Below are 57,671 nucleotides of genomic sequence, written 5' to 3'. Positions count from 1 at the left end.
TCTTCATCTGGCGCATCTGCTGCTGCTTTGGCAAATTGGGAACCATATCCTTCTGCTCCGGTTAATTGGGCGGCATTGGCATTCAGTTGTTTTAATGCGGCTTGTACTGCATCTGCTCTGGACTGGGAGAGTTTCATATTCACTGCGTTATCTCCGGATTTGTCCGTATAGCCGCCAATTTTAATTTTTGTTTTAGGGAATGCCTTTAAAATGGCTGCAATATTACCCACCTGTTTCATACTTTCAGAAGTCATTTCTGCGCTGCCGGTTTTAAAGTTAAGGTTATCAAAATCAAACCATACGTCCTTACCGGCTTTCCTGGTATCATCTTTCAGGAAGGTAACCAGCTGGTCTTCAATCCCACCTTTATAGGCATCCAGTATGGTACCATCGGGGAGGGTAACCTGAATACTTTCTTTGGTAGTGGTAGTGGCAGGGGTAGGAGGGGGCATGGTAACAGAATCCATGGTTTGTGCAGTAGAAATGGTATCTGTCATGATATTCCCTTTCTTTTCACCACCGCAGCCCCTCATCAGGTACCAGAGGAGGATCACCGCTACCAGTATCAGCAGTAATGACCATATCCAGCGATTATTACCGGCGGCTTGTGTAGCTGTTCTGGTAGCCGCAGTGGCTGCATCACGTGCACCGCCTGCAACACCCGATAACATGCCGCCCAGGCTGCCTAATCCCAATATACCGGCCAGGTTAAGCCCGCCTGGTACAGCGCCGAGAATTTTGTCTTTTTGTGTATCCAATAATGTCATTAAACCACTGGGACCGAGATTGTTTTGCACGGCATATTGTCCGAGCGTGCCTACAGTAGCAGGCGCTGCTGCATTTAACAGGGTATTGGCTGAGTTCTCCCTGATCCCTGCGTAAGATGCAATCATACCAGTGATAGCGCCTGCTTTTTCGCCAAAAAGGCTTTTAAGCATATCGGCACCTTTGCTCAATAACCCTCCGGCACCTCCTTCCAGTAAGCTGCCAATACCACCTGTATTTGCACTGGATGCTGCATTTTTTGCCATATCCAGTACAGATGCGGCATCGCCCTGAGAACTGGTTTTGTGCAATAGCCCTGTTAATACGGTGGGTATAATACCGCTTAGCGCTTTTTGTATCCCACCTTCACTTTCCCCCAACTGGGAAGCTGCTTTGCTGATAACATCGCCGGTAAAAAGACTTTTTGCGCTCTCTAACAAGTCAAATGACATAATTTAAGGATTTAAGAGGTTAATAAAAATGAAACAAGCAGTAAATCAGTAGTACACCAAGGGGGGAGACAAGCTTAAAAACAAACGTTTACCCTCAGCGCTTATAAACAGCATCCAGCTAAATAGTCGTTATACTTAACACGTATTGTTGCAAAGTTGTTCTACGGCAGCCATTAATTCACTTATTATCGCCACTTTTTCCAGCATATTATTTTCTGCTTATCATATGTTATGCATTTAATTTCAGTTTATTAGGACCTATTTCCGGGATGAGTTTGGCACTTACCCCTGTTTTTTGTACCTTTGCTTTGCTTTATGCAATCCGACTGTTTCCTGGTGCCTTCCGAGCACAAATACTTTGGCAGTCACATTTATTGGTAATTGATCATTTGTCGGGCGATATCTTGCCCGGTTTTCATTCCAGCTAGCTGTTTTTGCAGTTGCCTGCTCACACAAATTATTCGTGTGGCCTGGATAAGATCAGCATTTATTTATCTTAAAAATTGACTATGATTGGACAACTACGATCATGGGGCAGGGGCTTTTTATGCCTGCTGCTCACCCTCCCTTTTTCTTTACATGCACAGGATACTACGGTAAGGGCCGAAAAGCCCACCTTGAAAATAGGAGGCGCGCTGCGTTTTAATTACAACCTTTCTTCCTGGAAAAAAGAACAGGTAAAACGTGGGGGTGATTTTGGTTTTGATATGTTCCGGGTCAATGCAGATGCAGCCTGGAAAGATTTGTCGCTGCACGCCGAATACCGCTTCTACTCAAAGGATTTTGGCGGCGGTATGCTGAAGGAGGGTTATATACGTTATCGCTTCAATGATAGTACGCATGTAGATATTGGCTTAAACCAGGTGCCATTTGGTAATCAGGTATATAATTCGCATAACTGGTTCTTCAATCTGCCTTATTACACCGGTCTGGAAGATGCTTTTAATATGGGGGTGAAGTTTGAACGCCGCAGCCACCAATGGTTGTACCAGCTGGCATTTTATAAAAATGCCCTGGAGCTGAATTTTGGTGATAAGTCGGCTATTGATCCCGGCCGCTATACTTATAACATAGCTGGCCGTAATAAAGAAGTGAACCAGGGGAATGCCCGTGCTGCATTTTTCTTTAACGATAAAAACAGTATAGGTGCTTCTGTTATGCTGGGAGGTTTATATAATATCCCTACTGGTAATATGGGCAACCGATGGGCCACTGCATTACATACAGATCTGAATTACCGCAAATGGAACCTGAAGCTGCAATCACTCTATTATCAATATCACGTGGCAGATTCGGCACAATATGATAAGGTGGTGGATATGGCGGCTTATGGGGCCGCTTACGAGGTAGCCGCACAGGCATTTATATATACCGCCGCTTTGTCCTACACCCAGCCGGTCAGTTGGGGCCCGGTAAGCGGACTTACTTTCTATAATAACTATTCCTATATGCAAAAACCGGAAAGCGGGTTCACCAATACACAAATGAATGTACTGGGATGTATGATTACCAGCGGGCACATTTTTACTTATATCGATTGGGCCGCCGGTAAAAATCAGCCCTGGCTGGGTCCATTGTGGAATGAAGCATTGTCTGTTGGCGACAGCAGCCCCCAATGGCATAGCCGGTTCAACGTAAACATCGGATACTATTTCTGATTTATGATATATACATAAACGTTAGCGCACAGCTTTCAAACATTTAAAATTTTTACAAATGCCTAAACTGAAAATTGAAGATCTTACCCTCATCTTTGGCCGGGAGCGCAATACAGCACTCCACCTGCTGCAGGAAGGGAAAAGTAAAGCAGCAATACTGGAAGCTACCGGTTGTACGGTAGCCGTAAAAAACGCTGCTTTTGAAATTGAAAAAGGCGAGTTTTTCGTGATCATGGGACTTTCCGGCAGCGGGAAATCCAGTTTGCTGCGTTGTCTTAACAGGTTAATAGAACCTACTGCAGGAAATATCTTTATTAATGATACCAACATCACCACTTTGCATCCGGAAGATTTACAGAAAATGCGCCGGAAGGAAATATCGATGGTGTTCCAGAAATTTGGATTGTTACCCCATCGTACGGTATTGGACAATGTTGCTTTCGGACTGGAACTGCAAGGTACTCCGGTAGCAGAAAGAACTGCTAAGGCGCAGTCTGTGATAGAACTGGTAGGCTTACAGGGATATGAACAAATGCAGCCGGCAGATTTATCTGGTGGTATGCAACAGCGTGTAGGGCTGGCCCGTGCACTGGCCAATGACCCGGAAGTATTGCTGATGGATGAGGCTTTTTCTGCACTGGACCCATTGATCCGTACGCAAATGCAGGATGAATTGCTGGACCTCCAGGAAAAAATGCATAAAACCATCGTGTTTATTACGCATGACCTGGATGAGGCCATCCGGCTGGGAGACCGTATTGCGATTATGAAAGACGGAGAGGTGGTACAGATAGGAACGCCGGAAGAAATTCTTACCGCCCCGGCCAATGAATATGTAGCTTCCTTTGTTGAGAAAGTAGACCGGAAAACCATTATCACCGCTTCCAGCTTGATGATAGAAAAACCTACGGTAGCAGTATTCCGTAAAGATGGACCGGAAGGTAGCCTCCGTAAAATGCGCGCTACCGGACTGGATATTTTACCTGCTGTTACAGTGGATAAACACTTCCTGGGATTTGTATACCTGAAGGAAATACTGGAAGCAAAGCAACGGGGAGATAAAACCATTGAAGCAGTGATTCACCGCGATGTGGCAGTAGCACATCCTGACACCACGGTAGACCAGATGCTGCCTTTTATTGCAGAAAATGATAAGCCTGTTGCGGTAGTAAATCCGGCCAATAACAAGCTGCTGGGGATCATTTCGCAAACTTCCCTTATTATCGAAACTACCGGACGTATTACGGCAGCACAACAGGAAACCTTATCTGTTAACAGTCAAATGGAGGTGATATGATTAAAATAGGATACTATATAGAATTGTTTATAAACTGGCTTACCCGCAATTGCGGCCCTTTTTTCCATGTCATCAAAGTAGGTGTGGAGTCTGTGGTAAATAGCCTGCAATGGGCATTACTGCTGCTGCCTTTTTACGTGGTAATTGCGTTGATAGCCCTGCTGGCCTGGCGCCGGGCAGGATGGGGAATAGGCGTAGTAACAGTATTGGGGCTGGGTCTGATCTATGGTATGGGCTATTGGGATAAAACCATGGAAACCCTGGCATTGATCCTCTCTGCTACTTTTATTGCCTTGTTGCTGGGTATTCCGTTGGGGATCTGGGCGGCCAAAAATAAAACCGCCGGCAAAGTCATCCGCCCGTTGATGGACTTTATGCAAACTATGCCAGCTTTTGTATACCTGATTCCTGCCGTATTGTTTTTTGGTCTGGGAAAAGTACCAGGTGCATTTGCGACGATCATTTTTGCGATGCCTCCCGCAGTAAGGCTCACCACTTTGGGGATCAGTCAGGTGCCGGAAGATATTGTGGAAGCAACCCGCTCTTTTGGAGCTACGCCCAGGCAACTGCTCTTTAAGGTAGAACTGCCGCTGGCTTTGCCAACATTGCTGGCTGGGGTTAATCAAACGATTATGATGGCATTGTCTATGGTGGTGATCTCCGCAATGATTGCGGCAGGCGGCCTGGGCGAGATAGTATTGAAAGGAATTACACAACTCAAAATCGGGTTGGGTTTTGAAGGAGGAATTGCCGTGGTGATCCTCGCTGTAATACTGGATCGTATTACCCAGTCCTTTGGCAGAAAGAACCGTTAGAAAGATAGCTGTTAGCTATTAGCCTTTAGCTTTTAGCATATGCAGCGATTTTATCGGCTATGGTAAAACATAAAAAACAAAACACAAAAGAGCTCGCAGCTCTTTATTTATAACTCGCTAATGGTCTTTTGCTAACAACTAAAGGCTAACAGCTAAAAGCTTATTTATTCATGCGTAAAATTATTTGGTTATTCGTAGTGGCAGTTGTAACTGCCGGAGTATGGGCCTGTAATCCGGATACCGGAAATAGTAAGAAGATCACGATCGCCTATGTGAACTGGGCGGAAGGGGTAGCCATGACACAGCTGGCCAAGGTGATGTTGGAAGATCAGGGGTATACCGTAACATTGAAGAATGCGGATGTGGCGCCTGTTTTTGCGGCAGTAGCCGGTGGAGATGCAGATGTGTTTATGGATACCTGGTTGCCGGTTACCCATCACAGTTATATGGAAACCTTTGGTGATAAGCTGACCATATTAGGTATTGATTATGAAAATGCAAAGATTGGATTGGTAGTATCCGATAACTCACCCGTGAGCAGTATAGCGGAGTTAAATGCCAATAAAGCACTTTTTGACGGCAAAATTGTGGGGATTGATGCTGGTGCCGGTATTATGGGGAAGGCGGAAGCTGCGATAAAGGAATATGGTCTGAAATATGAATTACAATCTTCCAGTGAGGCTGCCATGATGGCTACTGTGAAAAAGAAAATGGATGCCGGGGAGCCGGTATTGGTAACCGGTTGGGCACCACACTGGATGTTTGCCAAGTATAAGTTGCGTTTTCTGGAAGATCCCAAAAAGGTATTTGGTGAAACAGAACAGCTGAACATCATTGCCAATAAAGCCTTTGTAGAACATGATGCTGCGGCAGTCAGTTTTTTCTCTAAGTTTAAACTGAATGACCAGCAGCTGAGCAGCCTGATGGCGGCCTTACTGGATGCCGACGGACAGGAAACAGCGGCTGTTAGAAAATGGATGACTGCCAACCAGGAACTGGTAAATAGCCTGTTGCCTGCGGTACAACAATAGTTTAGGCGATAGCGTGCGCTATCTCTTTGCCTACGGTAATCTTGCCGTGGGCTTTCTGTTTTATATACCGCTACAGGGAGTAATACTACTATTGTAAATCATTGTTTACTAACGGTTAATGAAATATTAGCAGCATTTAATCAGTTGGACTGCTAAAAGTGCAGTATTTTTTGTGCTGAACTGTCAAAATTACTGGTTTGTAAACCTTGGAGCATGATTTGTTGTTCCTTATATACGTTTGGTAAAACGCATACAAAAGGAGAAAAACGAATTTATGAATCTGAATAATTTCACAATTAAATCGCAGGAAATACTGCAACAGGCACAACAGCTTGCTTTTAATCACCAGAACCAGGCCATTGAGACAGGACACCTGCTCAAAGCGCTGCTGGATGATGAAGACAGCCCTATTGAGTATTTACTGAAGAAAAATAACGTTAACACCAACTTTATCTCCGGTAAGCTGGAAGAGCAGATTGGAAAATATGCGAAGCTGGCTGGTGGTGAAGGTGGGCAGATGCTCGGCAGGGATGCTAATAATGCCATGCTGCGTGCAGGTGCCAGTATCAAAGAATTTAAAGACGAGTTTGTAAGTGTGGAACACTTGCTGTTGGGGATATTAGGTGGTAGTGACGATACTGCCAAATTACTGAAAGATGCCGGCCTTACTGAAAAAGGCTTGAAGGCAGCGATCAAGGAATTACGCAAGGGAAATACCGTCAACTCCCAGACGGCTGAAGCCCAATACAATTCCTTACAGAAGTATGGCAAGAACCTGAATGAACTTGCCAGGGAAGGAAAGCTGGATCCGGTGATAGGACGGGATGAAGAAATACGCAGAACATTGCATATTCTTTCCCGCCGGTCTAAAAATAATCCGATTCTGGTAGGAGAACCGGGTGTAGGTAAAACAGCAATTGTAGAAGGACTGGCACACCGTATCTTAAATGGGGATGTGCCGGAAAATCTGAAGTCCAAGATCATTTACGGGCTGGATATGGGAGCGCTCATGGCCGGTGCTAAATACCGGGGTGAGTTTGAAGAAAGGTTGAAAGCAGTAGTGAAAGAAGTAACAGAAAGTGATGGCCAGATCATCCTGTTCATTGATGAAATACATACCCTCATCGGTGCAGGTGCGATGGAAGGTGCGATGGATGCTGCTAATATTCTTAAACCAGCACTGGCACGTGGTGAACTACGGGCGATAGGGGCAACTACCCTGAACGAATACCAGAAATACTTTGAAAAAGATAAAGCCCTGGAACGCCGTTTCCAACGGGTAATGGTGGATGAGCCCAGTGTGGAAGATGCTATCTCTATTTTAAGGGGACTGAAAGAGCGTTATGAAAGCCATCACCACGTAAGGGTAAAAGATGAGGCGATCATTGCAGCCGTTGAATTATCACACCGGTATATAACGGATCGTTTCCTGCCGGACAAGGCGATAGACCTGATCGATGAAAGTGCGGCCAAGCTGAGGCTGGAAATGAATTCCATGCCGGAAGAACTGGATGAACTGGAAAGGCGTATCCGGCAGCTGGAAATTGAGAAGGAAGCTATTAAAAGAGAAAATGACGAAGATAAATTGCGGGAGCTGGGAGAAGAAATAGCCCGGCTGAGTGAAGAGCGGAATACTTTTAAAGCAAAGTGGCAGGCAGAAAAAGAAATAGTAGACAGGATACAGAATGCGAAGGCTGCCATTGAAAACCTGAAGCTGGAAGCAGAACAGGCAGAACGTAACGGAGATTATGGTAAGGTAGCGGAGATTCGCTATGGTAAAGTGAAGGAACAGGAACAGGTGGTGGCCGACAGCACTGCGGAGCTGACCAGTATGTCTGCTAATAACAGACGCCTGCTGAAAGAAGAAGTAGATGCGGAAGATATCGCGCAGAATGTAGCAAAGGCCACCGGTATTCCGGTAGCCAGGATGATGCAAAGTGAAAAGGATAAGTTGCTGAAGCTGGAAGACGAATTGCACCAGCGGGTGGTAGGCCAGGAAGAAGCTATTGTAGCTGTGTCCGATGCTATCCGCCGTAGCCGGGCAGGATTACAGGATCCCAAACGTCCGATCGGATCGTTTATATTCCTGGGTACTACTGGTGTAGGTAAAACTGAATTGGCGAAAGCACTGGCAGAATACCTCTTTGATGATGAAACGATGATGACCCGCATAGATATGAGTGAGTACCAGGAAAAACATGCGGTAAGCCGTTTGGTTGGTGCACCTCCGGGTTATGTAGGGTATGATGAAGGAGGACAGCTTACTGAAGCAGTAAGGCGTAAACCTTATTCCGTAGTGCTGCTGGACGAAATAGAAAAAGCACATCCGGATGTATTTAATATCCTGCTGCAGGTATTGGACGATGGCCGGTTAACGGATAACAAAGGTCGTGTGGTGAATTTCAAAAACACCATCATCATTATGACCAGCAACATGGGTAGCCAGGTTATCCAGGATAATTTTGAAAATATCAATGATGCAAACAGGGAAGAAGTAGTAGACAGAACGAAGGAAGAAGTGATGACATTGCTGAAGCAAACGATACGCCCCGAATTCCTGAACAGGGTAGATGAGGTGATCATGTTCCAGCCATTGATGAGAGCAGAAATTAAGGGGATTATTAACATACAATTACAACATTTGAAGGCCATGTTGGCAAGGAATGGCATGATATTGGAATTCTCTGATTATGCACTGGAATACCTGGCAGCACAGGGCTATGATCCGCAGTTTGGAGCACGGCCATTGAAGCGCCTGATCCAGAAGGAAATTATCAACCTGTTAAGTAAACAGATCCTGGCAGGAGATATCGATAAATCAAAACCAGTGTTGATAGATGTGTTTGATGGAGTAGTGGTGATCAGGAATAAATAAACAGATAACAGGTGAAAACCTGTACAAACTATATAGAAAGCATAAGTAACAAGACGATACACAGTTGAACATACCCGGCGATTCTTCGCCGGGTTTTTTATGCATGCGGCCTCATGTGCGCCGTTATCGCATATCTTTTTTATTCGTTAAATTTGAAATAAACAAGTAGCTATGATAGGAGAAAGAGAAAAACGGTTCATGCAGATGGCAGTAAAATTATCAGAGAAAGGAATGAGTAATGGAGATGGTGGGCCGTTTGGTACAATCGTAGTCCGGGGAGAAGAAGTGGTGGGAGAAGGGTGGAACCAGGTGCTGCGGCATAATGATCCTACTGCCCATGCAGAAGTAGTAGCAATAAGAGCGGCCTGTAAAAAATTAAATACTTTTCAGTTGCATGATTGCGAAATTTATACTTCCTGCGAGCCATGTCCTATGTGCCTGGGTGCTATTTACTGGGCACGGCCACAACGGGTGTATTATGCTAATACCAAAGAAGACGCTGCCGCCATTGATTTTGATGACTCATTTATTTACCGGGAGATAGCGGTACCACATGATGAAAAGAAGATACCGCTGATAGGGATGCCCACAGCGGAAGCTTTAACGGTGTTTCATGCTTGGAAGGAAAAGGGCGATAAAACCCTGTATTAGGTAACGTCAATGCCAGCCACTTTACCGCTTCAGCGAAAAATGATAAGCCCAGAACAAACCGAGCATCAGGAATATGACTGCCAGGATAATCACGGCCAGGTAGATATAGGTTTCCTGCTTTCTTTTAATGCGGGTACGTTTATGTAGTTTTCTTAACAGCTCCCATTTCATTTCCCTTAACCATCCGGGAATTTTTTCCTGGTGCTGTATGGCTGATAAGCCTTCCAGTGCTTCACTGCATAGCTCACAGTCAGACAGGTGCATTTCTACCTCATGCTGCTCCTCCGGCTGTAACTTTCCCTGAACATAGTCCAGAAGTTGCTGCTGTGAAGGGCACTTGGTGGTTACAAATATGTCGTTGAAATGCTTGCTCATAATACGGTGTTCACTAATGTATGCAAATTATGCTTTGTTTGCACGTTGTTGTTTCTCTAATAATAGTTTAAGGTTACGTTTGCCATTCTGAATATAGCTTTTCACCTGCAGCAAAGTATACCCGGTCTGGTCTGCTATTTCCTGGTAAGACTTTTTATCCAGGTAGAATAATTTTACGCAGGTGTTTTGTTCCGGGCTCAGCATAGCCATAGCCTGTTCCATATTTTCCAGCATCAGATCCTTTTCCTGATGTGCCTTTGTATTTACCGGTTCTTCTATAATAGCCCCCATATGCTTGTCCGTAATTTCTTCCTTATACTTCATATGGTGCTGCCGGAGCTGCATCAGACAATAATTTTTAGTCACCTGGTAAATCCAGGCGCGGAAATATTGGATGTCGTGCTTATTGACTTCAGACAAAACTTTCAGGAAGATCTGCTGTACACTATCCCGCGCATCTTCTTCATTCTTCAGGTATTTCATACACATACCCAGCAGCAGTAAGGCGTACCGGTCAAAGAGGATACCTATCCAATCGCCATTGCCATCGGCTTTAAACCGTTGTAATAATTCCTGGTCTGTTAGTTGTTGTGGATCTGGATAATTCACAGGCTAAATATAGATGCTGCTTAATAGATGCAGCGAAAGCAAAATTCCATAAAAAAAGCCGGATGGCTGCCAGGGCAATATCCGGCCCTATACCTGGGTATTTTCAGTGCAGGGGAATTTACATGCTGTCCAATGCTTTTTGGGCGGCATCTTTCATGCTGCCGTCCATACGTACCACTTCGCGGAACATACGTCTGGCTTTACCTGCCTGTCCTTTGCTGCGATAACAGATGGCCAGCTGGTATCTGGCCAGTTCGGCATATTTGCCGGTACTGATATTAGATAGCCTTTTATAGCGGGTAATAGCTTCTCCCAGATCGCCTTGTTGCTGATAAACCATGGCGGCTTTATACAAAAACTCATCATTATTGGATGCGGGCGAAACTACCGGTGTTTTCTTTTCTACTTTCTCCGGTTGATCTGCCTCGTCATCCTGTGCCGCCGGTTTCTCCTTTGGTGGAGCAGGCGCCGGTTTTACAATAGGTACCGGTTTTTCTTCTTCCTTCTTTTTGTCCTCTTCTTTTTTTAAGGTATCCGGCGCTTTAGGCGCTGGTACAGGTGCTTTTTTAACAACACTATCCTTTTTCTGCGCAGCAGGAGGCACTACTTTAGGTGGTACCGGTTTTGTTGTTTTAGCCGTATCAGCTGCAGCTGGTTTGGCGGTAGTATTGTTATGGGGAGCCGTTGGTGTTGGTTTAACCGTATTGGTACTGGTAGCAAGCTTTACAGGTGCTGTCGCTGTATTTATTTCGGAGGGTTTGTTTTCTGCCAGCGGGGCGGCAGTGCCTGTTTTAGCCGTATCAGCAGGAGGGGGAGGATTACCTGCATTGGCTGCCATAGCCGACTGATTGCGCAGGTGTCCTTTCAGCACAAAAATGCTGCCTACACCCAGCAACACAAATGCAATGAGCCAGAAATAGGCCAGCAGGCTTTCCTTTTTCTTTTCCTTACGGGCATATTGTGCTACTTTCTGTAAATGTGATACAGGTTGAACACTTTGGTGAATATATTGCTGTACACTATTCGTAAAGCCATGGTAACGGTCCATGGAGGACTCGTTTTCCAGTGCTTGCAATGCTTCAAAACATAAGTCGCAATCTGCCAGGTGTTGTTCTACCAGGTGTTTTTCCACATCCGTAAGCCGGCCTTCCAGATAACGGGGAAGCTGATCCCTGTTAAGGCAACGGATACTGGTGAAGATTTTCAGTACTTTTTCGTTATATGGGGTATTGTTACTTTGCATAGGTTTGATGCATGAATTGCTTGGCCAGTTTATTCTTAGCCGTTTTTAAGATATGTCTTACCTTTTCCATCCTGTATCCTTTTTCTGCTGCCAGTGTAGCAAAAGATTGGTTCTCCAGGTAGAATCTGGTAATGAATTCCCGGTCTTCCGCACCTAACCGGTCTATGGCCAATTGCAGCTGGGCGATCATATCCTGCCGCTCCAGGTTGTTACCGGACGTTTTGACCACTTTGTTCTCAATATGAAGCATGTCCCGCACATCCCGGGAAGGATAAAACGGTACACTTTTATCTGGTTTGGTAAAATTGCCCTTCACCACATGATGCATCCACTCATTTACTTTGTAGATGGTTTGTGTTTTAAGACTGTTACTCAGTTGCTGTAATAAGGTGGGGTACAATACGTTTACTTGTGCGCCAGGCTGTCCGGTGATATGGGGTAAACTAACCGCCACCAGCAGATGACAGTACCGCTCCATTAATATACCTTCTGCTTCCCGGTTTTTTTGCTTGCGGGCCAGGGATATAAGCTCCTTATCTGATAAGTTGGTTAACTGCTGATGCATAAATGTTATTATCTATATTTACGTAAAAATCCTGAAAAAGTTCATTAGCTATTACATTTTTAATTTCATATAATCGAATTATACAATTAGTATGCCATACGCCATTACAATAGTTCCTGTAATGCCTCTAAGAGCTGCTGCAGCCCATAAGAGTGAAATGATTTCCCAGGTGCTTTGGGGTGAATGTGTGGAAATAACAGATACCGGTACCGATGGTTGGGTAAAGGTAAAATGCCAGTCTGATAGTTATGAAGGATGGGCCACCACTGTTCACCTGGAAATTATTGACAACCAGTTATTTAATGCACAAGTTACTCATTTTATGCCGCATTGGAGCAATACTGTGCTACTAAATGGGCAACCTATGGTAGTGCCATATGGGTGTACTATCAAAGGAAGTAATGGGAATGAGGCGTACTGGGGAGGCATAAAAGTACAGTTTGGGGAGGACCCGGGGGCAATGCAGGCATTACCTGCCAGGCCTGTAATACATGAATTAAGGGGGATCGCATTCCATTTTCTGAATACGGCTTATTTATGGGGAGGCAAGTCGGTGTTTGGTATTGATTGCTCCGGATTTACCCAGTCTGTGTTTAAACTATGCGGCATATCGCTTTTAAGGGATGCGTACCAGCAGGCAACACAAGGAGACGTATTAGACTTTTTACAGGAAGCCCGCCTGGGCGACCTTGCCTTTTTTGATAACGCAGAGGGGCGTATTACCCATGTGGGGATCCTATTGAACGATCATGAAATCATCCATGCTGCCGGGAAAGTGAGGGTAGATAATATTGACAATCAGGGGATCATTAATGCGGATACGGGGTTGCGTACGCATCAGCTGCGCATTATTAAGCGGTATTTGCAAAGTTAGTATGCCGGCAAAAGAAAAACGCCACACAAATAGCCGGCAAGGCTATTTGTGTGGCGTTTAGTATCAGGTTATTTATCAAAGAATAAGATTTTCACTGCAATGGCTATCATAAGCAGTGCAAAAATTTTCTTGATGATGTAATCAGGAATGTTCACCACTAATTTACCACCCAGGTAGCCGCCGATAATGAAGCCGGCAGCAATAAAAAGTACAAAACGGTAATCAATATAACCTTGTTTGTAATACTGTATTACCGCCAGTATACCTACCGGAAACATCAGTAAGCCAAGCGTAGTGCCCTGCGCCTGGTGTTGTGATAATCCAAAGAGGTATACCAGTGCCGGTACAATGATAATACCGCCACCAATACCTACTACTCCGCTGAAAGCGCCTGCCAGCAAGCCCAGTAGAATAAGCCCAAGGATGATAGGAAGGGTCATGCGCATCTATTTTTGTTTGAACATTTTCTGATACGCGTCAAAGCTTTCCATAATGATCCGCTCTGCCACTGCTTTATTCTGGAATTCTTCTACCTGCACGGTTTTGTTTTCCAGCCTTTTATATTCTTCAAAGAAATGTCTCATTTCTGCAGTAAAATGAGGAGGTAATTCTGAAATATCGTTGATGTAATTTACGCTCATATCATTGGCAGCTACCGCGATGATCTTATCATCCGCTTCTCCGCCATCTATCATCTGCATCACGCCAATTACTTTGGCTTCGATGATACACATGGGCACACACTCAATCTGAGACAGGATCAGGATATCCAATGGATCATGATCATCACAGTAAGATTGTGGAATAAACCCGTAGTTGGCCGGATAGTAGACGGAAGAATACAGTACCCTGTCCAGTTTCAATAAACCGCTTTCTTTATCCAGTTCATATTTGGCGCGACATCCTTTAGGAATTTCAATAATAGCATTTACAACATTCGGCACGTGCGATCCGGGATTAACACTATGCCATGGATTTGTCATCATAATCTACTTTTCTTTTAATTTTATATACAATACTTCGCTTCACGTGTAATCCAGGCTTTGTTTCCGTTGCAATTTATTGCTCCTGCACTGGCAGGAGAGATATGAAAAGATGCATCCATTAACCCCTGATACAAGTTAAATGGCAACAAAATACCCCGTTTTTAAACAGGTACTACACGTTAGTGCGTGGCAAAATTAAGGAACTCAACTGTAATAGCTAAAAATTATCCGCTAAATACAGCAAAAAGGCTGTAAGAAGTTACTTTGACGCCGGTGCAGCAATGGGAGCTTGTGGCGCGGTGTCCGTTGGCGTCATTGATGTAGAGTCTAAAGTGGTTGGGTTAGCTGGTGGAATATAATTGGGTATAATACTTTCAAAAGTTAAAGAAATACGCCATTTCCCGCTTTCTTTGATCAATTGCAGGATCTCTTTCTGGTGGGCAGATGAATTAAGGATAGTGACAGATGCCTTATCATCTACTTCCTGGGTATCCACTACTTCAATATGCGCTTTTTTGATCTTTTCTCTTTCCGCATCACTTCTGCGGGCATCAAAGAAGGAGTACAATTGTATTACCTGCTGTGATTCTTTTGTAGCATATTCTCTGGCCAGGTCAAAATTAGAATCCTGTATGGCATGCATAAACGCCAACGCCACTTCCTGAGGTGTTGCCTGTTTTTTACAACCACTGAATAATGCGACTGATAAAAGAGCCAAAGTCAGAATTCGCCAATAATTGGTCATGTAGTCAATTAATTATATAATATCACTAACAAAAATAGGGGGAAAGATCCAATTCTGCAAAAGTGAACATTTGAGGGCAAGCATTTGGGCTATCAGTACATTTACTTCCAACGCTGACCGGCATGTCTTCATCAGCTGCTTTCTCATCCTTTCATCACAGGCAGGGTTTCCTACATACGGCTCTTTCCGAAGGCTAAATTTACGGTTTAGCCTGTTAAGGAAGCGTTAATATGGAGCTATTAGCTGTTGGCTGTTAGCTTTTAGGTATTGATGTTTGCTTGTTAGCCTTTAGCTGTTAGCTTGTATAATGCAAGCTAACAGCTAAAGGCTAACAGCTAACAGCTTATATCTTTTCCTCCCGCTCTTTTTCCGCATCATACGCCTTGATAATGGCTTTTACCAGGCGATGCCTTACTACATCCTCTTCATCCAGCTGTAAATAACCGATCCCATCGATCTTCTTTAAGATCCGGGTTGCCTTTTCCAGGCCCGACTTTTGGTTTTTGGGCAGATCTATCTGGGTGAGGTCACCAGTGATGATGGCTTTGGCAGAAGGCCCTATTCTGGTCAGAAACATTTTGATCTGCAGGTCTGTCGCATTTTGTGCCTCGTCCAGGATAATAAAGGAATTATCCAGTGTACGACCACGCATATACGCCAGTGGTGCAATTTCAATGATGTTGTTGGTCATAAAATAGCTCAGCTTCTCTGCCGGTATCATATCATCCAGTGCATCATACAGCGGGCGCAGGTAGGGGTCAATCTTTTCTTTAAGATCACCTGGCAGAAATCCCAGGTTTTCCCCTGCTTCTACAGCAGGACGGGTAAGAATGATCTTTCTGACAGCCTTGTTCTTTAATGCCCGTACTGCCAGTGCCACGGCAGTATAGGTTTTACCGGTACCCGCCGGCCCAATGGCAAATACGATATCGTTCTTGTCGGCCAGGGATACCATCTTTTTTTGATTCGCGGTCCGGGCACGTACCGTACGTCCGTTAGGCCCGAATACCAACACTTCATTGGGATTTCTATCACTGAAGTGGTCAACACTTACTTCTCCATCGCCTAAAATCTGTTCAAAATAGCCCTCTGTTAAATTACCATTTCTTTCAAGGTATTTAACAATCTGGCCTATCTTTTCCTGGGCGGTGGTAACTTCCTCCGGTGCGCCTGACAGTTTCAGCTGTGTGCCTCTGGACAGGATCTTTAACAGGGGAAATTTCTTTTTCAGTAAATCCAGCTTTCCGTTGTTTACTCCGAAAAACTCAATGGGATTAATACTATCTAAGTTGATAATTGATTCAGTCAAAGATGCTATGATTTAAGATACGAGGAATACGATTGTAATATATCTAATTATTCTACAATCCTGACCGCGGTTTTGTTAAGCAATTACTAAATTCTGTAACCATTTTGTTTAAATGCTGCTACACGTGCTGCTACAGCTTTATCGCTCAGCGCAAATATTCTGGCTGCGAGTATCGCTGCATTGCGTGCACCTGCTTTGCCTACAGCAAGAGTACCTACGGGCAAACCTGCGGGCATCTGCACAATGGAATACAATGCGTCAATACCACCGGGCAAACCGCCATCTAAAGGAACGCCTAATACCGGTAAGGAAGTATAGGCAGATACTACACCAGGCAATGCTGCTGCCATACCTGCTGCGGCAATAACCACGCCAAACCCGTTTTGCTCAGCATTGATACAAAGATCACGTACCTTGTCCGGATTACGATGCGCAGAGGCTACTACCATTTCACTTTCGATACTAAAATATTGCAGGTAATGCTGGGATTCTTGCATAACTGGTTTGTCACTTTCTGATCCCATAATAATTAATACTTTCATCTTCATTACAATTGTTGGTTAAGAATTTAAGTTACCTGCAACGGACTATTTTGCCGGCCACATTAATCTATTGGCCCTCAAAGATATCTATCCTTTTACATATGCTGAAAATAGAAAATCCACAATCGTGGATAACATCCTGTTAACTTCATCCCCGACAACCAGCGCCCGCTTCACCGTTTTGACCGGCAGACCAAGCTGCTACTTCATTTGTAAAATACTTATCTTATTGTGAAACAATTTGTTATCTTACCACTTGGTAATAGTGTTTTTTTGTAATATATTAAGTACTTTAGATGCTTTTTTGAGAATACAAGCTTATGAATTTAGCTATGCTGAACCAGATCCTGGAAGAAATGAAGGACCCTGTGGCCGTGCTGGATTTGCATGGTTGCCTGCTGGAAATGAATGAAGCTTTTGTATCAGAAAACCGGAGAATCCTTGACACAACCATTGCTCCGGGTACGTGTTTGCACGACTTATACTGTAATTTGCCCGACTGGCAGGAACTGTTGCAGCTGCATTTTAAAGCTGCGCTGGCAGGAAAAAAGCGCAGCTGGAATGCCCAGGTGATGCATGATGGAAAATTAGTCCAACATTATAAAATATCCTGTAAACCATTACAGGACACCCCCAACACGCCCGTCTATATACTGTTTACCCTGCGCCCGCAAGGAAAAGTAGTGCATTGCTCCTCCGGAAAAGAGGCCATGCTGTTTACCCAGAAGGCAATCGATCATAGCGCCCTGGTCATAACACTGGATCCTGCGGGTAATATCGTGCTGGCAAATACTTTTGCTTCCCAACTGCTGCAAAGGCCTGCGGAAAAACTGCAGGGAAGCCCCTTTGGGGCTTTAGTGACGGATAAACGTAAATGGCAGGATATCTGGAAAAAATTACAGACAGGTATCTCCGTAAGAACCGAAATATGCTGCCATACCTCTACCGCGCCCATCTGGCTCGATATGATGCTGCAACCGGCTCCCGGGGCACAAACCTACCTGTTGTTCGGAATGGACATTACCGGCCGCAAACTGCTGGAAATAAAACGTAAGAAGAATGATCATTACTTCGGGGAAATACTGGAAAACCTGCCCATAGGCCTGCAACAGTTTACTGCGGAAGGGATCAGCATTGATATGAACAGCAAACAACGGGACATATGGGGGGAAGATCATGCTTTATTTACGACCCCTGGCTATAACCTGCTGACAGACCCCTTCTATCAGCATAATGGATTAAGCCAGTTGTTTGCTGAAGTGGCACACAAACAAACACCTGTTACCAAAGAAATACTCCTGAAATATACAGAACAGGAATATGGGAATGTAACGCGGATCCATCCTGTGTACTTTGAGGCCATCGTGTTTTCTGTATCAGAAGGTCCGGGTGCAGAAGCGGACCTGTTCCTCATCTTAACGGAAATCACCGAAAAGAAACTGGCAGAAATCAGCTTGCGTAAAAGCGAACGCCTGCTGGATAATATCATTGAAAATCTGCCGGTTGGGTATATACAGTTCGACAGCTTTGGATTTGTGCAGCGGATTAATCATACACAACGCCATTTCCTGAATACACCGGAATCGCTTTCTGGGGTGCCTTTTAATGTGATGAATGATCGTTTTGCACGGATGTTTCAGCTGGATATGCTTTTTACACAGGCATTGCAGCAAAATGAAACCCTGCGGCTGGAAAAAAAGGTCGACTTTTCACAGGATGAACAATGGACCCAGTTGGGCCGGGAAGTATGCCTGGACCTGACCGTATTCCCGGTAGAAGACCCGGTGGATAAAGACATGATAGTAGTAGCCCTGGTCAATGACATTACGGAGAAAAAACTACAGGAGGCAGAGAACCTGCAAAACCAGGAATTCCTGTTGCAAACGGGTAAGGTAGGCAAAATAGGGGGATGGGAAGTAGACATGACTACCTGCCAGGTGAGGTGGTCGGCAGAAACCTATCATATCTTTGAAATGGAACTGGGAACCCCTTTGGATAATACGGCTGCGCTGGAGTTTTACACAGAAGACTCCCGCAAGGAAATAGACCGGCTGATCAAACTTTGTAAAGAGGAAGGGAAGCCCTACGATGCTCATTTCAATATTATTACTGCAAAGGGGAATCATAAGCGGATAAACAGTATCGGACAGCCCGGCTATAAAGATGGTAAACTGGTACGCCTCTATGGGGTATGCCAGGATATTACGGAACAACATCAGATACGTGATGAACTATCCCGTAATACCGAACTGATGCGCCTGTTTTTTGATGCGATTGACATGGGGTATGCAGCCATAGAAAGAGATGGTACCCTCAACTTTGCCAACAAAAAGGCAGAGGCCATGGTGGGGCATAGTGTAACGGAAGGGAGTAAGATATTCGAAGTGTTTCCCTGGCTGGCAGATACAGTCTTCTACAACAGATTGCAGGAATGTATTGATAAACAGGAATCACAGTCATTCAGCATCTACTTCTCCCAACCAAACAAATGGTATGATTTTTTACTAACGTCTATGCGCGATGGCAGCATCTCCGTATTCATGTGGGATATCACAGAAAGCCGGAAAATGCAGAAAGACCTGCGTAAGGCCAACGAGCAGCTTTCTACGCTTAACAAAAGCCTGCTCAACCAGAATAAGCAGCTGGAAGATTTTGCCCATATCACTTCTCATAACCTCAGGGCACCTATCGCTAACCTGAAAGCGCTGATGCAGATGCATAATGAGGCGTTATCCCTGCAGGAACGGGAACTATACCTGGGCATGGTACAGGAGGTGATCAAAAAGATAGATGAAACACTCAACGACCTGGTAGAGGTAGTCCAGATCAGAAAGGATATTAATGTTGAAAAGGAAAAACTCTTCTTTGCGGAACGGTTGCAAAAGGTAAAGGACGTGCTGTTGGTAGATATAGAAACCAGTGGTATCCGGCTTACGGCCAGCTTTGATAAGGCGCCGGTGATTGAATATCCCAGGGTATACCTGGATAGCATCCTGCAAAATTTTATTACCAATGCCATCCGGTACCGGTCGGCCGACAGGCCCCTGGCATTACATCTGGAAAGCTGGGAAGAAGAGGCCTATACGGTATTAACGGTAGAAGACAATGGAATGGGGATTGACATGGAACGCTTTGGCAATAAGTTGTTTGGCTTCCGGAAAACATTCCATAAGAACAAGGATGCCAAGGGGATAGGCCTGTTTATTACTAAAACCCAGGTAGAGGCGATGGGGGGAAGTATCAGAGCAGAAAGCCAGCCAGGCCTTGGAACAAAATTTATTATTACATTTAGGCGAGAATAGTCCCTTTTATGAAGTTGATCAATATGGTTTTCATTGTGGATGATGATCCTATACACCAGCAGATAGCGCAGATCATGATAGAACGGCAGGGGATAAGTAAAGATATCCGCACCTTTTCGGATGCGCAGGAGGTACTGGATTATATGAAACAGCATTTAACACATCCGCAGCACCTGCCAGATGTTATTTTGCTGGATCTCAACATGCCGGTAATGGACGGGTGGGACTTTTTAAACGAGTATGCAGGTTTCCAGGAGATACTTGCCAAGCCCATTAAAATTTTTGTACTGACCTCTTCAATTGATGAGAAAGATAAAGAGCGGGTTCGTACTTATTCATTTGTAACGGGCTATCTGACCAAGCCACTTTCCAAGGAAATTATCACACACCTGGCTGTGTAAGCCATACCCAGGGTGTACATCCTATTACCTGTTTGCTTCTTTTAACAAGTGGATGGTGTTTTCCGGATTCGCTGCAGAGAATACAAAACTGCCGGCTACCAACACATCAGCGCCGGCTTTTATCAGCGCAGCCGCATTATCCAGCGTAACGCCTCCGTCTACTTCAATCAATGCATGCGCTCCCTGTTGCTGTATCATGTCCCGCACCTGTGCAATTTTGTGATAGGTTTGCGGAATGAATGCCTGTCCGCCAAACCCTGGATTAACACTCATCACCAGTACTACATCAATATCACCAATAATATTTTCCAGTACATTTACCGGGGTATGCGGATTCAGCGCTACGCCCGCTTTCATCCCCAGACCTTTTATCTGCTGGATATTCCTGTGCAAATGGATACAAGCTTCTGCATGTACCGTTAATATATCGGCACCTGCTTTTTGAAAGGCGTCCGCATACTTCTCCGGCTCTTCTATCATCAGGTGTACATCACAAGGCTTGCGTGCCGCTTTTTTTATTTGTGCAATCACCGGCAGGCCATAACTGATGTTCGGTACAAAACGGCCATCCATCACATCCAGGTGAAACCAGTCTGCTTCACTCCGGTTTACCATCTCCACTTCTTTACCCAATTCCAAAAAGTTTGCCGCCAGGAGGGACGGGGCAATCAATACTTGCTGTTTTTCCAAAATCGAAATGTTTAATTCTATGTAAAGCTAGTAAAAATAGCTGTTAGCTTTTAGCCATTAGCTTTTAGCTTATTGCATTTTACTGGAAGTAATGAAAAATAGGCTGTATATTCTCTTTGATAAACATGACATAATCGGCTAATGGCTAAAAGCTAACAGCTAATCGCTATTTTAACAACCTATCCAGTGCCTGCTGTGCTTCAGGATATGCTTTTTTGAACGAAAGCGCTTTGGTATAATCTTCTATGGCCAATGTTTTATTGCCCAGTTTTTCGTAGCACGAAGCGCGGTAGTAATAGGCGGCTGCATCGGTAGGGGAGGTTTTGGCAGCCATGTTAAAATACTGCACACCTTCTTTCCAGTGCTGCTGTGCCATGCTTATTTTTCCGAGCGACATATACGCCGCCTGATAACCGGGATCTGTTAAGATAGCCTGACGATAGGATTTTACAGCATCGGCAGTTTTGCCCAGCTGTTCCTCGTATTGTCCTTTGCTATATAATGGTTCCGCATTGGTGGAGTCCAGCTGGTAAGCAAGATCATAATAGTGGAGTGCGGCAGGGGAGCGTTGCGCCTGCAGCAGATCGCCCAGTTCCATTACGGCATCATATTCACTGTGCGGGCCGGCAATGGAAATGGCGGCGGTGAGGTGTTTGATGGCCTGCGCAGTATCCCTGCGGTCTTCCGCAATACGTGCCTTGAGGTAATAGGCCTGGTCACGCGGTCCCTGGCCATGTGCCAGAATATCTGCCAGGCTATCGGCCGATTTATACGACTGGTTTTCCACCATGGCGGTAGCCAGCCGGTATTGAAGATACCCATAACCGGGAGCTGTTTGCAGGGCCTGATGAAAATGCGCTACTGCTTTACTGTATTCATTATTCAGTAGCGCTGCTTCACCTGCGCCTGCCCAATAATCCGTAATGGCAGGGGCCAGCGCACCGGCTTTTTCAAAATCTGTTTGTGCGAGTTTAGGGTGCGTATTGAATAGCAATAAGCCACGCCGGTAATACAGCTCATGTTTCTCCGGGAATTGCTGAATAGAATCTGTATAGGGAACGATGAGGGGGCTGTACAACACGGTATCGGCGGCAGTAGTAACAGCTTGCCTGTGGGTGCTGGATTGGCACGACAGGCAAGCTGTTAAAAAGAGTATTGCTAAATACTTCATGAATATTGATTTGTGATGATGCCAGGTTGGCCATGTTTAAAGCGTGAACCAGCTATATTAGCATCAGCCCTCAAATCTATAGTGTATAATTGTAAATCCGAAATATCAATCCGGCAGCCGCGGGGCTATTACATAGTGGCCTGCTGCTACAGGTTGTTATCCGTTGGCCAGCAGCCATTGTTTCAGTGCAGCGTAATTGTCTGGCAGTAAAACAGCTGCTTTGGGCTGGTCGTACAGTTCCTGAATACGTGCCGGAGCGGTTATTTTATCCTGTAACCCTGCCGGGGCAGTATCAGCAAATTTTATGGGATGTGCTGTTTCCAGGAAAATGCCTGCCGTGCCGGGAGCGGGTTGGAAGTATTTTTCCAGTCCCAGGTAGCCTACCGCCCCATGTGGGTCCAGCATGTAATGGTGCTGTGCCCATACTGTTTCCATTGTTGTTACGGTAGCCGCATCTGTAAAACTGCCTGAAGTCAGCTTTTCGCGGAGGGCAGGCAGGTTATCGGAGAATAACCGCAATATGCGTACGAAATTGCTGGGGTCGGCTACATCCATCGCGTTGGACAGTGTAGGCGTAGCTTTGCCTGGGGTATATTTTCCGGTTTCCATAAACCGGGGTACCGTATCATTAATATTGGTAGCAGCAATAAACCGCTGTACCGGCATGCCCATCGCTGCTGCCATCATCCCGGCGCAGATATTGCCGAAGTTACCGCTGGGCACAGAAAATACCAGGTGTGGATAGGCCTGTTTCATTTGCTTGTAGGCCAGGAAGTAATAGAACATCTGTGGCAACCAGCGGGCTACATTGATAGAGTTGGCCGACGTAAGCTGGCAGTGTGCCTGCAGGTCGTCGTCCAGAAAAGCTGTTTTTACCAGCTGCTGGCAGTCGTCAAAAGTGCCTTGTATTTCCAGGGCTACAATGTTTCCGCCCAGGGTGGTAAGTTGTTTTTCCTGCAGGGTGCTTACTTTACCGGAAGGGTAGAGGATCACCACACGTATGCCGGGTACATTATAGAACCCATGTGCTACTGCACCGCCGGTATCGCCGGAAGTAGCTACCAGTACCGTAACAGGCCTGGTGCTGTTGCGGCGGAAGTATCCCAGGCAGCCTGCCATAAACCGGGCGCCCACATCTTTAAATGCCAGCGTGGGCCCATGAAACAGTTCCAGCGCATAAATATGATCGGCTACTTTTTCCAGTGGAAAGGGAAAGTGCAGCGTGTCTTTAATGATTTGTTTTAAATCCGCTTCCGGAATCTCGTGGCCAACAAAAGGGCTGATGACACGGTAAGCAATATCCAGGTCGTCATATTGTTCCAGGTGGTCAATAAAATCCTTGTCCAGCTGCGGAATATGATCGGGAAAATATAATCCTTTATCAGGTGCCAGGCCTTTTACCACTGCTTCTTCAAAGGATACCCGGTGCTGGGGATTTTGTAAACTATAATAATGCATGCTTTGATCAGTTTAGCTGTTTTGCAGGGTACGATTAAATAACTTTCACCCCCTGTGTGTTGATTTTGGACACATAGATTTTATAATCCACGCCCAACGGTGCATAGATGGTATCCATCATAGCGGCTACCTTCCTCGCATTTTCTTCTCCTTTGCTCAGCATAAATACAGAAGGGCCGGATCCGGAGATACCACCGCCCAATGCGCCGGCATCCTTGCATTTGGTTTTGAGTGCGTAGAAAGCCGGAATGAGGATGGCACGTACCGGTTCTACAATAACATCTTCCAGCGCCCGGCTGATCAGGTCATAATTTTCCTGGTACAATCCTGCTACTAACGCCCCTACGTTTCCCCATTGGCGGATAGCATCTGTCATCAGTACTTTTTGTTTCAGGATCTCCCGCGCATCAGAAGTTTTTACCTCTATCTGGGGATGTATCACGCTTACCCATAAGTCGGCAGGTGTATGCAGGCTGGTAATATCCAGGGGCTTATAACTTCTTACAAGGGTAAAACCACCCATTACTGCAGGCGCTACATTGTCGGCATGCGCCGCACCACTGGCCAGGCGTTCGCCTTCCATTGCAAAGCGCACCAGTTGTTTAGGGGTAAAAGGCTGCCCCAGCAAATGATTGACCCCTACTACCGCTCCAGCACTGCTGGCAGCACTGGAGCCAATACCACTACCGGGATGTATGTTTTTGAATATTTCTATGTCAATGCCAATATCCGGGTTGGCATACTTCTGTAGTAATGCCTGTACAGCTACGCCCGCTACATTCTGCAACGGATCTGTAGGCAGATTAGCGCCGTGAATAGCGGATATGGTAATACCGGGTTTATCGGTTCTTCTTAATATCATTTCATCTCCGGGGGCATCCATGGCCAGGCCTATTACATCAAAGCCACAGGCTACGTTGGCCACGGTACCGGGAGCAAATACTTTTATAGCATCCATTACTTACAGTTTACGGTCTTTAGTATGCAGTGTTGTTTTTGTGACGCTTACCGCGCCGTTCTGATAATATCCGCAAAGATACCGGAGGCGGTAACATCGGCTCCTGCGCCAGCACCTTTTACGATCAGCGGTTGGGCTGCATAACGGTGGGTGGTATACAATACGATATTATCTTTTCCTTCCAGGTTGTAGAACGGATGATCGGGGGCTACAGATTGTAAGCCAACGGATGCTTTGCCGTCTTCATACTTTGCTACAAACTTGAGCTTCTTGCCCACTGCATCGGCTTGCTGGCGGATAGCCAGGAAGTGCCCGGCATGTACATCCAGCTGTTCGTAGAAATCGGCTACAGAAGGAGCGTCCAGACAGGCTGCGGGCAAAAAGGAATGATTGGTAATATCATCCAGTTCCATCACTGCACCGCTTTCACGTGCCAGGATCAGGATTTTACGCATCACGTCCACACCGCTCAGATCTATGCGTGGGTCCGGTTCGGTATAGCCTTCATCCTGTGCGGCCTTTACCACTGTCCGGAAACTGGCATCCTGCACAAAATTGTTGAATACAAAATTAAGGCTACCGGAAAGTACGGCTTCGATGCTGCGCACTTTATCGCCGCTTCTGATCAGGTCGTTCAGTGTATTGATCACAGGAAGCCCGGCTCCTACATTGGTTTCAAAAAGGAAAGAGGCATTAAACTGACGCCCCAGGTCTTTCAGCTTTTTGTAATCACTGTATGCTGATGAACAGGCAATTTTATTGCAGGTTACCACAGAAATACCATGCTGTAAAAATTCTCCATATACTGCAGCTACCTCTTTGCTGGCAGTATTATCTATAAATACACTGTTGCGCAGGTTAAGGGTTTTGATCATCTGCACAAAGGCGGGCATATCGGTAGGCTCACCGGTGGCCAGCTGCTCCCGCCATTGTTCCAGGTCAAAACTATTATCCTGCAGCAGCATCTTTTTGCTGTTGGCCAATCCAATAACCCGTACCTGCAAGCCTAATTCGTTTTGCAGGTAAGTATTTTGCTGGTGCAGCTGCTCCAGTAGCTTGCTGCCTACATTGCCTACGCCGGCAATAAATATGTTCACCTGCTTTAAAGGCGTTTCAAAAAAGGCTTCATGCAATACGTTCAGGGCTTTCCTGATATCTGCTTTATTGATAACGGTAGAGATATTTTTCTCTGTAGAACCCTGCGCAATCGCTCTTACATTCACGCCATTCCTGCCCAGGGCGCTGAATAATTTGCCGCTGGTGCCATGGTGGTTTTTCATTTTATCTCCCACGATCGCTACAATGCTCATGTCCCTTTCTACAATCAGCGGTTCTATATGCTTTTCCTGTATCTCCTGGGAAAACTCGCTGTCTACTGCTGTTTTGGCTTTCAGCATATCCACTTCATGAATACCTACGGTAATAGAGTGTTCCGACGAGCTCTGGGTAATTAATATCACGTTGATCCGTTCCTGCAGCAGGGCGTCAAACAGCCTTTTGGAGAATCCGGGGATACCTACCATGCCGCTTCCTTCCAGGGTAAGCAGGGCGATATGCTGGATACCGGAAATACCGGTAACCGGGAAGCTGCGGTCTGCATTGTCCTGAATGAGGGTGCCATGATCGGCAGGGGCAAAAGTATTTTTGATCCAGATCGGAATACGTTTGTCCATGACAGGTTGGATGGTAGGAGGGTAGATCACTTTAGCGCCAAAGTGAGATAGCTCCATTGCTTCCTCATAGGAAATATGGGTGATGGGAATGGCCTGGGATACCAGGCGGGGATCGGCCGTCATCATACCACTTACATCTGTCCAGATGTCCAGCACTTCTGCATGGGTAGCAGCAGCGATGATAGCAGCAGTGTAATCAGAACCACCCCGGCCCAGGGTAGTTGTTTCTCCGCTGGGGGAGCGAGCTACAAAACCAGGAAATACGATATAGTCGGCCGGGGCTGCCTGGAAATATTCAGCGATCTGATGATTGGTAGCCGGAAAATCTACCCGGGCATTACCAAAATATTCATCCGTAACGATCAGCTCCCGGCTGTCTTTCCACCCGGCATACAGCCCTTGTTGCTTTAATTTTTCTGCTACGAGGACGGAAGAGATCAGTTCTCCGAAGCTCATAATTTTATCTAAAGAGCGTTTACTCAGCTCACCTACCTGGAATATACCATCACACAGGCTTTCAAGCGTATTGAGTTTTTTCTTTAGCTGACTGATCAGGCTGCTTTGTGCAGTAATAGGAAACAGTTCCCGGATCGTATCCAGATGCCTGGTTTCAATTTCCTGTAAAATCACCCGGTATTGTTCCTGTCCTTGCCCGGCGAGTTGTCCGCATTGAATCAGCTTGTCCGTAATACCACCCATAGCTGATACCACAATGGCATACTGTCCGGCTGGTTTATGGTGCTGAAGAATGTGACAAACCTGTTCTATTGCCTTGGTACTTCCCACAGAAGTGCCGCCAAATTTTAATACTTGCATGCTAAAGAATATTTATACGAAGAAAAGCTCCGGACCTTTCCGGCTGTGTACCACGTTCCCGTGATCGATGGATGATATGTGATTACTAACCCCGCAATGGGGTTGTAATGGTGGTGGATGTGATAATAGTGCTGTGGCATGTACCGGAGATGGCACATGTGGCAGAAAGGATATATGTATGGAAACGTTGCACTATTTAGTATAATTTGACTTTCTGATAACAAAAGTGGTGGTTTAATTCCATAATTGCAAATGCAGGCTGGTATTTTTGATTTTAACTAAAAAAGAACTTAAATACTGAATGAAATTTCATAAATGATTGAATGTTTGGAAAATATTCTATCAAAAGAGGTTTATTTTAAAGAATGATAAACGTGGTTTGATCCTGTTTGCCAGAAAATTCCTACGATTCATATATTTTCAAGACAATTTAATGACAAACAATGACTTGGGCTAGTGCTTTTTCTCACCAGGAAGGAGCCCTATATCATGGATTTGTTTGGTATTAGAAAATATACTTAACTTTAGCCAGTAAAAAATTAGCCACTTGTCGGTACTGTTGAAATATACATCCAAAAGCCAGCTCAGCTACTATTTTCTCATGGCCACCCTCGCCATGGATTCGGCTGCATGATAAGCGGTATAAACCACCCATCTTCCTGTACATTATTCGTAACTTTATAGTGGTTAAACCTGCTCACCGTTTTCTGCGAATTACTTATACATCGATCTAATTTATTGTATCAGGGGCGTATCAGCGTACCATATATTTTGCAGCACCCTTAAAATTTATTTACCGGCATGCCACAATACCATCAATTGGGACAAATTCCGCATAAGCGTCACACCCAGTTTTACAAACCGGATGGCACCCTTTACTCGGAACAATTGTTTTCCACAGAAGGCTTTTCTTCCCATTATTCGTTGCTGTACCATTGTCATCCGCCTACAGAGATTGTAAAAGTAGACACACCTTATAGTGTAGCGCCGGAAGTGGCAGAAGAAAAAATGTTAAAACACCGGAGCTTCCAGGGATTTGATATAAAAGGGGAAGATGACTTTCTGCACAGCCGCAAAGCCGTGCTGGTCAACAGTGATTGCCATATCGTTCTGGCTGCTCCCCGCCATAGTATGCAGGATTACTTTTATAAGAATGCAGATGCGGACGAGCTCATCTTTGTACATGAAGGCAATGGGGTATTAAAATCACAATACGGACAACTGGAGTTTGGTTATGGCGACTACCTGGTGATTCCAAGGGGCACGATCTACCAGATCACTTTTGCCAATGAAAACAACCGGCTTTTTATTGTAGAGTCGTTTAGCCCGATACGTTATCCCAAAAGATACCTGAGCCATTACGGGCAGTTGCTGGAACATGCTCCTTTCTGTGAAAGGGATATCCGTCAGCCACAAAATCTGGAAACAATCGACCAGGAAGGCGACTTTCTGATCAACATAAAAAAGAAAGGGGTGATATACCCCATCCACTACAAACACCACCCATTTGATGTTATTGGCTGGGATGGATGTGAATACCCGTTTGCCTTTTCTATCCACGATTTTGAACCGATCACCGGGCGGGTGCATCAGCCCCCGCCGGTGCATCAAACCTTTGAAGGTACCAACTTCGTGGTGTGCTCTTTCTGTCCCCGCCTCTTTGATTATCACCCGCTGTCTATCCCGGCGCCTTACAATCACAGCAATATTGATAGTGATGAAGTGCTGTATTATGTAGATGGGGATTTTATGAGCCGCAAACATGTCACCCGTGGTATGATCACCCTGCATCCGGCAGGTATTCCGCATGGCCCGCACCCCGGTGCGGTGGCCAAAAGCATAGGGGCAAAAGAAACAAAAGAACTGGCGGTAATGGTAGATACCTTTCATCCGCTGCAAATAACAACAGCTGCCCTGGGCATAGAAGACAAAGACTATGTGATGAGCTGGGCAGAATAAATAACCGTACTTAAAATTAATCCACACCAAAACAATCTTACTTTATGGAAACTGCAGTTAGTAATGCGGCCACTTTACAGGACCAGCACGACTTTTTACCATTGAACGGCACTGATTATATCGAATTTTATGTGGGGAATGCCAAACAGGCTGCCCATTATTATAAAACCGCATTTGGTTTTCAATCTGTCGCCTATGCCGGCCCGGAAACTGGCGTGAAAGACCGTGTATCTTATGTACTTATTCAAAATAAGATCCGTTTTGTTTTAACCACGCCTTTATTCCCGGGTAATGAAATCTCCCGGCATATTGATAAGCATGGCGATGGAGTGCGGGTGCTGGCACTCTGGGTAGATGATGCCCGCGCTGCTTTTGAAGAAACCGTAAAAAGAGGGGCAGAGCCTTTTATGCAGCCTACCCTGGAAAAAGACGAACATGGGGAAGTGGTGCGCAGCGGTATCCGTATCTATGGGGATACCGTACACCTCTTCGTGGAAAGAAAAAAATACAATGGTCCTTTCCTCCCCGGCTTTAAAGAATGGAAAACAACTTACAATCCTGCCAACACCGGATTGCAGTATGTAGACCATTGCGTAGGTAATGTAGGCTGGAATGAAATGAATACCTGGGTAGGATTCTATGAGCGGGTAATGGGCTTCCGTAATCTGATCTCTTTTGACGATAAAGACATTTCTACCGAATACACGGCCCTGATGAGTAAGGTAATGAGCAACGGTAACGGCCGCGTTAAATTCCCCATCAACGAACCGGCAGAAGGTAAAAAGAAATCCCAGATAGAAGAATACCTGGACTTCTATGGTGGCCCGGGGGTACAGCACGTGGCCATCGCTACCAATGATATCATCGAAACCGTAGGTGAGCTGCAAAAGAGAGGCGTGGAATTTCTGACAGTTCCGGCATCCTATTATACCACCCTGAAAGAAAGGGTAGGCGAAATAGATGAAGATATCCGCCCGCTGCAGGAACTGGGTATCCTGGTAGACCGGGATGATGAAGGGTATCTCCTGCAGATCTTTACCAAACCCATACAGGACCGCCCTACCATATTCTTTGAAATCATCCAGCGCAAAGGCGCCAAATCTTTCGGGAAAGGCAATTTTAAAGCACTCTTTGAATCTATCGAAAGAGAACAGGCATTGCGCGGTAACTTATAAGTTACAAGGGTTGTTCCCCTGCCTGCTATAAAAGACACATTTTCGATCGCTGATAGGTTACAATTCAACCGGCTGCCCGCAAATCGCGCGGCAGCCGTTTTTTTTAGCTGTTAGCTTTTGGCTGTTAGCTATTAGCTTTCCTGTGTTTTGTTGCTAAAACTAGGGTCTATTCATCCGCTTCAATGCTAACAGCTAAGAGCTAACTGCTAACAGCTATTTTTTTTATTCATCCGCTTCAATGCTAACAGCTAAGAGCTAACAGCTAGTTAAAGATTTTGCTATTTTTACCAGCAATATTTAAATCACAGACACGTTTGTATGAGTACACAAACTTTATTTGGCATCTTGTTTATGCTGGGAGGGATTTTTCAGGCTATCACGGCTTTCCTTATCTACCAGGGCCACAGGCATTATATTCTACGGTTTGCAAATCGTAAAGTAGGAATTATAATATATGTTATCTTTGCTATATTGTTGTTCTTTCTGGGGTATATTACGTTGCTGAGATAAGCGGAAAAAGGTACCAATACAACGGAAAACGCAGTAATTACAGGGTCTGATTTGTTAAAATTTTGTTGAAAATTAATATGAAGCGGTTATTAGTTATAGCGCTGGCGCTGTTGGGAGCGAGTGAGATATATGGTCAGCAATCCTTTCTGGACAACCAGAAGCTGTTCCCGAAAGTAGGGGAAGCCTACCGGGAAAAAGAGGATCTGCTGAAAAAGGAATTTGAAAAGAAGGGACTTACCTATCCGGCAAAATACATCTTCATCCGTTCCTTTAAGCTGGACAGCGAAATGGAGGTATGGGTGAAAAATAATGTGGCGGATACTTTCCGGCTCTTTAAAAGCTACCGGGTATGTACCCTGTCGGGCAAAATGGGGCCTAAACGCAAGGAAGGCGACAGGCAGGTGCCGGAAGGGTTTTATTACATCAACGACTTTAACCCTAACAGCAACTACCACCTCTCTCTAGGAATCAATTATCCTAACTTTTCAGATAAGATCCTGAGCGATCAAAAAAAGCCGGGAGGAGAAATCTATATCCATGGCAGCTGTATTACAATTGGTTGTATTCCGCTGACAGACGAATTTATCAATGAAGTATATATCCTGGCCGTAAACGCCAAAAATGCCGGACAGGACTTCATTCCGGTACATGTGTTCCCGGTTAAATTTGGTAACACCCGGTCATTGGATTACCTGGGTACAGTATCGCTCACCGACAACTCTTCCCAGCAATTCTGGGTAGAGCTGAAAACAGCTTACGACTACTTTGAGAAACATCATAAACTACCGGTAGTACTGGTAGATAATAAAGGGAAATACATCCTGTAAATCTTTCCCATCAGCTTTTTAAAACCCCGGTAAGTACTCCCTTACCGGGGTTTTTGTTTTTGCCCCGTTTCAAACCTCTTGTTGTAGCCGGAAATCCTTCACTACGGCTTATCTTGCATTCAAACCTATACTAAACTCCTTATTCAGCCTACCTTTCCTTATAGATAAAGCCTATATAAAGCCTATATGAAGCCTACATAAAGGCTAGATAAGACCTACTTAAAAAGGGAGGCTTTATCTGGGCTTTATATAGCCTTTGACCAGGCTTTATCACGAGTTTATTAAAGACGTAACCCTGGGTATACACCGCTGTAACACCGGGGAAGCCCTGGAGGAGCTACCAGTGTGGCGCTACTGGGTAGGGAAGTTCCGGTAAAGTGCTCCCTATTAGAAGGCTATTATGGGTACCAGTGGAGAAAAAGGCTTGATTTATACAGGTGGTATATATAAAAAGAGAGGGAAAGCGTTAAAATTACGCTATGCATCACCTGCATTCCTAATTTTTTTTATGAAATATCATTTTTTTTATGAAACTTGAGCAAAGGTCAAATTAACTTACTATATATGAACAGAAGAGAAGCTATAAGGAACGTAGCCCTTTTATTGGGTACAGCTATTTCTGCTTCCACGTTATCAGCGTTGCAGGGATGTACGGGTTCCGCACCGAAAAACTACGTGTTACAGCAACCGGAAACCAAATCGTTGCTGGCGGAGATCGCTGAAACCATCATCCCGGAAACGGATACGCCGGGAGCTAAAGCGGCCAAAGTAGAAGACTTCATTGTTACGATGATGAATGACTGCTACAAACCCGAAGATCAGAAAGTGTTCCTGGAGGGGTTGAAAAAAATAGATGAAGCTAGTGACGCCAAATTCAAGAAAACATTCATCAACATCACACCGGAACAACGCACAGAGCTGCTCACGGAAATTGATAAAGAGCGGGTAGCTTATAATAAGCGCGAAAACAAAAAGCCGGAAGAGCCTACCCACTACTTCCAGTTTATGAAGGAACTGACCCTGTTAGGGTATTTCACCTCTGAACCTGGTGCTACCAAAGCATTACGTTATGTACCGGTACCCGGAAAATATGAAGGTTGTGTACCTTACAAAAAAGGCGATAAAGCCTGGGCATAGCATCTTTTAGCTGTTAGCTTTTAGCTATTAGCTTTTAGGGATTGCCTTTTGCTCAGGACTGAATTATTGATGCTAACAGCTAATAGCTAACGGCTAATAGCTTCTTAAAATTAGATGCCATGAATCTGAATATAAAAGCGAAGGATCAGAACACCTACGATGCCATTGTGATTGGCTCTGGTGTAAGCGGTGGATGGGCTGCTAAAGAATTGACTGAAAAAGGGCTGAAGGTATTGATGCTCGACCGCGGCAAACCCCTGGAACACGTAAAGGACTACGATACCGCTACCAAGAATCCCTGGGAGTTTCCGCATAGAGGAAGAATTACGGTAGAGCAGCGGGAAACACATCCCAAATTGAGCCGTGACTATCCCTATAGTGAACACAATGAAAAATTCTGGATCAACGATTCCCAAAGTCCGTATAATGAATCGAAAAGATTTGACTGGTATCGTCCGGATATCGTTGGTGGCAAATCCATCATGTGGGGCCGTCAGTCTTATCGACTGAGCGATATGGACTTTGAGGCGAACCTGAAAGATGGGATAGCGGTTGACTGGCCTATCCGGTATAAAGATATTGCACCCTGGTACGATTATGTAGAACGCTTTGCAGGTATCAGCGGACAAAAGGAAGGCTTGCCCCAATTGCCCGATGGGCAATTTCAGCCGCCTATGGAAATGAACTGTGTGGAAAAGGACGTGAAAAAACGCATTGAAGAGCAATTTAAGGGCCGTATTATGACCATCGGAAGGGTAGCCAATCTTACCCAGCCGCTTCCCGGCAGAAGCAACTGCCAGTACCGTAACCTGTGTAGCAGGGGATGTCCGTTTGGCGCTTATTTCAGTACACAATCTTCTACTTTACCGGCAGCAGTGAAAACAGGCAATCTTACTTTAAGACCTGATTCTATCGTGAATTCCATCATGTATGATGAGAAAACACAAAAAGCTACGGGTGTAAAAGTGATTGACAAGCATACTAAAGAAATGATCGAGTATTACGCCAAGATCATTTTTGTAAATGCCTCTGCCATCGGCTCTACCTTTGTACTGCTGAATTCTATGTCTAACCGTTTCCCTAACGGATTAGGTAATGATAGCGGTGTATTGGGCAAGTTCCTGATGGACCATCACTTCCGTACCGGCGCTTCGGGTATTGCAGAAAACTATGACGATAAGTATTTCTTTGGCCGCCGGGCTAATGGAATCTATATTCCCCGTTACCGCAACATCGGCAGCGACAAACGCGATTATATCCGTGGTTTTGGCTACCAGGGTGGTGCCAGCCGTGGCGGATGGGGTCGTGGTGTTGCTGAAATGGGCGTAGGTAAAGACTTTAAAGAGCGGCTCACAGAACCCGGACAATGGAGTATGGGACTGGGCGGCTTTGGCGAATGTTTGCCTTATGAAGACAACAAAGTAACGCTGGATACTTCTGTAAAAGATGCATGGGGACAACCCGTTCTCAACTTCGATGCTGAGTTTAAGGAGAATGAAATGAAGATGCGTAAAGATATGATGGAAGATGCTGCTGCCATGCTGGAAGCGGCTGGTATGAAAGATATCAAAACGTATGATAATGGTTCTTATCCTGGTATGGCTATCCATGAAATGGGTACCGCAAGGATGGGCCGTGATCCAAAATCTTCTATTCTGAACGAATGGAACCAGGTACATTCCGTGAAGAATGTATTTGTAACGGATGGTGCAGCCATGACCTCTGCCTCCTGCGTAAATCCATCGCTCACCTATATGGCGTTAACAGCGCGTGCTGCTGATTATGCAGTAAAAGAACTGAAGAAGGGCAATATTTAAAGAGCAGTTAGCTTTTAGCCTTTAGCTTTTAGCTGATTGCATTTTGTTTAACAAAGAGGAAATAAAGCAAAAAGTATATTTAAAGAGCTGATCACCTAATGTGGTCAGCTCTTTGCTTTTAGTATAAAATATAAACAGCAAAACACAATAGGCTAATAGCTAAAGGCTAAAAGCTAGTTAATTTTATCTTCCCCGGTGTAATCCCAAAATGCTTTTTGAAAGCAGCGGTGAAATTGGTAGCATCGTTATATCCCATAATGTCGGCTACCTGGGTGACATTTAATTCTTCACTGATCAGCAGGCTTTTGGCCTTTTCCATTTTGGCCTGATTCAGATAACTGAATACTGTAGTGCCAAAAACCTCTTTAAAGGCCCTTTTCAGGTTGTATTCATTGGTGCCTACCTGATGGGCCAGGTCTATCAGAGAACAGGGATTGCTGAGGTTATTAAGGATGATATTTCTTACTTCCTGCATCCGCTCCACTTCGCTTTTCCTGAGATGGCTGCATAAGGGGGGATTACCGGATATTTCTTCAAATTGTTCCAGTTGCAGCATCAGCAGCTCAATGACTTTGGCCTCTACCAGCATTTTCTTGAATACTCCTTTACGGTTGTTGTGGATGATTTCACGGATGATATTCAACATCTCCGGTGTGATGGGCATGTTATGCGGACTTAACAACGCCATCTTTCCTTTTTCGAGGTGTTGGGTAAAAGCACGGAATGCTTTTCTGGCAGGCAGGTACTTTTCAAAGAAAGCTGCTGATAAAATAATGTCCACCATTTCCTGTCCCTGCCCCGGTACCCAGGAGTTGGTACAGGATAACCAGGGATAATAGATCAGGTTATGCTGGTTCATATTGAAATTAAATACTTTCAGGTCAGTGCCTTCAAAGTTGTAAAGGAAGCTGGTGGAAATAGCAAACGTCATCTGTAATGCCGGAGTCTCCGACATGATCTTAAAATCTATATCCGTAGTACTATCAATGTTAACATAACAAAAGCACAGGTCACTGGAAGCGATGATCTTGTTTGTATCAACTACACCTTCTGCATAGTTGATACGATCAATTTCATCGATAGCTTCAGGGTCTGAGAGATTACACAAACCATTCGCAACAGCAATACCTTCCGGGTTAATACTTTGTACAGCTACAGTCATAATTTCTTTTTTTCATCGGATTAACTCCCTTTTTCATCGTTCCTGCTACAAGAACTGCTGATAACTTCGCCACCAAAATTAGGAGTAATATCAAATGAAGCCGTGCAACAGCGCAAAAATGACATTGAGATGAAATAGCAGGAATGCGCTGTGAGCCAATACGGGCAAGCCTTTGGGTGGTTTGTTCCGGTGAGATACCTATGCTATTATATTATGAAATAACAACTTTTAATAAGGATTATGACTAAAAAACTACCATTCATTCTTTTCCTGCTTGTTTTCCCCCTGTTGTTGCTAGCGCAGCATGGTGGAAGCATTTCCGGAACAGTCAGCAACACGGAAGGGGAACGTATTCCAAATGTTTCAGTGACGGTAAAAGGGATTAATAATAACGCAATAGCAGATGAAAACGGCAGGTTCAAAGTGGCACATCTGCCAGGTGGAAAATATGAGGTCATTTTCAGTGCGGTAGGTTTTCATGTACAACAGGTATGGATCACCGTAAAGGGTGGAGAAAACACCAACAGGAATATTGTACTAAAAGCAGCTTCCCGCGATATCAATGAAGTGAATGTAACAGGCAGAACCCAGACAGGGCAGGTAAACCGGCAGGCTTACCAGGTAACTGCCATCGATGCTACCAAACTGCATAATACTACCTTGGATGTGGCGCATGCATTGAATTATGTGCCAGGTATCCGGATGCGTGAATCAGGCGGACTGGGCTCCAGCATCGACTTCTCTCTAAATGGCTTTTCGGGCAACCAGGTGAAGTTCTTTATTGACGGGATCCCTATGGATAACTTCGGTAGTTCTTTCCGTATCAATAACATCCCTATCAATGTGGCTGAACGTATTGAAGTGTATAAAGGTGTAGTGCCGGTCACGTTAGGCGCGGATGCACTGGGAGGTGCTGTAAATATCGTGACCAAATCCGGCAGCACCAACTACCTGGATGCATCTTACTCATTCGGTTCTTTCAATACGCATAAATCCTCTGTCAACCTGGGAATTAATACGCCCAAAGGATTTGTGTTCCAGCTAAATGCTTATCAGAACTACTCAAAAAATAATTATTGGATTGAATCTGAAACACCGGTAGATCAGTATGGCACTGTTGAAAAAGTAAGGGCCAGGCGCTTTCACGACAAATATCATAATGAAATGCTGATGGTGAGCATAGGGGTAAGAAAGAAAAAATGGGCGGATCAGCTGTTGGTGGGATTTGATATAGGAAAAAATGAGGCGGACTCCCAGAATGGGGTAACTATGGAAGATGTATATGGACAACGCAAAACAAGCGGTACGGTACTGATGCCATCATTAAAATACCTGAAAAGAGATCTGGGCATTAAAGGACTCAACCTGAATGTGAGTGCCAACTACAACCTGGGGCATGAACAAACGACTGATACTGCTTTTGTGCAATACAACTGGCTGGGACAAATTGTAAAGGATTTTACCTACGGTGATCCCTCCCGGAAAGGTGGGGAAAGGAGCCGGATGAACTACCGCTACAAAGACCGGAATGGGCTGGCATCCGTTAACCTGAGCTACCAGCTTAATGATCATCATTCTTTTGTGGTGAATAACAATTATACCACCTTTAGCCGTACAGGCAAAGACCTGCTGAACGAAAGCGATCCGTATTATGAAAGACCCAGCGCTGTAAAGAAAAATATATTAGGCGTGGCCTACCGTTTCGACTATTCCGAAAAATGGAACCTGACAGCCTTCTTTAAACATTATAACCAGCATACCCGGTCGTTTGTGAATGTCAACAAAACAGACCAACCTACGCACGGTGATTATGCCTGGAGTACCAACCACTTTTCTGCAAATGGATATGGCCTGGCTACCACTTATTTTGTAAAGCAGGACCTGCAATTCAGGGCGTCTTATGAGCATGGCATCCGGGTGCCTACAGGCAGTGAATTGTTTGGCAATGTAAATACCCTCACCGGAAATTTTTCGCTGAAACCCGAAAGCAGCGAAAATGTAAACGTAGGTATTATTTATTCGCCTACCATCAACCAGGTACATCGTCTCATTTTTGATGCAGGGTTGTTGTACCGCTACTCCAGGGATTTTATCCGTCCAAGCCTTTCCAGAGGGCAGGCATACCGGATTCAGCAGATGGTGAACCTGCGGGATGTTGACAATAAAGGGGTAGAAGGCAGTATCCGCTATTCATTCAAAAATATTTTCAGAGTAGGTGCCAATATCAGCTATCAACACCTGATCAATCAAACGAAGTACGAAGGTGGAGCAGGCGATATTATCAGCATTGTATATAAAGACAGGCTGCCTAATATGCCTTACCTCTTTGGTAATGCAGATGCTGCATATACTTTCCGTAAAATTTTCTCCGGAAAAAATTCGCTGACCATTGGCTATAATCTGCAATACGTACACCAGTATTATGAGGGATGGCCCAGTTTAGGAAACAAAGATACCAAGATTACGATCCCTACCCAATGGAATCATAATGCCAGCCTGTTATACAGCTTTGGCAGCGGCAAGTATAACATCAACCTGGAGTGCCTCAACTTTACGGATGCCTTGTTGTACGATCATTTTAAACTGCAGAAAGCCAGCAGGTCGTTCAATGTCAAATTCCGCTATTACCTATTCAATATAAAATAAAGTACATCATACAATTAAAAAAGCAATCATGAAAAAAGTAAGATTACGTAGTGTCAGTGCATTTCTTATAGCAGCTTCCCTGCTGGCAGCCTGTTCCAAGAAGGATGGTGATAACACTGTAAATCCTCCGGAAGTCACAAAGGAAAAGTTTGTGATATCCGGTACTGCCGCTACTGCTGAACAGGATAAAAACTACCTTTTTGTATCTGATCTATTAAACAGCGGAAGCATTAACCTGCAGGGAAATGGTTATGAAACTAACGGTTCTACTTTACATATCCAGAATAATAAAGCCTTCTCTTTTAAATATAATCGCGGCAATGATGGTTTTACGGAAGTGTTTCAGCTCGATAATACCGGAAAACTGAAAGTAGCCAGCTCTTTCTCTGTAAAGTCGGTGAATGTATTTCTACCCTTTAAAGATCCTAAATACCTGCTGGCTTATAATATTGGCAGGAGCTTAACTACGTCCGGCACCGCTTACTGGATTGATACCGAAACCAATAAGGTAGCGAAGGATAAGGCTTTTAACCAGAACGTTATCACCTACAAAGGCAAACAGATTGATAATTACTATGCTTTTATCTATGGCTTCTTTGAATTCGGAAATTATATTTATGCGGTATATGCACCTACTTTTGGCGCTACAGGAACACAGGTGCCGCTGGACTACAGGAACATCGCTTTTGTATCGGTATTTGATAAGGAGATGAACTTTGTGAAGACGATTTCAGACGACCGTATGCCCTATATTGGCAGGTATTATACCGGTATCGGACTGGGACAAGCAGATAACGGGGATATCTATGCATTCTCCAATGGCGATGTGGAAAGTACGAACAATCATTCGGCATTCCTGAAGATTAAGAATAATGAATTTGACAAAGACTATTATTTTGATGTGGAAGCTATTGCTGGTAAAAGAATCCATTATGGCAAGTACCTGGGCAATAATGAATTTGTGCTGATGATGATAGACCGTAATGACGAAAAAGCAGCCAGCGAGGGCTGTAAACTGGCTATCGTGAATGTGGTGAATAAAACGTTTACGTGGATCTCCGGTATCTCTGCCAAGATCAATTACCAGGATTATGATTTCCCTTTGTTTGCCCAGAAAGGAAAAGCGTATATCGCATTATCTGAAAATGAATCGCTGAGCGTAATTTATGAAATTGATCCTGCCACTAAATCTGCGAAAAGAGGATTGGAGTTGAAGGGCATCAAAGAAATAACCGGTTTAGGCTACCTGGCACAACCGAAGTAATAAATAAGCTGTTAGCCTTTAGCTATTAGCTTTTAGCCTATTGTGTTTTGCTGCTGATACTTATATTAAAAAACAAAAAGTATTAAATAAACCGCAATCAGCTAAAAGCTAATAGCTAAAGGCTAATAGCTATTCTTCAGCCCCTTCACCGGACTAGCCATCGCAGCTTTTAGTGCCTGGAAGCTGACGGTACATAATGCGATGATCACTGCCAGCAATCCTGCCGTTACAAATATCCATCCATTCAGGCGGATGCTGTACGCAAAATGTTGCAGCCAGTTATGCATAGCCCACCAGGCGATAGGGGAGGCAATGAGCACTGCCAGTAATACCAGCTTAACATAGTCTTTCGATAGTTGAGTAGTAATACTGAGCACATTAGCCCCTAAAACTTTTCTGATACTGATCTCTTTGGTTCGCTGCTGTGCAGCGAACGTAGCCAGGCCAAACAGCCCCATGCCTGCAATCAGTACCGTGAGCCCTATAAATAGATTAAAAATACCTGCCAGGCGATCTTCCGCCTTAAACATGGCATTAAATGCATCGTCCATAAACTGGTATGCAAACGGATTTTCTTTATCAAACCGCTCATAGGTATTTTTGATACCAGCCAGGAGAGCAGGCAGGTTGGTATGCGGGGTGGTCTTCACAAGCATCGTAGACCCAAATGCTGTCCAGTAGGAGAGCGTGTCGGGGGCAACAAAAAGTCCCAGTCCATCGATCCTGCTGCTAAATGACTGGAAGTTAAAATCCCGGACCACGCCCGCTACGGTAATCACTTCTCCCGGAGGAGCGGTGATTTGCCGGTCAACGGGCTGGGAGGGCAGTTGTAGTTTACGTGCCAGCGATTCATTTACAACGATATGGCCTCTTTGAGCAATTGCTGCCGGTGTAGCCGGAGATACTTTCCACCTGATGCCCAGCAGGGATATGAAGTCGTTATCTACATTCAGCATTTTAAAAACCACGGGTTCGTTATTGTCATTACTGTTACCTCCGTACATGTCGTAACTGGTATACATGGGATAACGCATGGTAGCCACCTGTTTTACACCATGCAGGTTGGCCACATCCTTTTTAAAGGCGGGATAATGCGTGCCCATGCTTTTATGAATGGAGATCATGACTATATTTTCACGGTTTACCCCCGTGTCTGTATGCCGCATGTAATATAGTTGTTTGCCGATCACTATCCCACTGATGATCAGTGTTACTGCAATGACAAATTGCAGGGTGGTAAATAATTTCCGGACCCAGGCACCACCGCTGTTGTGACTCAGGCTTCCCTGGAGCGTGGTAATGGGCTTAAAAGCGGATAATACGATAGCAGGATAACTACCCGCTATGGCAGTAGTGCCCAACAGTAATATTGTCATAATTCCCAATGCCTGTACACCATTAACGAAAGATTCATCAATAGCAATTTGCAGGATATCCAGGAAGTACCGGTGTAAGAACAGGTAGATCAGGTATGCCAGCACAAATGCGAGGAGGGTGTATAGGGCAGACTCCATATAAAACTGCGCAGCAATGACCCTTCGGCTGGCGCCGGTTACTTTACGTACGCCAATTTCCTTAGCGCGTAAAGTAGCGCGGGCGGTAGACAGGCTCATGAAATTGACCAGTGCCAGTAATAAAACCAGTCCTGCCACAAAGGGAAAGATATGGAGGTACCTGATACCAGCAGCCTGGTCGGTATCCATCTCAAAGTGTTCATCCGCCAATGGGAGCAGATGATATTGGCTGTGCATTTCCGGATCACTTTTCTCAGCGGTGAGCTGTAAAGTTTGTTGCACAGGTGTGATGTCTGCTGCATGTTGCAGCAAAAAATAGGTTTTGAAATTGACGCCTGTCACCACATGTTGGTTTTCTTTCATGCCCTTCATGCTGGAAATAGCTGCCACAAAATCGGCCTGAATGCTGCTGTTGGAAGGCATGTTTTTCATCACGCCGCTTACCTGAAAAAGATAGGTGCTGTCAGCTGTCAGGTATAATACTTTGCCCACCGGATTTTGGTGTCCAAAATACTTTTGGGCCATCTTTTCTGAAACAACGATGGTAAATGGTTGTTGCAGTACAGTAGCAGCACTGCCGCTCACTAACGGAAACGAAAAAAAGTCGAAGAAATTAGCATCTGCATACAATAGCTGCGACTCCGGATACTTGACGGTTTTTGCGGCATTATTTACCAGCAGTGGCGCACCAAATGGTTTTTGTGTACGTACAAAAGCCTGTATGCGGGTATCGTTTTTGGCTGCTGCGGGGCCATATTCATAGCCCATATGGGAGGTGTTCACAGTTTGTCCGCCATAGGTACCGCTGGTATACACAGAGAAAATGCGGGATGTATTTTTATGGAAATGATCGTAACTGTGTTCATGCGCTACATACAGCATGATAAGCATGCATACCGCCAGTCCCAGTGCCAGTCCGCCGATATTAATACTGCTGTAAAGTTTGTTGCGCCATAAATTCCGCCAGGCAATTTTTAAGTAGTTCAGAAACATAGCGCTAATTAAGACAAGTTTTCGGATACCAGTTTTGTACGTGTACTATTATCTTTCGCTTCAATAAGCTAATGGCTAATAGTTGGTAGTTAACGGCTATTAATAATGTGCCAATAATATTACGTATGAAAGCTAGTATATTGAATATTTTTATTTGATGAATATGTTCGGTTATAGTACAACAGGATGTCCATTTTTGCGACAGCATCTTATGCAGCAACCAGCTGCAAAGCGTACTTTGTACGCTAAATATTAGTTCTCCACATGCCTTGCTTTTACCATTTAAAAGCATTAACTTAGAATTACTGGTTTTTCATTTCCTAACTTCTAAAAAGGCTTGCCATGGGAAAGGTACGTAACATCCTACAGGCCAAAGGACACGCAGTATATGCTATCCATCCTGACGACACCGTTTATGAGGCCCTGAAAGTTTTAATTGATAAAAATGTGGGGGCACTGGTGGTACTGGACAACGAAGAGAAATTTCTTGGTATGTTTTCAGAGCGTGACTATGCGCGCAAGGTGATCTTAAAGGGCAGGGCATCCAAAGAAACCCTGATCCGGGAAATTATGACCGAAAGACCTATTACTGTTACAGAAGATGATTCCATTGAAGAATGTATGGTAAAGATGACGGATAAGCGTATCCGCCACCTGCCTGTTACAGATGACAATAACCGCTTGATAGGACTTATTTCCATAGGTGACGTGGTAAAATACATTATAGACGATCAGAAATATGTAATCACCAGCCTGGAGTGCTATATTAATGGCACGCATCTCTGAAAACCTTAAAATTAAGTTTTGCCTTTTGCGAAAAAAAAGGTAAATTCAATATCATATACCCTATGCCGTTATTGATGCAAGGTTAATTTTGGAGTTTGTTACTTTCCGGATATGATATAGAAACGATATACTTTCATACTTTCCTGCCCCGCGGCGCTTGCGATTGACACAGATGGACAGTAAGCAGGCTGATAACTGACTAATAGTTTTTTGAATATTAGCATATAAATGGACTTTAAAGACAATCGCTTGGAGGGCGAAGTACCTTGCAAAGTTCCGCTACTGATATTACTCCTGTATGGCCATTTTTAGCATTTGGAGCCATAGTGTTGATACTCGTCAGTGTCATACTGGGACTATCATATGTGCTGGGACAACGGCATAAAGACCGTGCTACCGGCGAAGCCTACGAATCCGGTATTGTATCTACCGGCTCTGCCCGATTAAGGTTCCCCTCCCAATTTTACCTGGTTGCCATGTTATTTGTCATTTTTGACATTGAAACCGTATTGATTATTTCCTGGGCAATTGCATTTCAGGAAGTAGGTTGGGTAGGCTTCCTGGGCGTATCTGTATTTATACTGATTTTACTGGCAGTACTCATTTATGAATGGCGTAACGGTGCGCTGGATTTTGGCCCCGACGGAAAAAAGATCTTACGCGCTTACCAGAAATTAAGAAAAAAACCACTGTCAGACAATGGGGAACAAACACCCCGCCCTGGTCTGGAAGATTCCAATGTTTATGGATAAAATACCTGTGCCAACAGCATAGCTATTTCAAAAAGCGGCAACAGTATCAAAAGCGGGGCATTTATTGACAGGAACGGTAGTGCCGGATATCCGGCAAACCGTAATTATTCATTCGTAATTCGTAATGATTATGCAATGGTGGTTAAGCAATGCGAACGATACAACCGGTAAGGTGGCGGGCAACACTTCTATTGAAGAAGTAGTGCAGCAGAGTGTGATGCTGACATCTGTAGAAAGCCTGCTGGCCTGGGGCCGCAAAAACTCCCTCTGGCCTTTTCATTTCGGATTATCCTGCTGTTTTGTGGAAATGGCTACTGCCATGACACCTAAATATGATATGGCCAGGTTTGGTGCAGAAGTGATCAGGGGGACACCCAGAGAGGCAGATGTAATGATCATCGCAGGTACCGTATTTATAAAAATGGCCCCGGTAATAAAAAGATTATATGAACAGATGATGGAACCCCGCTGGGTCATTTCCATGGGCTCCTGTGCCAACTCAGGTGGTATGTATGATATCTATAGTGTAGTCCAGGGCGTTGACAAATTTTTACCGGTAGACGTATATGTACCCGGATGCCCGCCCAGGCCAGATGCTTTTATGAGCGGGCTGGTTCTGCTCCGGGATGCCGTAGGGAAGGAAAAACGCCCTTTAAGCTGGGTGATAGGAGAGCAGGGTGTGATCAAACCGGAAAAGATAGCGATGAAAGACGTGCTGCACGACAAACGCCAGCAGATGACAACCTTTAAAACACCGGATGAAATATAATGACGGTGATATAATGGATATTATCTAACAGTTAAGGTTATATGAAATAATCATGACAGGAAGCTAAAACAAAAATTCTTCCATCCTCTCTCAAAACTTAATACGCTATGCTTACTGGCATTGCAGCGGAATTAAGCGCCCGGTTTGGTGAAAATATTTTTCACGAACAGCTCACCCGGGATGAGACGCCCACTCTTTGGACGCCACAGGAGCACCTCTTGGCTGTGCTGCAATACCTGAAGTCGGAAATAACAATGCCCTATCCACTGCTGTATGACCTCACCGCTATTGATGAACGGGCATACAACCACCGGCAGAATGGCCAGCGCAGCAGCGATTTTACCCTGGTATATACCCTTTTCTCTTTTAGCCGTAACGCTTTTCTCCGGCTGAAAGTAGGCCTGAGAGGTGAATTTCCTTCACATCCCACTATAACACATATCTGGCCTGCAGCCAACTGGTACGAACGGGAAGTGTATGATATGTTTGGGATCCATTTTGATGGTCATCCTTTATTGAAACGCATTTTAATGCCGGTTACCTGGGAGGGGCATCCGCTCCGCAAGGAGCATCCGGCACGTGCCACTGAAATGGGGCCATTTAAGCTGTTTGACGACAAGATGGATAAGGAACACCAGGCCCTGCAGTTTAACCCCGAAGAATGGGGCTTAAAACGCCATACAGAGGATGCTGACTTCATGTTCCTTAACATCGGTCCCCAACATCCGGGTACACATGGGGTGCTGCGGATTATCCTGCAGCTGAACGGGGAAGATATCCTGGACGCTGTTCCGGATATCGGCTTCCATCACCGGGGAGCAGAAAAGATGGGAGAACGGCAGTCCTGGCACACCTATATACCTTATACCGACCGGATAGATTACCTGGGCGGGGTCAATAATAACCTTGCTTATTTATTGTCGGTAGAGCAACTGGCGGGTATTGAAGTGCCTTTGCGGGCGCAGGTGATCCGGGTAATGCTCTGCGAGCTGTTCAGGATAGCAAGTCACCTGGTATGGTACGGCACCTTTGCGCAGGACCTCGGACAGCTATCGCCGGTATTCTATATGTTCACCGACCGGGAACGTGTATTTGAAATCATAGAAGCTATTTGTGGGGGACGCATGCATCCCAACTGGTTCCGCATAGGCGGAGTAGCACAGGACCTTCCCAAAGGATGGGATAAAATGGTGCGTGATTTTGTGAATTACTTCCCTGCCAAACTCCGGGAGTACAACAAGATGGTGATGAAAAATGCCCTGTTCAAAGCACGGACGGTAGGAATTGGCATCTATACCCAGGAAGAAGCGATTGAATGGGGAGTAACCGGGCCAGGACTGCGTGCCTGTGGTATGGAATGGGATATGCGTAAAAAAAGACCGTACAGCGGTTATCAGAACTTTGCATTTGAAATACCCGTAGCACAAAACGGAGATTGTTACGACAGAGCAGTAGTGCGTGTGGAAGAAATGCGTCAGAGCCTGCGCATTATTGAACAATGCCTGGAATATATGCCGGAAGGGGATTTTAAAGCGCACCATCCGCTTACTACGCCACCCGTGAAGCAATATACGATGGAAGATATTGAAACACTGATCCATCATTTCCTCAACGTAAGCTGGGGCCCTGTGATGCCGGTGGGAGAAGCTATGGTATGCACAGAAGCCACCAAAGGCTGGAATAGTTACTACCTGGTAAGCGATGGCAATACTTCTTCCTATCGTACCAGGATACGTACCCCGTCATTTCCGCACATGCAGATGATCCCTTATATCAGCAAGGGATATACGGTGGCCGACCTGTTATCCATACTGGGGGGAATGGATTATGTGCTGGCGGATATTGACCGGTGAGTGTGCGGTGGTAGCAGAATGGTTAATTATCAAAAAAGCGATCATGTTATCCGAAACAGAAAAACAACAAATTGAACACGAGCTGGGGCATGTACCGGTAAAAAAAGCTGCTTGTATTGAGGCGTTGAAGATTGTACAGGAGCACCGGCGCTGGGTATCTGATGAGAGTATTGCAGATATCGCAGGGATCCTGGAGATGAGTACTGCAGAGGTGGATAGTGTGGCCACTTTTTATAACCTCATTTTCCGGAAACCGGTAGGCAGACATGTGATCCTGCTGTGTGATAGCATCAGTTGCTGGGTAATGGGATATAACGGGGTACTGAAAGAACTGACAGGATTACTGGAGATCAGCTATGGCGAAACCACTGCCGACGGCCGGTTTACCTTATTGCCGAATGCGTGTCTGGGGACCTGTGATCATGCACCGGCACTGATGATCGATAACGATCTGTACCGGGATCTGGAAGCAGGGACGCTCAGCAGTATTCTGGAAAAATACACCTGACAGGAAGGACTCACTGAGCAGCCCGTTACGAAGACAGTAAACAATATATTATGATGGAACGTCCTTTGACAGAACATATCAGCAGTACGCGTGCTCCGCTCAACTTGCAGGAGTACGAAGCGGTGGGCGGATACCAGGCGTTGCGAAAGGTAATGCAGCAAATGACGCCGCAGGAAGTAACTGCGCTGATCAAGGAGTCTAACCTGCGCGGCCGGGGAGGGGCCGGATTCAGCACGGGCATGAAGTGGAGCTTCGTACCGATGGAGGTAAGTGGTCCTAAATATCTCGTAGCGAATGCAGATGAAATGGAACCGGGTACTTTCAAAGACCGGTGGCTGTTGGAAGGTAACCCCCACCAGCTGATAGAAGGAATGATCATTTCCGCTTATGCCATACAAGCAACCCTCTCTTTTGTGTTTTTGCGCTGGGCTTATAAACAGGCGGCGCAGGAAATCCGGAAAGCCATCGCGGAAGCCTATGCAGCAGGGTATCTGGGAAATAATATACTGGGAAAAGATTTTCACCTGGAGATGCAATTACACACCGGCGTGGGCCGGTATATGTGCGGAGAAGAAACCGCCCTGCTTAATTCGCTGGAAGGCAAGCGGGCCACGCCCCGTGCCAAGCCTCCATTTCCGCAGGTAAGCGGATTGTTTGGTAAACCTACTATTGTAAATAATGTAGAAACATTATCCTTTATACCACATATCATTAACAAGGGCGCCTCCTGGTTTCAGTCGCTCAGTTATACCTCCGACGGGGGAACGAAGATATATGGGGTGAGCGGAAAGGTAAACAAACCGGGCGCGTGGGAGCTGCCAATGGGCGTAACGATGCGGGAGCTGCTGGAAGATCACGCAGGCGGGATGAAAAACGGGTACCGTTTCAGGGGGGCTTTACCTGGTGGGGCTTCCACCGATTTTCTGATTGAAGAACATCTGGATGTGAAGATGGATTTTACAGGTGTGGCAGCAGCCGGCAGCCGGCTGGGCACAGGTACGATGGTGGTGCTGGATGATAAAACCTGTCCGGTTGGATTTGTACATAACCTGGAACATTTTTTTGCGCAGGAGTCCTGCGGGTTTTGTACCCCCTGCCGGGAAGGTTTACCATGGACGGAGAAAATATTATACGCGTTGGAGCAGGGCAGAGGTACTGCTGCCGATCTGGAGCAACTGCTGCTACATACCAGGCTGTTAGGCCCGGGCAATACTTTTTGTGCATTGGCACCAGGCGCTATGGAACCATTGCAGAGCGCGCTGAAATATTTCCGGGAAGATTTTGAACAACATATTCAAGCTAAAAAATGCCCTTATGCCCACGATTCACATTGACAACCAGTCATACGAGGTAAAAGCCGGCAGTAACCTGCTGGAAGCGTGTTTATCGTTAGGGATGAACCTGCCCTACTTTTGCTGGCATCCGGCATTGGGGTCTGTAGGCGCCTGCCGGCAATGTGCGGTAAAGGTGTTTAAAGATGAGCAGGATAAAACCGGACGGCTGGTGATGGCATGTATGGAGCCGGTAAAGGACCAGATGCGCCTGGCCATTGCCGATGGAGAGGCCAGTACTTTCCGGGAACAGGTAATAGGGTGGCTGATGACCAACCACCCGCATGATTGTGCCGTGTGTGATGAAGGTGGTTCCTGCCATTTGCAGGATATGACGGTGATGACCGGCCATGCTTACCGCAATTATCATTTTACCAAGCGTACCTATAAAAATCAATACCTGGGCCCTTTCCTGAATCACGAGATGAACCGTTGCATCCAGTGTTATCGTTGTGTACGGTTTTATAAAGATTTTGCCGGCGGAAAAGACCTCGATGTATTTGCTGCCCGCAGTCATGTATATTTTGGGCGCCAGGAAGAAGGAACGCTGGAGAGTGAATTCAGTGGTAATCTGGCAGAAGTGTGCCCTACAGGCGTATTTACAGACAAAACATTGAAACAGCATTATACCCGTAAGTGGGACTTTACCTCCGCAGCTTCTGTATGCCAGGGATGTGGGCTGGGATGTAATATTATAGCCGGAGAGCGCTATGGTTCCCTGCGGCAGATTACCAGCCGGTATAATGGCGCCGTGAATGGTTATTTCCTGTGCGACCGCGGCCGCTTTGGATATGAATTTGTAAACAGTGCACAAAGGATCAGGGAAATCAGCATCAAGCTGCTGATGCCTGATGCCGGTGAGGGACCTGCATTGGCCTATCTGCGTAATAAAATTAACTCAGGGAAGGTGATAGGGATCGGATCCCCAAGAGCATCGCTGGAATCCAATTATGTATTGAAACAACTGGTTGGAGAAGACCAGTTTTACCTGGGGGTATCAGATACTGATCATGACCTTACCTCGCTCGCACTCCGTATCTTGCAGCAGGGACCGGTGCGCACGCCATCCCTGCAGGAAGCCGCCAAAGCAGATATGGTACTGATCCTGGGTGAAGATATTACCAATACGGCACCTATGCTGGCGTTGTCGGTAAGACAGGCCATACGGCAACAGCCGGAGCAGGATGCCATGCAGAAAGTACACCTGGCCCCCTGGCAGGATGCTGCCGTGAGAGAAGCCGTACAGGATAACAAAGGCCCCTTGTTTATATTGGGCATCCAGGAAAGCAAACTGGATGAGCTGGCTACGCTGGCATTTTATACCGCACCGGATAATATTGCCCGTGTAGGCTTTGCCGTAGCCCACCTGATTAATCCGTCGATGCCGGAGGTAACCGGTATGACAGACAAAGGGAAATCCCTGGCACAGGAAATTGCAGCCGGGTTGAGCAAAGCAAAAAATCCGCTTATCATTGCCGGTTACGGCAGTGGCAGCGAAGTGGTGATGAAAGCCGCCGCCAATATCAGCTGGGCATTACATCAGCAGGGGATAGATGCGATGCTGTCTTATACCGTACCGGAATGCAACAGCATGGGATTGGAAATGCTGGGAGGGCATCGCCTGGAATCTGCTTTACAGGCAGTGGCGCAGGATGCTATAGATACCGTTATCATCCTGGAAAATGATTTGTACCGGCGTATTGATCAGCCGCTGGCCGACCAGTTCTTTAATCATTGTAAAGAAGTGATTTTAATTGATCATTTATATTCCCCCACCGCAGAAAGGGCTACTGGTCTGATTCCTGCAGGTACGTTTGCAGAAAGTGATGGTACCCTGATCAACAATGAAGGCCGGGCACAACGGTTTTTCCAGGTGTTTGTACCAAATGGCGGGGTGCAGGAAAGCTGGAGATGGTTGTTGCAGTTGGGCAACTACGCGCATCATTCCGGACTGCAGGAAGCCGAGACGCTGGATGATGTTACAGGTATTATCTCCCGTAAGATGCCCATCTTTGCAGGAATAGCAGGAATTACCCCTTCTGCGGAGTTTCGTATAGCCGGACAAAAAATACCCCGGGAACCTCACCGGTATAGTGGCCGTACAGCTATGCTGGCCAATATTAATGTGAGCGAACCCCAACCTCCTGCTGACCCGGATACGGCGCTATCCTTTACGATGGAAGGTTATCAGGGCAGGCCCCCTTCTTCTATGACCCCTTTCTTCTGGGCGCCCGGATGGAATTCTGTGCAGTCGATTAATAAATTTCAGGTAGAAGTGGGCGGACCGCTACATGACGGTGATCCGGGGCTGCGGTTGATACACCCGGCTGCAAACGGCGAGATCCCCTTTTTTACAACCGTCCCCGAATTGTTTTTGCCATTAACAGGGCACCTGTTGCTCGTGCCCCTGTACCATATTTTCGGATCAGAAGAACTGAGTGTATATACGGAAGGAGTGGCAGCACGTATGCCATCACCTTATATCATGCTGCATAGTGAAGATGCACAGCGCTACCAGGTTACAGCGGGCAGTTTGTTGTACTTCCTGGTCAACGGGCAGCAGTATGCATTGCAGGTGAAAATCAATGATGCCTTGCAGTCAGGGATAGCCGGGGTACCGGTAGGATTGCCAGGTATGAAGCTGGTGGACGTCCCCCAGTGGGTAAAAATATAAGCAAACTGATAAAACTGATGGTATGAATTATTGGTGGATCATAGGAGGCGTATTATTTGTGCTGCTGAATACCGCAGCCGGATTGATATGGGTAGAACGCAGGATGCTGGCGCTCTGGCAGGACAGGTATGGCCCCAACCGGGCAGGCCCATTTGGATTGCTGGTAGTGTTGGCAGATACGATCAAACTCTTTTTCAAGGAAGATTGGGTACCGCCGTTTGCCGACAGGGTGGTATTTGTATTTGCCCCCGCTGTGGTAGTGATGAGTGTATTAATGAGTTTTGTCATTATCCCTTTTGCCCCGGGTATTATGGTAGCTGATTTTAATATTGGCATCCTGTTTTTCCTGGCGATGTCTTCCCTTGGCGTGTACAGTATTGTATTGGGTGGATGGGCTTCTAACAACAAGTATGCATTGCTGGGAGCCATGCGAGGGGCTTCACAGATGATCAGTTACGAAGTATTTATGGGCCTGGCATTGATGGGAGTGGTGGTGATGAGTGGGTCTTTTAACCTGCGGGAGATAGTGCTGGCACAAAAGGGGGGCTGGTATATCCTGCCGCAATGTGTAGGCTTCTTTATCTTTTTGCTGGCAGGTATCGCAGAAACACACCGGTTGCCTTTTGATATCCCTGAGGCAGAGAGTGAGCTGGTAGCAGGTTTTCATGCAGAGTATTCCAGCATGAAGTTCGGGATGTTTTTTATCGGGGAGTATCTGGGTGTTACGCTGATTTCCTGTATGGTAGTGGCACTGTATTTCGGGGGATGGCTGGGTCCTGCATTTCTGCCACCGCTGGTATGGTTTGCACTTAAAACGTTTGCTTTTATAGCCCTGTTCATTTTATTACGGGCATCCATGCCAAGGCCCCGTTATGATCAGTTAATGGAGTATGGCTGGAAAGTGTTGTTTCCACTGTCGCTGGCTAATTTGCTGATCACAGCAGCGATCAGGCTTTGGTTACATGGAGGTTAATCATTCATAGCAGTAGTTTTTCTGAAGGGAATCTCCGCTGCACAAACTTAAGATCATGTTCAGTCTATTCAGAAGCATGTGGCTTATTTTTCTGCATATGTTTCACAAGCGTGAAACATTCCAGTATCCGGAGCAAAGAGCACCGCTGCCTGCAAGGTGGAGAGGACGTATTGCGCTGACCCGTGATCCGGACGGCGCCGAGCGTTGTGTGGGCTGTTATCTCTGCGCCGCTGCCTGTCCGGTAGACTGTATTTCTCTGCAGGCAACAGAAATGGAGGACGGCCGTCGTTATCCCCTGTTTTTCCGGATCAATTTTTCCAGGTGCATCTTTTGTGGGTTTTGTGAAGAAGCCTGTCCTACTTATGCCATCCAGTTATTACCTGATTTTGAAATGGCAGAATACAACCGGCAAAACCTGGTATATGAAAAAGAGGATTTGCTGATCAACAGCCAGGGGAAATATCCGGGATACAATTATTACAAAGTAGCCGGGCTGGCTATCAGTGGAAAGGGTAAGGGAGATGCGCAGAATGAAGAGCCGCCGGTAGATACCAGGAGCTTATTACCATAATGATCATCTGTTATTAATTATCAGCACTATGGGCATTGCATTTTACATAGCAGCTGCAATTGCAGTCATCTCTACCGTGATGGTGATTACCCGGTATAACATCATGCATGCATTGTTGTACCTGATTGTTTCCCTCTTATCGGTGGCGGTGATCCTCTACATCTATGGAGCTCCCTTTGTGGCGGTATTGGAAATCATTGTATATGCAGGGGCTATCATGGTATTGATCATTTTTTTTGTGATGATGCTAAACCTGGGTGGCCCTTCGGCTGCGCAGGAAAAAGCGTGGCTGCAGCCGCGGATATGGATCGTGCCGGCCTTGTTCTGCCTGGTATTGTTAGGAGAGCTGGTGTACCTGATTCTGCAAACCAGGCAGCCCGAAACGGGGATGGTGGTGGTGGATCCCAAGGCTGTGGGGATCGCATTATTTGGTCCTTATATGCTGGCAGTAGAACTCACCGGGATGTTGCTGATGGCAGGCATTGTAGGCGCTTATCATCTGGGCAGGCAGAAGCAGAAGATCCTGCATCGTTTTCTTGAAAATAAGGCAACATGAGTATAAACCCAACAACTGCCGGGATGACGTTGGCAGGGATCTTATTTGTGCTGGGGCTGATCAGTGTGCTGATGCGGCGTAATATCATCTTCATGTTATTATCCGTAGAGATCATGCTGAACGCGGCCGCACTGGCCTTTGTCGTAGCAGGAGCGCATTGGGGGCAGGCAGAAGGGCAGGTGATGTTTATGTTCATCCTGGCTATGGCGGCAGCAGAAGTGTCGGTAGGACTGGCACTGATATTACAGTTGTATCACCAGCTGAAATCACTGGATAGTGATGAGGCAAGCAAAATGAAAGGATAATGATCTGGCTTATTCCCGCTTTACCCTTTGCAGGTGCTTTGATCCTGCTGTTATGCTGGAAACAGGTAAGCCGTATGGCTGTTTCCGTTATTGGTTGTGGCAGCGTAGGACTGGCCGCCCTGGTTACTTTTGTGGCAGGAGCACAACTCATGGGAGCAGGGGACGGGGGAATATGGCAGCATTTATGGACATGGATAGGGCTGGACGGATTTAATATTGGGATTGATTTCCGGTTGGATGCCTTATCGTTTGCCTTTGTAGGGGTGATTACGTTTGTAGGCTTTCTGATACATGTCTATTCTACCGGGTATATGGCAGATGATGAGGACTATGCCCGTTTCTTTGCCAGTATGAACCTGTTTGTAGGGGCTATGCTGATGCTGGTATTGGCGGATAACCTGTTATTGTTATACCTGGGCTGGGAAGGAGTGGGATTATGCAGTTACCTGTTGATCGGGTTCTGGTACAAAGATCCGGCAAACGGGTATGCTGCCAGAAAAGCGTTTATTGTTACCCGTGTAGGTGATACTGCGATGGCTATTGGCTTATTCCTGCTGTATCAGTACACCGGTACCTTACAGATTCCTGAAATACTGGAGAAAGCACCTCAGTTATGGCATAGTGGTGATCCGGTAGTGACGGTAATTGCTTTGTTACTATTAGGCGGCGCAGTAGGTAAATCAGCGCAACTACCCTTACAAACCTGGTTGCCCGATGCGATGGCGGGCCCTACCCCCGTCAGTGCATTGATACATGCGGCCACGATGGTTACCGCCGGGGTATACCTGGTAGCCCGCACACATACCTTATTTGAATTGTCACCTACTGCACAAACGGTGACGGCGATCATAGGTGCTGCTACTTTGTTATTATCCGGCTTCAGTGCTTTGGTGCAAACGGATATCAAGCGTGTACTCGCGTATTCCACCATGAGCCAGATAGGGTATATGTTCCTGGCGTTAGGCGTAGGTGCATGGTCGGCCGCTATTTTTCATTTTGTGATTCATGCTTTTTTCAAAGCTCTGTTGTTTATGGCGGCAGGGGCGGTGATCACTGCCTTGCATCATGAGCAGGATATGTTTAAAATGGGAGGGCTTAAAAAATTATTACCCCAGGTGTTCCAGGTGTTTCTGATAGGCTCGGCCTCACTGGCAGCCATTCCTTTTATCACCGCAGGTTTTTACAGTAAAGACCAGATCGTTTGGCTGGCAGGTGCTGCAGCCGGTGGTGGAAAAGTGTATTGGGCAGTGGCTGTGTTGGGGGCTTTCATCACTGCTATGTACACCTTCCGCATGGTATTCCTCACTTTTTATGGTCAGGCAAAAAGCCATGTAGGACATCTGCCTGGCAGCAATATGATGATCCCTTTGTATATCCTGGCATTGCTGTCTACCATAGGAGGCTTTATCGAGCTACCTCATACAATGGGGCATGTTACACTGTTCAGTCACTGGTTATTACCGGTATTACCGGCCACGGTGCTGACAGAAGAATCTCTTGCATTGGAATGGGCATCGCAAGGGATTGCCGCAGGACTATCTTTCATTGGCATTTATCTCGCCTATATATGGGTCATCAAACGGCCGGCGGGGATGGTAGACTTTTTCGAATCGGAGGTGATGGCCTGGTGCCGTCAGTGGTGGCTGCGGGGATGGGATTTTGATGCATTATACAACCGCCTGCTGGTACGTCCATTTGTGTATACTGCCCGCATGAACCGCAGGGATATGGTAGACAAAATATACACAGGTATCGCCCGGCTCACCACCTGGTTGCATGATGTTACCGCACGCACACAAAGCGGCATATTACGCTGGTATATTATGGGCGTGTTAGTTGGCGCTGTGGTGATTTTGTCGGTATTGATATGGAGACTGTATGAATAGCTCAAAACAAAACATAATCAGCTAAAGGCTAACAGCTAAAAGCTAATAGCTCAAAAAATTAACCATGGTATTGCTTATCCTTCTCTTAGTATTACTTGCCGGGGCATTGCTCTCCTGGATCGCATCGGCTTACAGCCGGTTGTTGTGCCGGTGTATTGCCTTGTGCAGTCTGTTGATCAACCTGGTAGTGATAGCATGTATATGGATCAGCGCGGATACCGGTACCTTGTTATCACAACAGCACTGGATGTACAACTGGCAACAGCAATGGGTACCGCAGTTTGGGATCAGCCTGCACCTGGCGATGGATGGATTGAGTATGCTGATGCTGGCACTTACTTTTTTTCTGGGTGCATTGTCAGTGTTGATTTCCTGGCGGGAGATAGATAAAAAAGTGGGGTTCTTTCATTTCAACCTGTTGTTTGTACTGGCAGGCATTACAGGTGTTTTTTTAACGATGGACCTGTTCCTGTTTTACTTTTTCTGGGAAATGATGCTGATCCCGATGTATTTCCTGATTGGTATCTGGGGGCATGAGCACCGGGAATATGCAGCCAACAAATTCTTCATTTTTACTCAGGCCGGTGGATTATTAATGCTGCTGTCCATATTAGGGTTGTACTTTGTACATGCGTATCACACTAATGTATACACGTTTAATTATTTTGATCTGCTGAATACAGATATGGCACAGGATACTGCACGGCTATTGCTGCTGGGATTCCTGATTGCCTTTGTGGTGAAACTGCCAGCCGTACCTTTCCATACCTGGTTGCCCGATGCACATACAGAAGCACCCACAGCAGGCAGTGTGGTGCTGGCAGGGTTATTATTAAAAACCGGTGCATATGGCATATTACGTTTTGCCTTGCCGTTATTTCCGGAAGCCGCCCGTGAAATTGCCCCGGCAGCGATGCTGATAGGAGTGATAGGGATTTTATATGGCGGACAGCTGGCTTTTGCACAAAGGGACTTTAAACGGTTGATTGCGTATACCAGTGTAAGCCACATGGGATTTGTGCTGCTAGGCGCCTTTGCCTTTAATGAGCTGGCTTACCAGGGAGTGGTAATGCAGATGATCACACATGGTATCAGTACAGGCGCCTTGTTTATACTGGCGGGTGCTTTGTATGAACGTATCCATACCAGGGAGTTGAAGAAAATGGGGGGGCTATGGCCATTGCTGCCGGTAATGGGAAGTACGACACTCATCTTTGTGATGGCATCGCTGGGACTGCCGGGGTTGGGCAACTTTGTAGCAGAGTTTCTTATTCTGGTAGGCAGCTGGCAGGCGAATAAAGTGCTTACCATATTAGCTACCACCGGGTTGGTGATCGCTACTATTTATTCCCTCCGGATTATGCAAAAGGTATTTTTTGGCACTACTAACCGGGAATATGCATTACCGGATTTAAATGTGCGGGAAAAATTGATTGTGGGTGCATTGATCATTGTTATTTTCTGGCTGGGGATCTATCCGCAACCAGTATTGAATGCCGTGAAAAGTAAAATGCCTGCAGTAAGTGAGGTCGTGAAAACAGGCTATCATTATACCATACGAAAAAGATAAAGTATGTCATTTGCTGATTTCATGAGTCTGGGCCCATTGATCACGTTGATCGCTGCAGCAATATTAGCGATGCTGCTGGTAGCCATAAAGCGTAATCACCGCATCGTATACAGTTTTACTGTGCTGGCTTTTATATTAACCATGCTATCTATTGTACCCATCACACAATATATTCCGCATGCCATACCCCCTTTGTTTGTGATTGATCTGTTTGCCTGGTTTAATACGGGACTGATTGTAACCGCAGGGTTTATCATCCTGTTATTGTCTTACAATTACTTTGAAGAGCGGGAAGAGCGGAAAGAAGAATATTACCTCCTGCTGATATTAGCTACTATAGGTGCACTGGTATTGATGATCAGCCGTCATTTTATGTCTTTATTCCTGGGATTGGAAACATTAAGTATCAGCTTATATGGATTGATTGCTTACCTGCGTGCGCGGGAGCGTTCTGATGAAGCAGGGATCAAGTACCTGATGCTGGCAGCCATATCTTCTGCGTTTTTGTTGTTTGGAATGGCGCTGGTGTACAGCTTTACCGGCAAAATGGATTTTCCGGGGATAGGTGCTGCCCTGCAAAACGCGCAATATATGCCGGTAACTGTGATGGCAGGATTTGCGATGATGCTGGTAGGAATAGGATTTAAGCTGGGGATTGTACCTTTTCATATGTGGGCTCCTGATATTTACGAAGGAGCGCCGTTGCCGGTATCTGCTTTTATTGCTACCATTTCAAAAGGGGGGGTACTGGTAGTGCTGATCCGGTTTTACCAGGATATTCATGCCAGCAGGTATACGGAGTTGTGGTGGATTATTGCGGTAATAGCGGTGGCATCTATGTTTGTCGGCAACTGGCTGGCTTTAACCCAGCA

At 45.7% G+C, this 57,671-nt stretch carries 47 protein-coding genes (2 of these 47 cut by a window edge); 30 read left to right on the top strand and 17 right to left on the bottom strand.

What is annotated here, in order from left to right; all coding sequences use genetic code 11:
- On the bottom strand, positions 1 to 1,217 hold the 5' portion of the coding sequence (locus ABR189_RS11390; RefSeq protein WP_354660614.1) for a DUF937 domain-containing protein. It extends 46 nt beyond the left edge of the window; 1,217 of the gene's 1,263 nt are visible here — the first part of the coding sequence; the start codon lies at positions 1,215 to 1,217; its stop codon lies beyond the left edge, outside the window.
- 509 nt (positions 1,218 to 1,726) lie between these two features.
- On the opposite strand from ABR189_RS11390, the gene ABR189_RS11385 reads away from it, so the two are divergent.
- From ABR189_RS11385 to ABR189_RS11360, 6 genes are all read left to right on the top strand, one after another.
- The gene (locus ABR189_RS11385; RefSeq protein ID WP_354660613.1) at positions 1,727 to 2,875 is read left to right on the top strand and encodes a putative porin; all 1,149 of its coding nucleotides are present in this window, start codon (positions 1,727 to 1,729) and stop codon (positions 2,873 to 2,875) included.
- Positions 2,876 to 2,933: 58 nt separating this feature from the next.
- Entirely contained in the window at positions 2,934 to 4,172 is a 1,239-nt protein-coding gene (locus ABR189_RS11380) for a quaternary amine ABC transporter ATP-binding protein (RefSeq protein WP_354660612.1), read from the top strand.
- Positions 4,169 to 4,987, top strand: coding sequence for an ABC transporter permease (locus ABR189_RS11375; protein ID WP_354660611.1), 819 nt, complete (start codon positions 4,169 to 4,171; stop codon positions 4,985 to 4,987). Before ABR189_RS11380 ends, ABR189_RS11375 begins: the two co-directional genes overlap by 4 nt.
- A gap of 170 nt (positions 4,988 to 5,157) precedes the next feature.
- The gene (locus tag ABR189_RS11370; protein WP_354660610.1) at positions 5,158 to 6,018 is read left to right on the top strand and encodes a glycine betaine ABC transporter substrate-binding protein; all 861 of its coding nucleotides are present in this window, start codon (positions 5,158 to 5,160) and stop codon (positions 6,016 to 6,018) included.
- 274 nt (positions 6,019 to 6,292) lie between these two features.
- Positions 6,293 to 8,893, top strand: a complete 2,601-nt coding sequence (gene clpB / locus ABR189_RS11365; RefSeq protein ID WP_354660609.1) for an ATP-dependent chaperone ClpB — start codon at positions 6,293 to 6,295, stop codon at positions 8,891 to 8,893.
- Positions 8,894 to 9,064: 171 nt separating this feature from the next.
- On the top strand, positions 9,065 to 9,544 hold the full coding sequence (locus ABR189_RS11360; protein ID WP_354660608.1) for a nucleoside deaminase: 480 nt from the start codon (positions 9,065 to 9,067) through the stop codon (positions 9,542 to 9,544).
- A gap of 21 nt (positions 9,545 to 9,565) precedes the next feature.
- On the opposite strand, the gene ABR189_RS11355 is transcribed toward ABR189_RS11360, so the two are convergent.
- From ABR189_RS11355 to ABR189_RS11340, 4 genes are all read right to left on the bottom strand, one after another.
- On the bottom strand, positions 9,566 to 9,919 hold the full coding sequence (locus tag ABR189_RS11355; protein ID WP_354660607.1) for an anti-sigma factor family protein: 354 nt from the start codon (positions 9,917 to 9,919) through the stop codon (positions 9,566 to 9,568).
- A gap of 27 nt (positions 9,920 to 9,946) precedes the next feature.
- Positions 9,947 to 10,528, bottom strand: coding sequence for an RNA polymerase sigma factor (locus ABR189_RS11350; RefSeq protein WP_354660606.1), 582 nt, complete (start codon positions 10,526 to 10,528; stop codon positions 9,947 to 9,949).
- A gap of 118 nt (positions 10,529 to 10,646) precedes the next feature.
- Positions 10,647 to 11,771: a tetratricopeptide repeat protein gene (locus ABR189_RS11345; protein WP_354660605.1), complete on the bottom strand. Its 1,125-nt coding sequence runs from the start codon at positions 11,769 to 11,771 to the stop codon at positions 10,647 to 10,649.
- A complete protein-coding gene (locus ABR189_RS11340; protein ID WP_354660604.1) occupies positions 11,761 to 12,336 on the bottom strand; it encodes a sigma-70 RNA polymerase sigma factor region 4 domain-containing protein in 576 nt (191 codons plus the stop codon). The genes ABR189_RS11345 and ABR189_RS11340 overlap by 11 nt, the downstream gene beginning before the upstream one ends.
- A 91-nt stretch (positions 12,337 to 12,427) precedes the next feature.
- Here ABR189_RS11340 and ABR189_RS11335 point away from each other — a divergent pair, with 91 nt between their 5' ends.
- On the top strand, positions 12,428 to 13,210 hold the full coding sequence (locus ABR189_RS11335) for a C40 family peptidase (RefSeq protein WP_354660603.1): 783 nt from the start codon (positions 12,428 to 12,430) through the stop codon (positions 13,208 to 13,210).
- A gap of 68 nt (positions 13,211 to 13,278) precedes the next feature.
- Here ABR189_RS11335 and ABR189_RS11330 read toward each other — a convergent pair whose 3' ends face one another.
- The 5 genes from ABR189_RS11330 to purE form a co-directional block, all read right to left on the bottom strand.
- Positions 13,279 to 13,650 carry a sulfite exporter TauE/SafE family protein gene (locus tag ABR189_RS11330; RefSeq protein WP_354660602.1) on the bottom strand — a complete coding sequence of 124 codons (372 nt, stop codon included), beginning with the start codon at positions 13,648 to 13,650 and terminating at the stop codon, positions 13,279 to 13,281.
- A 6-nt stretch (positions 13,651 to 13,656) separates the two neighbouring features.
- Positions 13,657 to 14,196, bottom strand: coding sequence for an inorganic diphosphatase (locus ABR189_RS11325; RefSeq protein ID WP_354660601.1), 540 nt, complete (start codon positions 14,194 to 14,196; stop codon positions 13,657 to 13,659).
- A gap of 259 nt (positions 14,197 to 14,455) precedes the next feature.
- Positions 14,456 to 14,941, bottom strand: coding sequence for a nuclear transport factor 2 family protein (locus tag ABR189_RS11320; RefSeq protein ID WP_354660600.1), 486 nt, complete (start codon positions 14,939 to 14,941; stop codon positions 14,456 to 14,458).
- A gap of 343 nt (positions 14,942 to 15,284) precedes the next feature.
- Positions 15,285 to 16,250: a PhoH family protein gene (locus ABR189_RS11315; protein ID WP_354660599.1), complete on the bottom strand. Its 966-nt coding sequence runs from the start codon at positions 16,248 to 16,250 to the stop codon at positions 15,285 to 15,287.
- 86 nt (positions 16,251 to 16,336) lie between these two features.
- Positions 16,337 to 16,792, bottom strand: coding sequence for a 5-(carboxyamino)imidazole ribonucleotide mutase (gene purE / locus ABR189_RS11310; RefSeq protein WP_354660598.1), 456 nt, complete (start codon positions 16,790 to 16,792; stop codon positions 16,337 to 16,339).
- Positions 16,793 to 17,112: 320 nt separating this feature from the next.
- On the opposite strand from purE, the gene ABR189_RS11305 reads away from it, so the two are divergent.
- A complete protein-coding gene (locus ABR189_RS11305; RefSeq protein ID WP_354660597.1) occupies positions 17,113 to 20,094 on the top strand; it encodes a PAS domain S-box protein in 2,982 nt (993 codons plus the stop codon).
- Positions 20,095 to 20,102: 8 nt separating this feature from the next.
- Positions 20,103 to 20,495, top strand: a complete 393-nt coding sequence (locus ABR189_RS11300) for a response regulator (protein ID WP_354660596.1) — start codon at positions 20,103 to 20,105, stop codon at positions 20,493 to 20,495.
- A 24-nt stretch (positions 20,496 to 20,519) separates the two neighbouring features.
- On the opposite strand, the gene rpe is transcribed toward ABR189_RS11300, so the two are convergent.
- From rpe to thrA, 5 genes are all read right to left on the bottom strand, one after another.
- Positions 20,520 to 21,185: a ribulose-phosphate 3-epimerase gene (gene rpe, locus ABR189_RS11295; protein WP_354660595.1), complete on the bottom strand. Its 666-nt coding sequence runs from the start codon at positions 21,183 to 21,185 to the stop codon at positions 20,520 to 20,522.
- A 166-nt stretch (positions 21,186 to 21,351) separates the two neighbouring features.
- Positions 21,352 to 22,356, bottom strand: a complete 1,005-nt coding sequence (locus ABR189_RS11290) for a tetratricopeptide repeat protein (RefSeq protein WP_354660594.1) — start codon at positions 22,354 to 22,356, stop codon at positions 21,352 to 21,354.
- Between the two features lie 156 nt (positions 22,357 to 22,512).
- Positions 22,513 to 23,814 carry a threonine synthase gene (gene thrC, locus ABR189_RS11285; protein WP_354660593.1) on the bottom strand — a complete coding sequence of 434 codons (1,302 nt, stop codon included), beginning with the start codon at positions 23,812 to 23,814 and terminating at the stop codon, positions 22,513 to 22,515.
- Positions 23,815 to 23,848: 34 nt separating this feature from the next.
- The gene (locus tag ABR189_RS11280) at positions 23,849 to 24,772 is read right to left on the bottom strand and encodes a homoserine kinase (protein ID WP_354660592.1); all 924 of its coding nucleotides are present in this window, start codon (positions 24,770 to 24,772) and stop codon (positions 23,849 to 23,851) included.
- Positions 24,773 to 24,819: 47 nt separating this feature from the next.
- Positions 24,820 to 27,261, bottom strand: coding sequence for a bifunctional aspartate kinase/homoserine dehydrogenase I (gene thrA, locus ABR189_RS11275; protein WP_354660591.1), 2,442 nt, complete (start codon positions 27,259 to 27,261; stop codon positions 24,820 to 24,822).
- 801 nt (positions 27,262 to 28,062) lie between these two features.
- Between thrA and ABR189_RS11270 the strand changes: the two genes are divergently transcribed.
- From ABR189_RS11270 to ABR189_RS11250, 5 genes are all read left to right on the top strand, one after another.
- A complete protein-coding gene (locus tag ABR189_RS11270; RefSeq protein WP_354660590.1) occupies positions 28,063 to 29,220 on the top strand; it encodes a homogentisate 1,2-dioxygenase in 1,158 nt (385 codons plus the stop codon).
- Positions 29,221 to 29,264: 44 nt separating this feature from the next.
- On the top strand, positions 29,265 to 30,395 hold the full coding sequence (gene hppD / locus ABR189_RS11265; RefSeq protein ID WP_354660589.1) for a 4-hydroxyphenylpyruvate dioxygenase: 1,131 nt from the start codon (positions 29,265 to 29,267) through the stop codon (positions 30,393 to 30,395).
- Between the two features lie 587 nt (positions 30,396 to 30,982).
- A complete protein-coding gene (locus tag ABR189_RS11260; RefSeq protein WP_354660588.1) occupies positions 30,983 to 31,732 on the top strand; it encodes a L,D-transpeptidase family protein in 750 nt (249 codons plus the stop codon).
- A 564-nt stretch (positions 31,733 to 32,296) separates the two neighbouring features.
- Positions 32,297 to 32,869 (top strand): gluconate 2-dehydrogenase subunit 3 family protein, encoded by a 573-nt coding sequence (locus tag ABR189_RS11255; protein WP_354660587.1) that lies wholly within the window; start codon positions 32,297 to 32,299, stop codon positions 32,867 to 32,869.
- Between the two features lie 119 nt (positions 32,870 to 32,988).
- The gene (locus ABR189_RS11250) at positions 32,989 to 34,686 is read left to right on the top strand and encodes a GMC oxidoreductase (protein ID WP_354660586.1); all 1,698 of its coding nucleotides are present in this window, start codon (positions 32,989 to 32,991) and stop codon (positions 34,684 to 34,686) included.
- A gap of 166 nt (positions 34,687 to 34,852) precedes the next feature.
- Here ABR189_RS11250 and ABR189_RS11245 read toward each other — a convergent pair whose 3' ends face one another.
- Entirely contained in the window at positions 34,853 to 35,848 is a 996-nt protein-coding gene (locus ABR189_RS11245) for a helix-turn-helix domain-containing protein (protein WP_354660585.1), read from the bottom strand.
- A 240-nt stretch (positions 35,849 to 36,088) separates the two neighbouring features.
- Here ABR189_RS11245 and ABR189_RS11240 point away from each other — a divergent pair, with 240 nt between their 5' ends.
- Both ABR189_RS11240 and ABR189_RS11235 read left to right on the top strand, forming a co-directional pair.
- A complete protein-coding gene (locus ABR189_RS11240; RefSeq protein WP_354660584.1) occupies positions 36,089 to 38,494 on the top strand; it encodes a TonB-dependent receptor in 2,406 nt (801 codons plus the stop codon).
- Between the two features lie 28 nt (positions 38,495 to 38,522).
- Complete coding sequence (locus tag ABR189_RS11235) at positions 38,523 to 39,758, top strand: DUF4374 domain-containing protein (protein ID WP_354660583.1); 1,236 nt, start codon at positions 38,523 to 38,525, stop codon at positions 39,756 to 39,758.
- A 122-nt stretch (positions 39,759 to 39,880) separates the two neighbouring features.
- Here ABR189_RS11235 and ABR189_RS11230 read toward each other — a convergent pair whose 3' ends face one another.
- Positions 39,881 to 42,265: an ABC transporter permease gene (locus tag ABR189_RS11230; protein ID WP_354660582.1), complete on the bottom strand. Its 2,385-nt coding sequence runs from the start codon at positions 42,263 to 42,265 to the stop codon at positions 39,881 to 39,883.
- A 342-nt stretch (positions 42,266 to 42,607) separates the two neighbouring features.
- On the opposite strand from ABR189_RS11230, the gene ABR189_RS11225 reads away from it, so the two are divergent.
- The 14 genes from ABR189_RS11225 to ABR189_RS11160 all read left to right on the top strand — a co-directional run.
- Complete coding sequence (locus ABR189_RS11225; RefSeq protein WP_354660581.1) at positions 42,608 to 43,051, top strand: CBS domain-containing protein; 444 nt, start codon at positions 42,608 to 42,610, stop codon at positions 43,049 to 43,051.
- A 326-nt stretch (positions 43,052 to 43,377) separates the two neighbouring features.
- Positions 43,378 to 43,803, top strand: a complete 426-nt coding sequence (locus tag ABR189_RS11220) for an NADH-quinone oxidoreductase subunit A (RefSeq protein ID WP_435575318.1) — start codon at positions 43,378 to 43,380, stop codon at positions 43,801 to 43,803.
- Positions 43,804 to 43,933: 130 nt separating this feature from the next.
- Positions 43,934 to 44,572, top strand: a complete 639-nt coding sequence (locus ABR189_RS11215) for an NADH-quinone oxidoreductase subunit B (RefSeq protein ID WP_354660579.1) — start codon at positions 43,934 to 43,936, stop codon at positions 44,570 to 44,572.
- 107 nt (positions 44,573 to 44,679) lie between these two features.
- On the top strand, positions 44,680 to 46,425 hold the full coding sequence (nuoC, locus tag ABR189_RS11210; RefSeq protein ID WP_354660578.1) for an NADH-quinone oxidoreductase subunit C/D: 1,746 nt from the start codon (positions 44,680 to 44,682) through the stop codon (positions 46,423 to 46,425).
- A gap of 43 nt (positions 46,426 to 46,468) precedes the next feature.
- Positions 46,469 to 46,933: an NADH-quinone oxidoreductase subunit NuoE gene (nuoE, locus tag ABR189_RS11205; protein WP_354660577.1), complete on the top strand. Its 465-nt coding sequence runs from the start codon at positions 46,469 to 46,471 to the stop codon at positions 46,931 to 46,933.
- 50 nt (positions 46,934 to 46,983) lie between these two features.
- Entirely contained in the window at positions 46,984 to 48,267 is a 1,284-nt protein-coding gene (gene nuoF / locus ABR189_RS11200) for an NADH-quinone oxidoreductase subunit NuoF (RefSeq protein ID WP_354660576.1), read from the top strand.
- Positions 48,248 to 50,938: an NADH-quinone oxidoreductase subunit NuoG gene (gene nuoG / locus ABR189_RS11195; RefSeq protein WP_354660575.1), complete on the top strand. Its 2,691-nt coding sequence runs from the start codon at positions 48,248 to 48,250 to the stop codon at positions 50,936 to 50,938. The genes nuoF and nuoG overlap by 20 nt, the downstream gene beginning before the upstream one ends.
- Positions 50,939 to 50,960: 22 nt before the next feature.
- Positions 50,961 to 51,911 carry an NADH-quinone oxidoreductase subunit NuoH gene (nuoH, locus tag ABR189_RS11190; protein WP_354660574.1) on the top strand — a complete coding sequence of 317 codons (951 nt, stop codon included), beginning with the start codon at positions 50,961 to 50,963 and terminating at the stop codon, positions 51,909 to 51,911.
- Positions 51,912 to 51,966: 55 nt separating this feature from the next.
- Positions 51,967 to 52,482 (top strand): NADH-quinone oxidoreductase subunit NuoI, encoded by a 516-nt coding sequence (gene nuoI, locus ABR189_RS11185; RefSeq protein ID WP_354660573.1) that lies wholly within the window; start codon positions 51,967 to 51,969, stop codon positions 52,480 to 52,482.
- Positions 52,483 to 52,510: 28 nt separating this feature from the next.
- Positions 52,511 to 53,038, top strand: coding sequence for an NADH-quinone oxidoreductase subunit J (gene nuoJ, locus ABR189_RS11180; RefSeq protein WP_354660572.1), 528 nt, complete (start codon positions 52,511 to 52,513; stop codon positions 53,036 to 53,038).
- Positions 53,035 to 53,343 carry an NADH-quinone oxidoreductase subunit NuoK gene (gene nuoK / locus ABR189_RS11175; protein ID WP_354660571.1) on the top strand — a complete coding sequence of 103 codons (309 nt, stop codon included), beginning with the start codon at positions 53,035 to 53,037 and terminating at the stop codon, positions 53,341 to 53,343. Before nuoJ ends, nuoK begins: the two co-directional genes overlap by 4 nt.
- Positions 53,343 to 55,229 (top strand): NADH-quinone oxidoreductase subunit L, encoded by a 1,887-nt coding sequence (gene nuoL, locus ABR189_RS11170; RefSeq protein ID WP_354660570.1) that lies wholly within the window; start codon positions 53,343 to 53,345, stop codon positions 55,227 to 55,229. The genes nuoK and nuoL overlap by 1 nt, the downstream gene beginning before the upstream one ends.
- A gap of 64 nt (positions 55,230 to 55,293) precedes the next feature.
- Positions 55,294 to 56,799, top strand: a complete 1,506-nt coding sequence (gene nuoM, locus ABR189_RS11165; RefSeq protein WP_354660569.1) for an NADH-quinone oxidoreductase subunit M — start codon at positions 55,294 to 55,296, stop codon at positions 56,797 to 56,799.
- 3 nt (positions 56,800 to 56,802) lie between these two features.
- Positions 56,803 to 57,671 carry the 5' portion of an NADH-quinone oxidoreductase subunit N gene (locus ABR189_RS11160; RefSeq protein WP_354660568.1) on the top strand. It continues 571 nt past the right edge of the window, so the window shows 869 of its 1,440 coding nt (coding positions 1-869); it begins with the start codon at positions 56,803 to 56,805; the stop codon falls past the right edge of the window.

The sequence above is a fragment of the Chitinophaga sp. H8 genome (assembly GCF_040567655.1).
GTDB lineage: Bacteria > Bacteroidota > Bacteroidia > Chitinophagales > Chitinophagaceae > Chitinophaga > Chitinophaga defluvii.
This window is presented reverse-complemented; position numbering and strand designations above follow the sequence as displayed.

Excerpts from the sequence above, each read along its gene's own strand:
- ABR189_RS11330 (WP_354660602.1), bottom strand. The coding sequence starts at position 13,650 with ATGACCCTTCCTATCATCCTTGGGCTTATTCTACTGGGCTTGCTGGCA.
- nuoK (WP_354660571.1), top strand. The coding sequence starts at position 53,035 with ATGAGTATAAACCCAACAACTGCCGGGATGACGTTGGCAGGGATCTTA.
- ABR189_RS11230 (WP_354660582.1), bottom strand. The coding sequence starts at position 42,265 with ATGTTTCTGAACTACTTAAAAATTGCCTGGCGGAATTTATGGCGCAAC.
- ABR189_RS11290 (WP_354660594.1), bottom strand. The coding sequence starts at position 22,356 with ATGAAGTATTTAGCAATACTCTTTTTAACAGCTTGCCTGTCGTGCCAA.
- ABR189_RS11215 (WP_354660579.1), top strand. The coding sequence starts at position 43,934 with ATGCAATGGTGGTTAAGCAATGCGAACGATACAACCGGTAAGGTGGCG.
- ABR189_RS11325 (WP_354660601.1), bottom strand. The coding sequence starts at position 14,196 with ATGATGACAAATCCATGGCATAGTGTTAATCCCGGATCGCACGTGCCG.
- nuoF (WP_354660576.1), top strand. The coding sequence starts at position 46,984 with ATGATGGAACGTCCTTTGACAGAACATATCAGCAGTACGCGTGCTCCG.
- nuoE (WP_354660577.1), top strand. The coding sequence starts at position 46,469 with ATGTTATCCGAAACAGAAAAACAACAAATTGAACACGAGCTGGGGCAT.
- nuoM (WP_354660569.1), top strand. The coding sequence starts at position 55,294 with ATGGTATTGCTTATCCTTCTCTTAGTATTACTTGCCGGGGCATTGCTC.
- ABR189_RS11370 (WP_354660610.1), top strand. The coding sequence starts at position 5,158 with ATGCGTAAAATTATTTGGTTATTCGTAGTGGCAGTTGTAACTGCCGGA.
- ABR189_RS11385 (WP_354660613.1), top strand. The coding sequence starts at position 1,727 with ATGATTGGACAACTACGATCATGGGGCAGGGGCTTTTTATGCCTGCTG.
- nuoL (WP_354660570.1), top strand. The coding sequence starts at position 53,343 with ATGATCTGGCTTATTCCCGCTTTACCCTTTGCAGGTGCTTTGATCCTG.
- ABR189_RS11375 (WP_354660611.1), top strand. The coding sequence starts at position 4,169 with ATGATTAAAATAGGATACTATATAGAATTGTTTATAAACTGGCTTACC.
- ABR189_RS11225 (WP_354660581.1), top strand. The coding sequence starts at position 42,608 with ATGGGAAAGGTACGTAACATCCTACAGGCCAAAGGACACGCAGTATAT.
- thrC (WP_354660593.1), bottom strand. The coding sequence starts at position 23,814 with ATGCATTATTATAGTTTACAAAATCCCCAGCACCGGGTATCCTTTGAA.
- ABR189_RS11360 (WP_354660608.1), top strand. The coding sequence starts at position 9,065 with ATGATAGGAGAAAGAGAAAAACGGTTCATGCAGATGGCAGTAAAATTA.
- ABR189_RS11355 (WP_354660607.1), bottom strand. The coding sequence starts at position 9,919 with ATGAGCAAGCATTTCAACGACATATTTGTAACCACCAAGTGCCCTTCA.
- clpB (WP_354660609.1), top strand. The coding sequence starts at position 6,293 with ATGAATCTGAATAATTTCACAATTAAATCGCAGGAAATACTGCAACAG.
- ABR189_RS11235 (WP_354660583.1), top strand. The coding sequence starts at position 38,523 with ATGAAAAAAGTAAGATTACGTAGTGTCAGTGCATTTCTTATAGCAGCT.
- ABR189_RS11270 (WP_354660590.1), top strand. The coding sequence starts at position 28,063 with ATGCCACAATACCATCAATTGGGACAAATTCCGCATAAGCGTCACACC.
- nuoI (WP_354660573.1), top strand. The coding sequence starts at position 51,967 with ATGTTCAGTCTATTCAGAAGCATGTGGCTTATTTTTCTGCATATGTTT.
- nuoJ (WP_354660572.1), top strand. The coding sequence starts at position 52,511 with ATGGGCATTGCATTTTACATAGCAGCTGCAATTGCAGTCATCTCTACC.
- ABR189_RS11335 (WP_354660603.1), top strand. The coding sequence starts at position 12,428 with ATGCCATACGCCATTACAATAGTTCCTGTAATGCCTCTAAGAGCTGCT.
- ABR189_RS11305 (WP_354660597.1), top strand. The coding sequence starts at position 17,113 with ATGAATTTAGCTATGCTGAACCAGATCCTGGAAGAAATGAAGGACCCT.
- ABR189_RS11240 (WP_354660584.1), top strand. The coding sequence starts at position 36,089 with ATGACTAAAAAACTACCATTCATTCTTTTCCTGCTTGTTTTCCCCCTG.
- ABR189_RS11280 (WP_354660592.1), bottom strand. The coding sequence starts at position 24,772 with ATGGATGCTATAAAAGTATTTGCTCCCGGTACCGTGGCCAACGTAGCC.
- thrA (WP_354660591.1), bottom strand. The coding sequence starts at position 27,261 with ATGCAAGTATTAAAATTTGGCGGCACTTCTGTGGGAAGTACCAAGGCA.
- nuoH (WP_354660574.1), top strand. The coding sequence starts at position 50,961 with ATGAATTATTGGTGGATCATAGGAGGCGTATTATTTGTGCTGCTGAAT.
- purE (WP_354660598.1), bottom strand. The coding sequence starts at position 16,792 with ATGAAAGTATTAATTATTATGGGATCAGAAAGTGACAAACCAGTTATG.
- ABR189_RS11250 (WP_354660586.1), top strand. The coding sequence starts at position 32,989 with ATGAATCTGAATATAAAAGCGAAGGATCAGAACACCTACGATGCCATT.
- ABR189_RS11300 (WP_354660596.1), top strand. The coding sequence starts at position 20,103 with ATGAAGTTGATCAATATGGTTTTCATTGTGGATGATGATCCTATACAC.
- nuoC (WP_354660578.1), top strand. The coding sequence starts at position 44,680 with ATGCTTACTGGCATTGCAGCGGAATTAAGCGCCCGGTTTGGTGAAAAT.
- ABR189_RS11340 (WP_354660604.1), bottom strand. The coding sequence starts at position 12,336 with ATGCATCAGCAGTTAACCAACTTATCAGATAAGGAGCTTATATCCCTG.
- ABR189_RS11380 (WP_354660612.1), top strand. The coding sequence starts at position 2,934 with ATGCCTAAACTGAAAATTGAAGATCTTACCCTCATCTTTGGCCGGGAG.
- ABR189_RS11255 (WP_354660587.1), top strand. The coding sequence starts at position 32,297 with ATGAACAGAAGAGAAGCTATAAGGAACGTAGCCCTTTTATTGGGTACA.
- ABR189_RS11245 (WP_354660585.1), bottom strand. The coding sequence starts at position 35,848 with ATGACTGTAGCTGTACAAAGTATTAACCCGGAAGGTATTGCTGTTGCG.
- ABR189_RS11260 (WP_354660588.1), top strand. The coding sequence starts at position 30,983 with ATGAAGCGGTTATTAGTTATAGCGCTGGCGCTGTTGGGAGCGAGTGAG.
- nuoG (WP_354660575.1), top strand. The coding sequence starts at position 48,248 with ATGCCCACGATTCACATTGACAACCAGTCATACGAGGTAAAAGCCGGC.
- ABR189_RS11320 (WP_354660600.1), bottom strand. The coding sequence starts at position 14,941 with ATGACCAATTATTGGCGAATTCTGACTTTGGCTCTTTTATCAGTCGCA.
- ABR189_RS11345 (WP_354660605.1), bottom strand. The coding sequence starts at position 11,771 with ATGCAAAGTAACAATACCCCATATAACGAAAAAGTACTGAAAATCTTC.
- hppD (WP_354660589.1), top strand. The coding sequence starts at position 29,265 with ATGGAAACTGCAGTTAGTAATGCGGCCACTTTACAGGACCAGCACGAC.